The sequence below is a fragment of the Vibrio sp. ABG19 genome (assembly GCF_029962385.1).
Taxonomy (GTDB): Bacteria; Pseudomonadota; Gammaproteobacteria; order Enterobacterales; family Vibrionaceae; genus Vibrio; species Vibrio ostreae.
Genome location: NZ_CP071708.1, coordinates 2936513 through 2994183, shown reverse-complemented (window position 1 = coordinate 2994183; position 57671 = coordinate 2936513). Strand labels below are relative to the sequence as shown.

General features: G+C 49.2%; 57 protein-coding genes (2 of these 57 running past the window's edge). 37 read left to right on the top strand and 20 right to left on the bottom strand.

The window, feature by feature from the left end:
- The 6 genes from J0X00_RS19840 to J0X00_RS19815 all read left to right on the top strand — a co-directional run.
- Positions 1 to 382 carry the 3' portion of a class I SAM-dependent methyltransferase gene (locus J0X00_RS19840; protein WP_136484962.1) on the top strand. 221 nt of this gene lie to the left of the window's left edge, so only the last 382 of its 603 coding nucleotides appear in the window; its start codon lies off the left edge, out of view; it ends in the stop codon at positions 380 to 382.
- Between the two features lie 627 nt (positions 383 to 1009).
- Entirely contained in the window at positions 1010 to 2032 is a 1023-nt protein-coding gene (locus J0X00_RS19835) for a hypothetical protein (RefSeq protein WP_282477560.1), read from the top strand.
- Positions 2032 to 2958, top strand: coding sequence for a hypothetical protein (locus tag J0X00_RS19830; RefSeq protein ID WP_282477559.1), 927 nt, complete (start codon positions 2032 to 2034; stop codon positions 2956 to 2958). The genes J0X00_RS19835 and J0X00_RS19830 overlap by 1 nt, the downstream gene beginning before the upstream one ends.
- Before the next feature lie 355 nt (positions 2959 to 3313).
- Complete coding sequence (locus J0X00_RS19825; protein ID WP_282477558.1) at positions 3314 to 4147, top strand: hypothetical protein; 834 nt, start codon at positions 3314 to 3316, stop codon at positions 4145 to 4147.
- 417 nt (positions 4148 to 4564) lie between these two features.
- The gene (locus J0X00_RS19820) at positions 4565 to 5215 is read left to right on the top strand and encodes a hypothetical protein (protein WP_282477557.1); all 651 of its coding nucleotides are present in this window, start codon (positions 4565 to 4567) and stop codon (positions 5213 to 5215) included.
- Complete coding sequence (locus tag J0X00_RS19815; protein WP_282477556.1) at positions 5208 to 5969, top strand: DUF3307 domain-containing protein; 762 nt, start codon at positions 5208 to 5210, stop codon at positions 5967 to 5969. The genes J0X00_RS19820 and J0X00_RS19815 overlap by 8 nt, the downstream gene beginning before the upstream one ends.
- 60 nt (positions 5970 to 6029) lie before the next feature.
- On the opposite strand, the gene J0X00_RS19810 is transcribed toward J0X00_RS19815, so the two are convergent.
- Both J0X00_RS19810 and J0X00_RS19805 read right to left on the bottom strand, forming a co-directional pair.
- Positions 6030 to 6647, bottom strand: coding sequence for an HAD family phosphatase (locus J0X00_RS19810; protein WP_282477555.1), 618 nt, complete (start codon positions 6645 to 6647; stop codon positions 6030 to 6032).
- A 34-nt stretch (positions 6648 to 6681) separates the two neighbouring features.
- Positions 6682 to 7035, bottom strand: coding sequence for a DUF805 domain-containing protein (locus tag J0X00_RS19805; protein ID WP_282477554.1), 354 nt, complete (start codon positions 7033 to 7035; stop codon positions 6682 to 6684).
- Between the two features lie 336 nt (positions 7036 to 7371).
- On the opposite strand from J0X00_RS19805, the gene J0X00_RS19800 reads away from it, so the two are divergent.
- The 7 genes from J0X00_RS19800 (at position 7372) to J0X00_RS19770 (ending at position 14451) form a co-directional block, all read left to right on the top strand.
- Positions 7372 to 7854, top strand: a complete 483-nt coding sequence (locus J0X00_RS19800; protein WP_136486336.1) for a GNAT family N-acetyltransferase — start codon at positions 7372 to 7374, stop codon at positions 7852 to 7854.
- A gap of 31 nt (positions 7855 to 7885) precedes the next feature.
- On the top strand, positions 7886 to 9328 hold the full coding sequence (locus J0X00_RS19795) for an NUDIX domain-containing protein (protein WP_282477553.1): 1443 nt from the start codon (positions 7886 to 7888) through the stop codon (positions 9326 to 9328).
- Between the two features lie 457 nt (positions 9329 to 9785).
- On the top strand, positions 9786 to 10940 hold the full coding sequence (gene hppD / locus J0X00_RS19790) for a 4-hydroxyphenylpyruvate dioxygenase (protein WP_282477552.1): 1155 nt from the start codon (positions 9786 to 9788) through the stop codon (positions 10938 to 10940).
- Positions 10933 to 12069: a homogentisate 1,2-dioxygenase gene (locus tag J0X00_RS19785; protein ID WP_136486649.1), complete on the top strand. Its 1137-nt coding sequence runs from the start codon at positions 10933 to 10935 to the stop codon at positions 12067 to 12069. The genes hppD and J0X00_RS19785 overlap by 8 nt, the downstream gene beginning before the upstream one ends.
- Before the next feature lie 8 nt (positions 12070 to 12077).
- Positions 12078 to 13127 (top strand): fumarylacetoacetate hydrolase family protein, encoded by a 1050-nt coding sequence (locus J0X00_RS19780; RefSeq protein ID WP_282477551.1) that lies wholly within the window; start codon positions 12078 to 12080, stop codon positions 13125 to 13127.
- Complete coding sequence (gene maiA / locus J0X00_RS19775) at positions 13127 to 13774, top strand: maleylacetoacetate isomerase (RefSeq protein ID WP_282478330.1); 648 nt, start codon at positions 13127 to 13129, stop codon at positions 13772 to 13774. The genes J0X00_RS19780 and maiA overlap by 1 nt, the downstream gene beginning before the upstream one ends.
- Before the next feature lie 71 nt (positions 13775 to 13845).
- Positions 13846 to 14451 carry a DedA family protein gene (locus tag J0X00_RS19770; protein WP_282477550.1) on the top strand — a complete coding sequence of 202 codons (606 nt, stop codon included), beginning with the start codon at positions 13846 to 13848 and terminating at the stop codon, positions 14449 to 14451.
- A 9-nt stretch (positions 14452 to 14460) separates the two neighbouring features.
- Here the strand turns inward: J0X00_RS19770 and J0X00_RS19765 are convergent, their stop codons facing one another.
- Positions 14461 to 15312 (bottom strand): CPBP family intramembrane glutamic endopeptidase, encoded by an 852-nt coding sequence (locus J0X00_RS19765; protein WP_282477549.1) that lies wholly within the window; start codon positions 15310 to 15312, stop codon positions 14461 to 14463.
- 161 nt (positions 15313 to 15473) lie between these two features.
- On the opposite strand from J0X00_RS19765, the gene J0X00_RS19760 reads away from it, so the two are divergent.
- Positions 15474 to 15944, top strand: a complete 471-nt coding sequence (locus J0X00_RS19760) for a YhcH/YjgK/YiaL family protein (protein ID WP_282477548.1) — start codon at positions 15474 to 15476, stop codon at positions 15942 to 15944.
- Positions 15945 to 15981: 37 nt separating this feature from the next.
- On the opposite strand, the gene J0X00_RS19755 is transcribed toward J0X00_RS19760, so the two are convergent.
- A complete protein-coding gene (locus tag J0X00_RS19755) occupies positions 15982 to 16698 on the bottom strand; it encodes a glycerophosphoryl diester phosphodiesterase (RefSeq protein WP_282477547.1) in 717 nt (238 codons plus the stop codon).
- Between the two features lie 513 nt (positions 16699 to 17211).
- Here J0X00_RS19755 and J0X00_RS19750 point away from each other — a divergent pair.
- Positions 17212 to 18165, top strand: a complete 954-nt coding sequence (locus J0X00_RS19750) for an L-lactate dehydrogenase (protein ID WP_136486352.1) — start codon at positions 17212 to 17214, stop codon at positions 18163 to 18165.
- Positions 18166 to 18283: 118 nt separating this feature from the next.
- Here the strand turns inward: J0X00_RS19750 and J0X00_RS19745 are convergent, their stop codons facing one another.
- The gene (locus J0X00_RS19745; RefSeq protein ID WP_276605446.1) at positions 18284 to 18802 is read right to left on the bottom strand and encodes a lipocalin family protein; all 519 of its coding nucleotides are present in this window, start codon (positions 18800 to 18802) and stop codon (positions 18284 to 18286) included.
- Positions 18803 to 18990: 188 nt separating this feature from the next.
- On the opposite strand from J0X00_RS19745, the gene J0X00_RS19740 reads away from it, so the two are divergent.
- The 9 genes from J0X00_RS19740 (at position 18991) to J0X00_RS19700 (ending at position 26890) form a co-directional block, all read left to right on the top strand.
- On the top strand, positions 18991 to 19758 hold the full coding sequence (locus J0X00_RS19740; protein WP_282478329.1) for a DUF3450 domain-containing protein: 768 nt from the start codon (positions 18991 to 18993) through the stop codon (positions 19756 to 19758).
- Positions 19759 to 21129, top strand: a complete 1371-nt coding sequence (locus J0X00_RS19735; protein WP_218563077.1) for a MotA/TolQ/ExbB proton channel family protein — start codon at positions 19759 to 19761, stop codon at positions 21127 to 21129. It begins immediately after the preceding gene.
- A gap of 9 nt (positions 21130 to 21138) precedes the next feature.
- Positions 21139 to 21684: a MotA/TolQ/ExbB proton channel family protein gene (locus J0X00_RS19730; RefSeq protein WP_136486360.1), complete on the top strand. Its 546-nt coding sequence runs from the start codon at positions 21139 to 21141 to the stop codon at positions 21682 to 21684.
- Entirely contained in the window at positions 21681 to 22085 is a 405-nt protein-coding gene (locus tag J0X00_RS19725) for a biopolymer transporter ExbD (protein WP_136486363.1), read from the top strand. The genes J0X00_RS19730 and J0X00_RS19725 overlap by 4 nt, the downstream gene beginning before the upstream one ends.
- Positions 22085 to 22705 (top strand): energy transducer TonB, encoded by a 621-nt coding sequence (locus J0X00_RS19720; RefSeq protein ID WP_218563078.1) that lies wholly within the window; start codon positions 22085 to 22087, stop codon positions 22703 to 22705. Before J0X00_RS19725 ends, J0X00_RS19720 begins: the two co-directional genes overlap by 1 nt.
- A complete protein-coding gene (locus J0X00_RS19715) occupies positions 22705 to 23880 on the top strand; it encodes a tetratricopeptide repeat protein (protein WP_282478328.1) in 1176 nt (391 codons plus the stop codon). The genes J0X00_RS19720 and J0X00_RS19715 overlap by 1 nt, the downstream gene beginning before the upstream one ends.
- Positions 23881 to 24049: 169 nt before the next feature.
- Positions 24050 to 24907, top strand: coding sequence for a siderophore ferric iron reductase (locus tag J0X00_RS19710; protein WP_282477546.1), 858 nt, complete (start codon positions 24050 to 24052; stop codon positions 24905 to 24907).
- 132 nt (positions 24908 to 25039) lie between these two features.
- Complete coding sequence (locus J0X00_RS19705; protein ID WP_136486369.1) at positions 25040 to 25870, top strand: patatin family protein; 831 nt, start codon at positions 25040 to 25042, stop codon at positions 25868 to 25870.
- A 171-nt stretch (positions 25871 to 26041) separates the two neighbouring features.
- Positions 26042 to 26890 (top strand): DNA ligase, encoded by an 849-nt coding sequence (locus tag J0X00_RS19700; RefSeq protein ID WP_282477545.1) that lies wholly within the window; start codon positions 26042 to 26044, stop codon positions 26888 to 26890.
- 83 nt (positions 26891 to 26973) lie between these two features.
- Here the strand turns inward: J0X00_RS19700 and J0X00_RS19695 are convergent, their stop codons facing one another.
- Both J0X00_RS19695 and J0X00_RS19690 read right to left on the bottom strand, forming a co-directional pair.
- Positions 26974 to 27966 carry a DUF3080 domain-containing protein gene (locus J0X00_RS19695; protein WP_282477544.1) on the bottom strand — a complete coding sequence of 331 codons (993 nt, stop codon included), beginning with the start codon at positions 27964 to 27966 and terminating at the stop codon, positions 26974 to 26976.
- Positions 27967 to 28121: 155 nt separating this feature from the next.
- Positions 28122 to 29492: an MATE family efflux transporter gene (locus tag J0X00_RS19690; RefSeq protein WP_218563081.1), complete on the bottom strand. Its 1371-nt coding sequence runs from the start codon at positions 29490 to 29492 to the stop codon at positions 28122 to 28124.
- 128 nt (positions 29493 to 29620) lie between these two features.
- Between J0X00_RS19690 and J0X00_RS19685 the strand changes: the two genes are divergently transcribed.
- The gene (locus tag J0X00_RS19685; protein WP_282477543.1) at positions 29621 to 30229 is read left to right on the top strand and encodes a riboflavin synthase subunit alpha; all 609 of its coding nucleotides are present in this window, start codon (positions 29621 to 29623) and stop codon (positions 30227 to 30229) included.
- A gap of 125 nt (positions 30230 to 30354) precedes the next feature.
- Here J0X00_RS19685 and J0X00_RS19680 read toward each other — a convergent pair whose 3' ends face one another.
- Positions 30355 to 30558, bottom strand: coding sequence for a CPXCG motif-containing cysteine-rich protein (locus tag J0X00_RS19680; RefSeq protein ID WP_282477542.1), 204 nt, complete (start codon positions 30556 to 30558; stop codon positions 30355 to 30357).
- A gap of 49 nt (positions 30559 to 30607) precedes the next feature.
- The gene (locus J0X00_RS19675) at positions 30608 to 31474 is read right to left on the bottom strand and encodes a fructosamine kinase family protein (RefSeq protein ID WP_282477541.1); all 867 of its coding nucleotides are present in this window, start codon (positions 31472 to 31474) and stop codon (positions 30608 to 30610) included.
- 382 nt (positions 31475 to 31856) lie between these two features.
- On the opposite strand from J0X00_RS19675, the gene J0X00_RS19670 reads away from it, so the two are divergent.
- Positions 31857 to 32198, top strand: a complete 342-nt coding sequence (locus J0X00_RS19670; protein ID WP_136486385.1) for a DUF3802 family protein — start codon at positions 31857 to 31859, stop codon at positions 32196 to 32198.
- 33 nt (positions 32199 to 32231) lie between these two features.
- Here the strand turns inward: J0X00_RS19670 and J0X00_RS19665 are convergent, their stop codons facing one another.
- Entirely contained in the window at positions 32232 to 32759 is a 528-nt protein-coding gene (locus J0X00_RS19665; protein ID WP_282477540.1) for an NlpC/P60 family protein, read from the bottom strand.
- A 112-nt stretch (positions 32760 to 32871) separates the two neighbouring features.
- Between J0X00_RS19665 and J0X00_RS19660 the strand changes: the two genes are divergently transcribed.
- Positions 32872 to 34908, top strand: a complete 2037-nt coding sequence (locus J0X00_RS19660) for a methyl-accepting chemotaxis protein (protein WP_282477539.1) — start codon at positions 32872 to 32874, stop codon at positions 34906 to 34908.
- Positions 34909 to 35108: 200 nt separating this feature from the next.
- On the opposite strand, the gene J0X00_RS19655 is transcribed toward J0X00_RS19660, so the two are convergent.
- Entirely contained in the window at positions 35109 to 35900 is a 792-nt protein-coding gene (locus J0X00_RS19655) for a sterol desaturase family protein (RefSeq protein WP_136486391.1), read from the bottom strand.
- 228 nt (positions 35901 to 36128) lie between these two features.
- On the opposite strand from J0X00_RS19655, the gene J0X00_RS19650 reads away from it, so the two are divergent.
- Positions 36129 to 36854, top strand: coding sequence for a tRNA-uridine aminocarboxypropyltransferase (locus J0X00_RS19650; protein WP_282478327.1), 726 nt, complete (start codon positions 36129 to 36131; stop codon positions 36852 to 36854).
- 218 nt (positions 36855 to 37072) lie between these two features.
- Positions 37073 to 37984: an N-acetylglucosamine kinase gene (nagK, locus tag J0X00_RS19645; protein ID WP_218563086.1), complete on the top strand. Its 912-nt coding sequence runs from the start codon at positions 37073 to 37075 to the stop codon at positions 37982 to 37984.
- A 71-nt stretch (positions 37985 to 38055) separates the two neighbouring features.
- Here nagK and J0X00_RS19640 read toward each other — a convergent pair whose 3' ends face one another.
- The 6 genes from J0X00_RS19640 to J0X00_RS19615 all read right to left on the bottom strand — a co-directional run bounded on the left by J0X00_RS19640 (position 38056) and on the right by J0X00_RS19615 (position 43141).
- Complete coding sequence (locus J0X00_RS19640; protein WP_136486396.1) at positions 38056 to 38328, bottom strand: DUF2960 domain-containing protein; 273 nt, start codon at positions 38326 to 38328, stop codon at positions 38056 to 38058.
- A gap of 40 nt (positions 38329 to 38368) precedes the next feature.
- Complete coding sequence (locus J0X00_RS19635; RefSeq protein WP_282477538.1) at positions 38369 to 40180, bottom strand: bifunctional molybdopterin-guanine dinucleotide biosynthesis adaptor protein MobB/molybdopterin molybdotransferase MoeA; 1812 nt, start codon at positions 40178 to 40180, stop codon at positions 38369 to 38371.
- Positions 40177 to 40764, bottom strand: coding sequence for a molybdenum cofactor guanylyltransferase MobA (gene mobA, locus J0X00_RS19630; protein ID WP_136486400.1), 588 nt, complete (start codon positions 40762 to 40764; stop codon positions 40177 to 40179). Before mobA ends, J0X00_RS19635 begins: the two co-directional genes overlap by 4 nt.
- On the bottom strand, positions 40742 to 41452 hold the full coding sequence (locus tag J0X00_RS19625) for an energy-coupling factor ABC transporter ATP-binding protein (RefSeq protein WP_136486402.1): 711 nt from the start codon (positions 41450 to 41452) through the stop codon (positions 40742 to 40744). Before J0X00_RS19625 ends, mobA begins: the two co-directional genes overlap by 23 nt.
- Positions 41453 to 41617: 165 nt before the next feature.
- A complete protein-coding gene (locus J0X00_RS19620; protein ID WP_282477537.1) occupies positions 41618 to 42316 on the bottom strand; it encodes an ABC transporter permease in 699 nt (232 codons plus the stop codon).
- Positions 42317 to 42325: 9 nt separating this feature from the next.
- Positions 42326 to 43141, bottom strand: a complete 816-nt coding sequence (locus tag J0X00_RS19615) for a substrate-binding domain-containing protein (RefSeq protein ID WP_136486406.1) — start codon at positions 43139 to 43141, stop codon at positions 42326 to 42328.
- A gap of 454 nt (positions 43142 to 43595) precedes the next feature.
- Between J0X00_RS19615 and J0X00_RS19610 the strand changes: the two genes are divergently transcribed.
- Positions 43596 to 45038, top strand: a complete 1443-nt coding sequence (locus tag J0X00_RS19610) for a sigma-54 dependent transcriptional regulator (protein WP_282477536.1) — start codon at positions 43596 to 43598, stop codon at positions 45036 to 45038.
- Positions 45025 to 47094 (top strand): cache domain-containing protein, encoded by a 2070-nt coding sequence (locus J0X00_RS19605; protein ID WP_282478326.1) that lies wholly within the window; start codon positions 45025 to 45027, stop codon positions 47092 to 47094. Before J0X00_RS19610 ends, J0X00_RS19605 begins: the two co-directional genes overlap by 14 nt.
- A 150-nt stretch (positions 47095 to 47244) precedes the next feature.
- Here the strand turns inward: J0X00_RS19605 and J0X00_RS19600 are convergent, their stop codons facing one another.
- From J0X00_RS19600 to J0X00_RS19590, 3 genes are all read right to left on the bottom strand, one after another.
- Positions 47245 to 48132 (bottom strand): mechanosensitive ion channel domain-containing protein, encoded by an 888-nt coding sequence (locus J0X00_RS19600; RefSeq protein ID WP_218563420.1) that lies wholly within the window; start codon positions 48130 to 48132, stop codon positions 47245 to 47247.
- A gap of 20 nt (positions 48133 to 48152) precedes the next feature.
- Complete coding sequence (locus tag J0X00_RS19595) at positions 48153 to 50519, bottom strand: ATP-binding protein (protein WP_282477535.1); 2367 nt, start codon at positions 50517 to 50519, stop codon at positions 48153 to 48155.
- A 217-nt stretch (positions 50520 to 50736) separates the two neighbouring features.
- On the bottom strand, positions 50737 to 51567 hold the full coding sequence (locus J0X00_RS19590; RefSeq protein WP_282477534.1) for a formate dehydrogenase accessory sulfurtransferase FdhD: 831 nt from the start codon (positions 51565 to 51567) through the stop codon (positions 50737 to 50739).
- Positions 51568 to 51996: 429 nt separating this feature from the next.
- Between J0X00_RS19590 and J0X00_RS19585 the strand changes: the two genes are divergently transcribed.
- From J0X00_RS19585 to J0X00_RS19560, 6 genes are all read left to right on the top strand, one after another.
- Positions 51997 to 52464, top strand: coding sequence for a DUF3305 domain-containing protein (locus J0X00_RS19585; protein ID WP_282477533.1), 468 nt, complete (start codon positions 51997 to 51999; stop codon positions 52462 to 52464).
- Positions 52454 to 53131 (top strand): DUF3306 domain-containing protein, encoded by a 678-nt coding sequence (locus tag J0X00_RS19580; RefSeq protein ID WP_282477532.1) that lies wholly within the window; start codon positions 52454 to 52456, stop codon positions 53129 to 53131. The genes J0X00_RS19585 and J0X00_RS19580 overlap by 11 nt, the downstream gene beginning before the upstream one ends.
- A 246-nt stretch (positions 53132 to 53377) precedes the next feature.
- Complete coding sequence (locus J0X00_RS19575) at positions 53378 to 55039, top strand: 4Fe-4S binding protein (RefSeq protein WP_282477531.1); 1662 nt, start codon at positions 53378 to 53380, stop codon at positions 55037 to 55039.
- A gap of 86 nt (positions 55040 to 55125) precedes the next feature.
- A complete protein-coding gene (locus J0X00_RS19570; RefSeq protein WP_282478325.1) occupies positions 55126 to 55740 on the top strand; it encodes a molecular chaperone in 615 nt (204 codons plus the stop codon).
- Positions 55741 to 55800: 60 nt separating this feature from the next.
- Positions 55801 to 56004 carry a twin-arginine translocation signal domain-containing protein gene (locus J0X00_RS19565; RefSeq protein ID WP_282477530.1) on the top strand — a complete coding sequence of 68 codons (204 nt, stop codon included), beginning with the start codon at positions 55801 to 55803 and terminating at the stop codon, positions 56002 to 56004.
- 10 nt (positions 56005 to 56014) lie between these two features.
- Positions 56015 to 57671 carry the 5' portion of a formate dehydrogenase subunit alpha gene (locus J0X00_RS19560; RefSeq protein WP_136486421.1) on the top strand. Its footprint extends 1199 nt past the window's final position, so only the first 1657 of its 2856 coding nucleotides appear in the window; the start codon lies at positions 56015 to 56017; the stop codon falls past the right edge of the window.

Here is a 57671-nt window from a genome sequence, read left to right as displayed (position 1 = left end):
GATGCTAAGTATCGCGAGGGAAAAGCTGCCTGGTGTGCAGTTTTTTCAAGAGGATATTTGTGAGTGTGATTTAACCGAGAAATACGATTTTATCACCGCGTGGGACAGTATCTGGCATATTCCTTTATCACAACAAAAGCCGGTGCTATGTAAAATCGTCGCCAGTCTCAATCCCGGTGGTGTGTTTATCTTTTCATTCGGCGGTACAGATGAAGAGGGTTGCCATCGAGACGATTTTATGGGGCCGGAAGTCTACTATTCGTCGCTGGGCTTGAACGGTTTCTTAACTCTGTTTATGGAGCTCGGCTGTATTATCCGCCATCTGGAGTTTGATCAATATCCTCAGTTACACAGTTATCTGATTGTCGAGAAAGGCAAGTAAGGTTCCAGAGATATCGATTGTGAGTCAGGTCGTTCTGCATGTCCCGTTTTCGGCGTTTTCGATGCCGAAAGCTAAAACATCGACGTGGTTTTTGCGTTTGTGGCGAGGAGTGAAACGGTTTGCTGTGTTGTATGTCACGCTCTGACTTGGTCGATTTCTTTTAGTTGAGTGCCAGCGTGCCAGTCACTCTTTGCTTACGCCAAAGAGTAACCAGAAAGGCGCTTTGTTTCTTTGGAGTGGTTCAGGCCGGTTTTAGGCGTTCCCGACGCCGAAAACCTAAAAAATCGTCCTGATTTTTTGCCTTCGGACAGTGGTTTCAGAGCGTTATTGGTAAGTTTTTGCTTAAAAACTTAATGCGATTAACAATGTTGACTCGTTTCTTTTGGTGCTTGTTGATATTTTTTACGTAATGTTAGACTATGTATTCAGTTTACTATGGTATGATTTTAAGACATGGCGTTATTGGTTATTAAAACTGCAAGCTGCTAGTTAAAATTTTGGACAGGATATATTTGTATCACTAATGAGTTATGAATATTAAGGTACAAAGTATAGTTAATGCAATAGCAAGACACAATATAGCTAATAGATTTAGTATTATTTAGTGTAATAATTTAAAGGTGTATTATGAATGTGATTATTTTTGATAAAACTAAAGATGGTGTGATAGATAGTATTGTCGCAACAGGGAAAACGACATATAAATATGCAATTAAGAGTCTTTATCCATTAATCGATCGTTTTTCTGCTCAACGTAAAACCCAGGACAAAAAGTTTTATGCACGTTTGGAAAGAGATATTCTTGATAAATGTCTCATGCCACCTTTGACCATTGCATTTGTAGAACCTGATTTTAATAAAACGAAAACAGACGATATTGCTAGATATATCGAAGAAAATATCGAATCAGGCTATATCTTAGATGGTATTCAACGTTTAAATACCTTAAATCGAGCCAAAGATGATGATAAGTTTGACGACTCTGGTTCCCTATATTTGAATGTTATTATATCGCCTAGCGAAGATAAATTATTATATCGAATGATAACTCTTAATAATGGTCAAAAGCCAATGACACCCAGACATCAGATAGAGATTCTTACCCAAGAGTTATTTGATTTTACTGATGTTAATATTGATGTTCAAACAGAAAAGGAGCGAGGAAAGGCTATTGTTAAAGGGTCTTTTAACTTAGGTGATTTGTCTAAAGCATATCTGGCCTTTCTCACTGGTAGTGTAAATAATGACAATAACAAAATTATTGGTGAAAAGATGGATCAGATAATTGTTGGACGAATTATGGATAAACAACCTAAAGAGGAAGATATAGAATTTAAGCAAGTTATTAAGCAAATTGAAATACTTTCTGAAAACGAATCAGTTAAAAAATGGTTGAAGGTTGGTAATAACTTAATTGGTTTTTCTGTAGGGATAAAATCTTCATTTAATGATGTATCTAACTCATCTCCCGATAGGTTTTCCGAATCAATCGACTTGTTTGAAACTGCTTTTAGTGCTATTAATCCATCTAAAGTTAATTTAGGAAAGTTTAGACGTGAGCTTTCAAGAGATTTTATAGAGAACTATGCCACGTATTCTGATTTTGATGAAATGGAACTAGTAGAACATTTTATGGAGTTAACATCATAATGCCGTCGTATGAAACATTTAGCTATAAAGATAATCTGCCATTAAGAGTTTTTAATTCGTTACCTGAAAACCTTAAAATATCAGGAGACAAAGATGCTGAAATTTTGCTTATATTACGGCTTTTGTCAGGAAATGTAGAGTTATTGCATAAATACAAGAATAAAACGGTTAAAAGTCGAGTAAACTACTTTTCCAGTGATCTTTCATCGTTTAAAAATTGGAAAACAGAGTTCCCTTCTTATATTTCAGACGATATAAAATCAGATGACTTGGCATTGTTTATTAATAATACCAAATATATTAATAGAAATTTTTATAGTGTGATACTTTCTGAAATATCTCAATTTATCTTTCACAAAGATAGAAAATCTCATACATCTGCATTTATTTACATTTATAGAATTTTAGAGAAAATTTCCTATGCATTCCCTCTAATTTACACATCAAAAACACAAGATTTTCAAAAGTCATTTAATGTGCTTAAAGAGTTAATGGTCGGTGATAGTGAGAAAAAAGAGTTAGGTTTCTTTAAAGTTTTTATAAAAACTCTTTATCGGGAAGATAGTATTTCTGATACATCAGTCGATATCGAGTTTTTAGCATCTGATAATGATGTTAAAAGTCAAATGTTTAGAGAAGTGAAGAGCGTTATACCTAGTGAAGCTATTCATGGTGACACAGATGAACCTGATAAATTATCAATTAAATATTGTGAAATGGGTAGTTTCATAATAAATATTCGGAATAGGTTTTTTCATAATCTTAACGGAGGAGCTAAGAATATAGAAAGTAACAAAATAGTTGACTCAGATGAGTTGTTTTCATTTATTAATCCAGCAGCGATGTATTGGATTGCAACAGTGCTTCTAGGTGTCGTGTCATTCAGTTTGTCAGAATTTCAAAAACATCGTAGAGCTGCCGTATAATATGTTTATAGAAATAAGTGTATTTTCATTAATAATTTATCTTGACCATAGGGAGGTGGTTTCAGTGAGTTATTTGTAATGTTTTGCTTAATTACTGATGAGATTAATAATGTTGACTCGTTTCTTTTGGGATTTGTTGAGCTGTTTTGAAATCTGGTTAAATATGTGCTTGGTTTAGTATGGTTTGATAGATAGAATTTGTCATTATTCTGTGAACTCGATTGCCAAAGACCTACTTGCGTGATGTTAGATTGTGTCAGTTTTTACAAGTGGCTGATGATAGTTTTGATGGGTAATGCATGGTGTTTTATATGGTCGGGTTCTAATAGCTATTTATGTGACTTAGGGTAATATATTGAAATACAGTGTTATGTTAGGGCGAGCAGTAGATAAAATTCCATTCCAATCTTACATGTTAAGGCTCTGGAATTTTATTCGTCACCCTCAGATAGGACTAAATACATACATTCATCATCAGCAGAGAGAGTATGCTTTTTTGGATATTTTCAACGGTCTTGCTCTTCTAGCTGCAATAGTTTCCTTAATAATATTGTATGACCGATCATTTAATGAATTTAAGATAATTCTTGCATTCAACCCTTTATTTGTTGTGTGTTCATGGGTGTCGAATGCATTAGTTTTTTCTGTGGTGAGTGCAATATCTTTAACTATGATGAAGTTTTGGTTTGGCTCCTCCGTTAGCTTCAAAGATAAAGTACTAAGTCTAGTATCGAAAAAAATCAATAAGCAAGTTGAAGTCGATTTCTATAATCTACTAACCCATGGGTTTCGATGCTATGCTGCTTTTGGGTTATTGTTAGGGCTCCCCTTTGTTAAATCATTAGGTTCTATATATTTAGAAGGGCAGTCGTCACTTAGTGAGATTTTGGGTTCTTGGTATTGGCAACTATATATAGTGGTAATACTAGTTGGTGGAACTGCGTGGTTGTTTTTTTATCCGTATGTTAAGTATTGTAAGTTAACAAGAAGTTGTATTTTTAATACTGTCGTTGTGATAGCGATTGTTGCTGCTTCATTTGAACCTTTGAAATGGATGCCTTTTGACTATACCGACAGGTTCATGGATAAAGAGGCGTTATGTGAATTGTTCAAGAAAGGTGACTTCATAAAACGCATCCCAATCCATTTGCAAAATGATGCTATAAGCAAAGTGTGTACGGTTACATAACAAACGAATAAAAGGTCCAGATGTTTTCGTAAGATAGTCCAAGCTAACCGTGCACTTTAAAAGATCACAACCATAGGGCAAAAATTCAGGACGAATTTTTAGGTTTTTGGTGTAGGGAACGCCTAAAACCGGCCCGGGCAGCGCCAAAGAACAAAGCGCCTTTCTGGTTCCTCGCTCTTTGTTTATGAGGAATCAAGACAAAGAGGGACCGGCCCGCTTGCACCAAGCTTAAGATATCGAGAAAGTAAAAGCGGGACATACAAATGCACTTCAATATAAGACGGCGCGAGACACTCCCGTCAAAAGCAGATCTTAGCCACAAACCACCAAAACCCCACAATTAGCCATAAAAAGCTAAATTTGCACATTTAGCCAAAAATAGCTAAATTAACTCCAGGTGAAAAAAGGAGTGTTCGCGTGGAGTCGACCGATCAAGCCATTGCCGTGATCATCGGTGATGTCGTCAATTCAACCAAGCTCAGTTCAGAGCAGTTTGAGCAGTTGCTTAAACAAATCAAACAGATACAACAATGGATCACCGCTGGTGGCGCAGATAACGCGCACAGTATTGAGCGCGGTGATGAGTTCCAGAGTGTGGTGCGCGATATCGAGCAGGCGCTGCGCTATACCATCTTGTACCGGGTTGGGATTAAAGCGCTCGGTAAGCCGTTTGACAGCCGCATCAGTTTTGCCATTGCGGCCAAAGCGGATCTGCGTGAGGCGGTGTCTGAATCCATGGGGCAGGCGTTTGTGTTGTCCGGGCGCGGTTTGAAAGCGCTCAAAAATGACCGCCTGGTGTTTCATTCCGACAGCAGCGCACTGACTGATCAGTTCTCGCTGCTGTTTAAGTATCTCGACCGCCAGCTGAGTGAGTTAACCGCGCGCCAGTGTGAAGTGCTGCTGCCGATGCTGATTACCGAAGACGGGCTGACAGTGAGCGAACTGGCTGAACAGCTTGATATCGCCACGGCGACCGCAAGCAAATCACTCAAGGCGTCCGGCTGGACGTTGCTCAGTGAACTGAACGAACGTTTTATCAGCGAAGTCAAGGAGTACCAACGTGGCTGATTTCTTCACGGCTTGGGTGCCGTTTCTTCTGGCGCATATCCTGTGCGAATTCTATCTGCTGCCCAAGCGCTGCATAGCGGCCAAACGTGAACGCGGTTACCGCTCAGCGGCGTTATATTGGCATGCTTTGCTGCATGGATTGGTGTTGATCATTCCGGCCATGGCACACAGTTCAGACTGGTCTTTGGTTCTGAGCCTGGCCGGGCTGACTACATTCAGTCACGTGGTGATTGGCTGGATAAGATTCACCCCGCGTCATGGCGATAAGTTCGGTTACTTTGTTTTCGACCAGATGTGGCACGCCGCGCTGCTGGCAGCAATGGCTTTTTACATGACCGACAGTGTGACCCTGCAGGCGATTGTGCGCCATGAGCAGTTTGCCGATGGGGTGATGGTGTTGTTTGCTTATCTGCTGATCCTGAAACCGACGTCGGTGCTGATTGGTTTGATTCTGAGTAAGTATCCGATTGCGGTATCGGATGAAGAAGAGGGCAATGTCAGCGGACTGGTCGCGGGTGGCGAGTTGATTGGCTATTTAGAACGCTTGCTGATCCTGACCTTTACTCTGCTTGGCAGTTACGCCGCGGTTGGTTTTGTCCTGGCGGCCAAGTCGATATTCCGCTTTGGTGAACTCAATAAATCGGCTGATCGCAGCATGGCGGAATATGTTCTGATCGGCTCGTTAGTGTCGGTTGTGATCACCACGCTGGTCGGTACTTTGGTTTCTCTCGGGCTGGATGTAAAAATTAAGTGACTCTGAGTCGGGCTGTCTAAGAGCAGGGCACAGACTGTGCCCTGATCAATCAATGACGGATTAAATCTCTAAGCCCAAAGCTCTGAGTTCCCGTTGACATTGTTCGGCATTCTCAAACTGAATGGCGCTGATACCGACGGCCTGCGCGCCGCGCACGTTGTTGGGCATGTCATCGATGAACACCGTGGACTCTGCTCTCAGGCCGTTTTGCGCCAGCAGAGCGTGGTAAATGGCGGGCTGCGGCTTAAGGCAACCGACCTGAGCGGAGATGGTGGCACCGTCGAATAGCGACCAGAAGTCGTAGGTGGTTTTGAGGTAGTCGACCACTTCACGCACGTTATCGGTCAGGGCATACACGCCATAACCGGCCGCTTTGACACGCTTGATTAAATCCACCGTTCCGAACAGCAGGATCTGGGTCTGTTTGACGTAGTAAAACAGGCGTTGGCACTCAAGTTCAGATAAACCAAGGTTGAGCTGATACTGCTCTTTGGCCTCGGTTTCGGTAATGACACCGATATTGAGATCCATCCAGGTCTGCGATTTAAAGATGGAGCGCACTAAGGATTCACAAAACTTTTCTTCGCCGAAGGCGAGGCGGGCGATCTCCGGCGGTGACCAGCGCACAATCACGTTACCGACATCGAATACGACATTCTCAATAGGTTGTGGTTTCATTCCGACTCCTTATTACACCAAGATCAGTTTTAAATTAGAATGTGTGACCCGCCTTGGGATCCGGGCCATATTCGTTGTCACCGTGCATGCCTTCGCTGGCGGCAAAAAACAGCAGAACCACAACGCCAATCACAGGGATCACACTCAGTAATACCCACCAACCAGTGCGGCCGATGTCATGTAAACGGCGCACCAGCACCGCGACGCTTGGCAGCAGGATAAACAGGCTGTACAAACCGCCGATTAACGAGGTGCCTAAAAAGCGATCAATCAAACCTGCGGCAAGCGTAAACAGCAGGTTGAACAGGAAAAACATCCAATATTCTTGTCGTCGTGCCCGGCCGTTAAACACGGCGTATTTTCTGAGTACTGCGATATACCAGTCCATGCTCATTCCTCTTTGGTTGCACTTTGGTCTGCTGATCAGAGTGTGATAACCGGGCTCAAACTGCAACCCAATTATATGAAATGTAAAAATGATACCTTAAAACTCAACCTGCATTAGCCAGGTGGGCGTGGATCCAGGGCTTTAAACGCCGGGAAAATGAGCAAAATGAACCGGAAAAAATTTATATCATTCAGGGCATAATGAGCAACCTATTGATTTAAATAGTCAATAACGTCGGGCTGACAAGCTTTCTGGTAAAAACCAAGTTACTAAGGTGCTTTTTAACGGCCAATCTTATAAAATTGTGCAACGACTCCAATTATAATTGTCACAGCCATGACCACGCTTGCATTGTCTGCAGCTAAACCAGCCGATTTAGAAATTCTCAACCAATTGATGTTCGATTTGCATCATGAACATCACATCGCTTGCCCTGAGTATTTTAAGACCGCAGAAGAAGTCGAACAGGAAAAAAGTATCGCGCGTTATCTCGATAATCCTGATTGCTTGGTGTATGTCGCACGTATCAACGACGAGGTGGCCGGGTTTATTACCGGCCATTTTTGTGAGTTGACCTCTTCGGTCAGCAAGCCATTGCAGATGGGCAGTATTGATGAGCTGTATGTGAGGCCCGAGTTTCGCCAAAAGGGCGTGGCGCGTGGGTTGATGGAACGTCTTGAACAGACCTTTATCGACTACGGCGTGACAGAGATATTTGTTGAAGTCTGGGAGTTTAATAAGGAAGCGCAACTCTTTTATCAGGACGCAGGATTTACCCACCATATTCATTGGCTGAGAAAATCAGCGCGTCGCCGTTAGGTTAAGCTCTGCAAACAACAGGTTGATTAAAGTGAACAAACGATTGTCACTACTTGGCATCACTTTCATTCTTACATTGATGATGTCAATGTATTCTTATGCCGCTCCTCAGGCGCCTGCCGATCTGAAAGGCGCATTGTGTCTGGTGCGCGCCGACGATAAGGTCGTGCTTATCGATGAGCTTATTACCAAACAACTCTCTTTACCGGGCGGAACAATCACATCGGGTGAAACACCTGCTGAGGCAGCGCAGCGTGAAACCTGGGAGGAAACCGGCCTCGTCGTGTCGGTTGGCCAGTTACTTGGTTATGCAGGTAAAGCCGCGGTTTTTGATTGTGTCAGCGATTCAGACATTATTACCTATCAGTATATTAATCAGTGGGGCGGTTTTGAACTGCCGGTCTGGTATGCGCCGCACTATGGCATTGAGGTCGCACGTGCGATGTTGATTCAACCTCAGCGGGTTGATACGGGTAACTACCGTTATCCCGAAGAATGGCCTGAAATAGAAAAAATGTTTGCTTCGGCAACAGAGCAGTCAATCAATTCGGTGCCTGATTTGATCAAAGCTGCCCCCGCGATTTCCCAGTATGAGCTTGGCTGGATCAGTGCTCTGCAATACTCAATTGCGGAATTATCAGCCCCTGTTAGCCAGTTCATCTCGCGCTTGATCCTGCTTGGTGGAGCGTTCGCTTCACCGGCTTTTGGATTATTGCTGTTCCCACTCCTGTATTGGCAAAGTGGTAAGGCATTTTGCTTTAAGGCCTTCTTTTCTGTCGCAGTAACCTCGCTGATCTGCCTGATTGCGCAGCAAGGATTTGTGTTACCGCGTCCTTATGCTTATCTGCCATCGTTGCAACTGGTGGAGAGCTCCGGTTATGGCTTTCCAAGCTTACCGATTGCAGTGTGGGTCAGCTTGGGCATTTTGTGGTTGCTGGATAACGAAAAGCTGGGCTGGAATAAAAGCAGTGCTGCACTGGGCGTTTCCGCGCTTTGTCTGGCATTCTCGCTGTTCTATTCCGGCCGGGCATTCATGGTCGATATGATTGTCGGTGCGATGTTAGGTGCTCTGGTTGCCTGGCATATTGTGCGCCTTAACGAAAAGCCGAACATCAATGTCGATAAGTTGCTCAGTTCGCGCCGGGTTTGGCTGGGATTGACCGCAGTCAGTGCCGCCGTTGCTTTCTGGTGGCAAATGCCGGTATTTGGTGCCTGGTTAGTGATACTGGCGCTGCTCACTCTGATTGTGATGACGGTAATGCCGAAGATGGAGGAGATCTCCTTGCGTCAGGCATTGCTGATGAGTGTGGTTTTGCTGGCTGGTCATTACCTGGTGAACTATGCCGCGACGTTTGTTTCATCCAGCGGTATGCTTTCGCTGGTGATTGATCTGCTGCGTCAGCCGCTGCTGATTGGGCTGTTTTGTCTGATGGTGCGCACCATTAAACTCAGGCCTGCGGTAAAAGTGGCCTGAGCGCTTCACCATGATGCTCTTTGAGCTCAGACGTTCGATACCTCTCCGCAAGCCCGGTTGAGTTAACCGGGCTTTTCTGTCTGTTTTCACTTCTGTCTGTTGTCATTGTTCACTGCCTTTTCATCTGATTAGCGTGACGGTTGCGACTATGTCCCGAGTTTGTGCCTGTGTACGAAAATCTGTACTTATGGCAATGGCCAGTGCAGATAGGTGTGCTTGTTACAGGCGGGAAAATAAATCATCTAATTCAGTTACATAGGTTGGTGTTTTTTCGTTTAAATGCATTTCTTCATCGCTGCGCTGGTGATGTTACCGCTCTGTACCGAAAAAATTACACCTCAAACACCGGCGGACAAAATTGCTTTCCGTCGCGTCACAGTTTCCTTTTCGTCGTTAATGATGCAGCTTTATAACATATTGTTAACAACTGGATGTAACAGTACGTTAGGAGACGAACATGACTGCCCACGTTCATGCGCAAACGAATCAACCCGAAGATAGCCATAACCACAACCATAACCAGGTGCCGCTGAGCGCTCATCACGCATTGGCAAATCCGCTCGGCACCGACGGGTTTGAATTTGTTGAGTATACCGCTGCCGATTCGGTCGGGATTGAGCAGCTGAAAGCCCTGTTTTCTGCGCTGGGTTTTGCCGAAATCGCCAAGCATCGCTCGAAACGGGCCTGGTTGTACCGCCAGGGCGACATCAATTTCATCGTCAATGCTCAGCCGCGTAGTCAGGCGGAGGCGTTTGCCAAAGTGCACGGTCCGTCGGTATGCGGTATGGCATTTCGGGTCAAAGATGCCGGCCAGGCACTTGAGCATGCGTTACAAAATGGTGGCCAGGAATATAAAACCGAGATAGGCCCGATGGAGCTCAGTATTCCGGCCATTTATGGCATCGGTGAGAGCCTGCTCTATTTTGTTGACCGTTATGGTGACCGCAGTATTTATGATGTCGATTTCCAGTTTTATCCCGATGCCAAAATTCGTCTGGTGAATGCCAACGTCGGCCTGCTCGAGATTGATCATCTAACCCATAACGTTAAACAGGGCCACATGGATACCTGGGCTGGCTTCTATGAGCGTATCGGTAACTTTCGCGAAATCCGCTATTTTGATATCGAAGGCAAACTAACCGGCCTGGTCAGTCGCGCCATGACCGCGCCGTGCGGCAAGATTCGGATTCCGATTAATGAGTCTTCGGATGACAAATCGCAGATCGAGGAGTTTATCCGCGAATACAACGGCGAAGGGATCCAGCACATCGCGCTGAGCAGCGATGATATTTACCACACGGTACGCATGTTGCGCGAGCGGGGGATGGACTTTATGCCGACCCCGGATACCTATTATGAAAAAGTTGATGAGCGGGTGGCTGGGCACGGTGAAGATCTGGAACAGCTTAAAGCGCTGCGCATCCTGATTGACGGCGCGCCGATGAAAGACGGCATTCTGCTGCAGATTTTTACTCAAACCGTTATCGGGCCGGTGTTCTTTGAAATCATCCAGCGTAAAGGGAATGAAGGTTTTGGCGAAGGGAATTTCAAGGCACTGTTTGAGTCGATCGAAGAAGATCAAATTCGTCGCGGGGTACTTGATGATGCATAAATGGATCACCTTTCCGCACCGGGAAGGCACCTGTTCTAAACAGGCGCATGCCGATTTTCCCGATGATGCGATTTATGAGCGTGAAGCGGGACGCAGCGGTTTCTTTGGGCCGGCGGCCCATTTTCATCATCAACATGCACCCACCGGCTGGAGCGAGTGGCAAGGCGAGTTACGCCCGCGCGCGTTTAATTTTAACCAGGTTGCGCAGGCGTCTCAGCTCTGTCCGTGGTTTGTGCCGCATCTGCTGCACAACCATGATGTGAAGATTCGGGTGTGGAAACTCGCTCAGGCGATGCCGGGTCTGGTTCGTAATGCGGACGGGGATGAGCTGCTGTTTGTCCATCAGGGCCAAGCTGAACTGTTTTGCGATTATGGTCACCTCACGATTCGTGAAGGGGATTATGTGATGATCCCGCGCTCAACCAACTGGCGTCTGGAGCCGACTCAGCCGCTGTTTTTACTCATGATTGAAAACAGCGATGCGGCCTATTCACTGCCGGAAAAAGGCATTGTCGGTAATCATGCCGTGTTTGACCCGGCGGTACTGGACGTCCCGGCGATTGATGAGGCGTTTAAAGCGCAGTACAGCGAAACGACGACCCAGGTGCAGGTCAAACGCCATGAACAGGTCAGTGTCATCACTTATCCGTTTAATCCGCTGGATGCGGTTGGCTGGCATGGTGATTTGGCGGTGGTGCGCCTCAACTGGCGCGATATCCGGCCGCTGATGTCGCATCGTTACCATTTACCGCCATCGGCGCATACCACTTTTGTCGGTGACGGATTTGTGGTGTGTACCTTTGTGCCGCGTCCGATTGAAAGTGATCCGGGCGCGCTTAAAGTGCCGTTCTATCACAATAATGATGACTATGACGAGGTGCTGTTTTATCACGCCGGAGACTTTTTCAGCCGCGACAATATTGAAGCCGGTATGGTGACGTTTCACCCGGCCGGTTTCACTCATGGCCCGCATCCGAAAGCCTTTCAGGCCGGGCGTGAGCATAAAAAAACCTTTACCGATGAAGTGGCTGTGATGATTGATGCCCGCCACGCACTGCAGTTTAGCCAGGCGGCACAGCAGGTGGAAAACCCGGATTACGTCTACAGTTGGAAGCAGGCAGCAGAATAGGAGTCTTCATGAAACTCGCGACATTAAAAAATCATACCCGTGATGGCATGTTGGTGGTGGTCAGCCGTGATTTGAACCATTGTGTTGCTGTTTGTGAGGTGGCGGCAACGTTGCAACAGGCGCTGGATAACTGGTCGCAATGTCAGCCATTGCTGGAGGCAGTTTATGTTGAGCTGAATGCGCTGCTGGGCGACATGCCAGGCGTGATGCCGTTTGATCAAACCCGGTGCGAATCTCCTTTGCCGCGTGCCTATCAGTGGGCAGACGGCTCTGCATACGTTAACCATGTTGAACTGGTGCGCAAGGCGCGTGGCGCTGAAATGCCGCCCAGTTTCTGGAGCGACCCACTGATGTATCAGGGCGGATCCGATGCGTTTTTAGGCCCGCGGGATGAAATTCGTATGGCCAGCGAAGAGTGGGGCATTGATTTTGAAGGTGAGGTCGCCATCATTACCGGTGATGTGGCGATGGGTACGCCGCCGCAACAGGCGGCAGATTCGATACGTCTGCTGATGCTGGTCAATGATGTGTCGCTGCGCAGTTTGATTCCGGCAGAGCTGGGTAAAGGCTTTGGCTTTTTCCAGTCCAAACCTTCGTCGGCCTTTTCACCGGTCGCGATTACGCCCGATGAGCTCGGCCCGGACTGGGATGGCGGTAAAGTAACGCTGCCGCTGCTCACTCAATACAACAATGAAGCGTTCGGCTGCCCTAATGCCGGAGTGGATATGACGTTTGAATTTCCACAGCTGATTGCTCATGCCGCCAAAACCCGGCCGCTCAGTGCCGGTACGATCATCGGCTCCGGTACAGTTTCCAACAAACAGGGCACGGACTACGGAACGGCGATTGCGGAAGGTGGCGTGGGTTACTCCTGCATCGCTGAAGTCCGTATGATCGAGACCATTCGTGATGGTGAACCTTCTACCTCATTTATGCGCTTTGGCGACAAAGTGATGATACGGATGGAGAGCCGCAACGGCGACGATTTGTTTGGCACCATAGAGCAACGTGTGGTGCGTTATGTACCGGAAGGTGACTATACCGAAGGGGACCTATGATGACTAATATCACCTTATATGGTTACTGGCGCTCTTCGGCGGCCTATCGGGTGCGTATCGTGCTGAACCTGAAAGGGCTGAACTATCAGATGTCGCCGGTTCACCTGGTCAGAAATGGCGGTGAGCAGCACAGCGATGCTTTTCATCAGCTCAATCCGAGTGAGTTGGTGCCGGTGCTGACGGACGGCGACATTACCCTGTCACAATCGCTGGCGATCATCGAATACCTTGACGATGTCTACCCGCAGATGCCGATGATTCCGGCTGCAGGGCACGATAAATATCAGGTCTTATCCCTGGCGCAGGATATCGCCTCTGATATCCATCCTCTTAACAATCTGCGTGTTTTGCAGTATCTGCGTCAGCATCTTACGGTCAGTGAAGAGCAGAAAGATGCCTGGTATCGGCACTGGATTCAGGTCGGGTTTACCGCCTTTGAGCAGAAACTGCTGCGCCGCAGCGGCCAGTATTGTGTCGGTGATACTTTGTCACTGGCGGACGTATGTCTGGTGCCGCAAGTGTATAACGCGGAGCGTTTTCATGTGCCGATGCAGGAATATCCGCAAATTCAGCGCATTACCGAGCGGTTGCGGCGCATTCCCGGATTTGCGCGCGCCGCACCGGAGCAGCAACCAGACAGCGAATAATTGCCTGCTAAAGATTGTCGCCGGCGCGCAGTTGGATTAACGTAAGCCTATCAGTCTGGTTGAGTAATTGTATGTCTCTTGAACAACTTATTGCGGATTACGGCTACATAGCGATTGCGGTCGGGACTTTCTTTGAAGGGGAAACGGTACTGGTGCTGGGCGGGTTTGCCGCGCACCGAAGTTATCTGGAATTACCCTGGGTTATTGTATGTGCGTTCTGCGGCAGTTTGCTGGGAGACCAGCTCTATTATTATATTGGCCGCTATAAAGGCAAACAGGCGCTGATGAAAAGGCCGCACTGGCAAGCGAAATCTCAGCGGGTACTCGATCTGCTGGATAAACATCAGGTGCTTTTGATCCTGGGTTTCCGATTTCTGTATGGTTTGCGCAGCGTTACCCCGTTTCTGGTTGGCGCCAGTTCAGTTAAACCGACCCGTTTTCTGTTGTTTAACATCATCGGTGCCGCGATTTGGGCTTGTGTGGTCGGTGTCTTGGGCTATCTGTTCGGCAATACGATTGAAGTGATTCTTGGCGATATCAAACATTATGAACTGCAGGCCTTCGGCGCAATCGTTCTGGTTGGGATGCTGGCCTGGTTGTATCGCCATCGGATCAGGCGACGTAAAGCCTCTCAAAGTGAGGCCTCAGCTGCAACGCGGGATCGTCATCAGCCCTGAAACTCGCCGCTATCCGGCGGCAGCCGGGTAGGTGAACAGCACTAAATGGGTCAGATTAAACAGGAAATGAAAGCCAATCGCTATCCATAGCCGATGGCTGAAATAATACGCCAGGCCATAACCTGTTCCGGCCAGTGCAGCAAATAGCACCAGCATTGCGCCTCCGGCCATATGTGCGAGGCCAAACAAGGCTCCGGCTAGCACAATTCCGCCGGCAGAGCCGAATATCTTAATCAGCCAATGCTGGATTACACCACGAAACAGCGCTTCTTCCACCACACAGGTGATGAGTAAATTGTTGAGGACAAATAGCCACAGCCAGTCCGGCACACTCCATTCCGGTTGGACGGCTCCAACCGCCCAGGCGAGCGGCAGCAGAGCCAGCAGGCCAGGCAGGATAAGCCAGGTAACTGGCCGGATACGCTGATGATGGTCGCCAAGTAATCCGGACTGTGCCAGCCAGAGGGCAAAAAACACCAAAGGTTTATCCAGATTGAGATAGAGGGTGAACGGCAGGCTGTCTGGTCCGGTGTGTACTTTGTCCAGCACCAGTATGTTGTTAAAGCCGGGTACCGAGTGCAGCAGCAATGCTGTACACCACAGCAGCAGGAATACCCAGGCGAGCTTTTTCACATCACGGTTAAAGCGCGGCAGCAGAAAAGCGCCTCCCAAACCTACGGCACTGTAGACTAAGGCCTGCAAGGTTATTTGTCCGCTCACTAGCGCGCTCAGCAAGGTGACGAGCATTAATCCCAGGCTGACTGGTCGCAAGGTGCGGTAGTAGAAACTCATTAAGGCGGCAATAATGGCAAGACCGAATAAGGCCCAGATCCATAAATGGCTGACTTGAATCCATTCCATGCGCGATATGTCTCCGCTGGCTATTGGTCGTAAAGATCAGTGGTTGAATGAATATTGACTTCGTCTGTTGTTATTTTGAACCGTCGTTTTAAATAGTTCTTTTCCCCTTTGTGAATAGGAGTACTATAAGAGCCAGTCACAACAAACAAAGGAATAGATTTGTGTTTATTGGTCATTTGTCACAACTTGAGTTTACCCAGTCACTGTCACCAGCGCTCAAACAATGGATTCAACGGGTGGCTGAGCGTCTGCAATCGCCGATAGAAGACGGCCGCTACGAACTTGAGGGTGATGCCGCGTTTTTCTTTGTTACCCATGACCACACCCAATTGCGTGATGAGCGCATCGCTGAATGCCACCGCCGTTATCTCGACGTGCAAATTCTGTTGCAAGGCAAAGAAACATTCGGTTACGGCGTCACTCCGTTTGATGGATTAGATGACGATCGTCTGGAACAAAGGGATATTGCGTTCAGTAAACAGCAGAGCAAGGAGCGTTTTGTCGACGTGGAAGCCGGCGACTTTGTGATCTTTTATCCCGGCCAGCCTCATCGTCCGCTGATTGCCACCGATGATCAGCCGATGCCGATCCGCAAAGTGGTCATCAAAGTGGACAAAGCTTTGTTCTTTTGAGCTAAGCCCCGCTGCACAATTGTCGGGGCTGACCAGATTAGCGCGCCGGGTGTAAGAAGCGGGCAGGCCAGTCACTAAAGATGGCATCGACCTGGTCAAGATAACTAAACTTAGTCGCATCGTTTACGGTGTAACACCAGATCTGGTAACCCTGCTGGCGTAAATAATCAATGTGTGCCTGATTTACCCAGCGGTAATTGAGGTTGGCACTGAATGCTGCCACTTCTTGTAACAGGGCTTTGTCTTTGGCAGACAGCCTTTCGGTCAGCACCCCGAGACGGTAGCCGGGGCAGTGCTGATGCAACTCGCGAATGATATCGTGACTGAAACTGGATAGTAAGAGCTGCTCTGCGGGCATTGGGCTGCTATCGAGTTGCCGTTTTAACTGTGCAGCGACTTCGCTTGCGTCGTGGCGATCAACCTTAACCTCAATATTTAACCCTAGCTGATAGGCATGGGCCAGTTCCAGCAATTCGGCCAGCGTCATGATTGGTTCGCCCTGAAATTCGGAGGAGAACCAACTGCCAAAATCAAACTGACGTAATTCAGCCAGTGTGTACGCATCAATCCGGCCTTTGCCGTTGCTGCAGCGGTTAATGGTATGGTCGTGACAGACCACCAGCACATTATCTTTGGTTGGCTGCACATCGATTTCGACCCAGTCCAGTTTCAGGTCGATGGCAGCCTGTACGCTGACCCGGGTGTTTTCCGGGTAACTTCCGGCCACGCCGCGGTGGCCTACAATGATTGGCATTCTCTTTCTTCCTTCATATCCAAAATCCGCTGTTTGCAGCATAGCGCTGCTGCGCGTGTTTGTCTGCAACAGATTCTTGATAAGCCATTGGCTGAAAAAAGAAAAAATATGGCGCTATTCCCTTATGTGCAAAGTGAAACTTAACCGTACCGGCACTACACTCACTACAACAACTCGCATCTGATTCAGCAACCACTGACATATTTAGTGACAGACGTGAGAAGCAGCTGGCTTCACAAAGAGTGCACTAGTTTGGCGCATTTGTTTGTTGTGATGAACTATCAAGGCGCAATAGCGTAGATAAATTGGCCATATAATGCTTATTTTGCGACATATTATTGGTATGGAGTTTGCAGTTAACGTTATTAAAGCGGTTAGCGAGATGAACGTACTTAACGCAACTAAAGTGATTAACGCAAGCAACGTGTTTAACGCAAGCAAAGTGATTAACGCAACTAAAGTACTTCACAAAATTAAAATGAGTCACGTGTTCGTTGTATCAAGGACAGCAAAATGAAAATAGGTGTGATTGGAGCCGGCGCCGTCGGCGTGGGAATTTGTAACTATCTGCTGACGCTTGGCAGTGTCAGCGAACTGGTGCTGCTTGACCGTGATGTGTCACGTGCCGAGGGGGAAGTGTTCGACTTTCGCCACACAGCAGCGCTGACGTTTTCGAAAAATACCCGTATTATTCCGACTGATGATTATCTGGAACTGGTGGGCGCAGATATTGTGGTGATTACTGCCGGCGCTCAGATTCAGCAGGATCAGTCACGCATGGACCTGGCGGAAGTCAACAGCAAGATTGGCGTGGATATCGCCAAGAAAATAGAGCGCGTCGCTCCACGAGCGATACTTATCATAGTGACCAACCCGTGTGACATTGTCACGCATAGTATTGTCGCCAATACCGGTTACAGTCCGCAGCAGGTCATTTCTGCCGGTTGTGTTGTCGATACCGCCCGCCTGATGACCATAGTGGCACAGCGGGTTAATCTTGATCCTAAAAATGTATTTGGTTATGTGCTGGGGGAGCACGGCAGTCACTGTTTTACCCCCAAAAGCCTGATCAGCATTGCGGGGCAGAACGCGGACTATTACTGCGATGCCAATCGCCTTGAGCGCATCGATGCCGATGAACTGCTTGAGTCAGTAAAACGCGCCGGCTATGAAATATTTAAACGTAAAAATAATACTACGCACGGCATTGCCGCCAGTGTGTTCCGGATTATTCAGGCCATTACCATCAACGAGCATTCGGTGTTGCCGGTCGGTACTTTGCTGCGCGGAGAATACGGTTTGAATGATGTGGTCTTGAGTTTACCTGCGGTGGTCGGCCGAAATGGAGTAGAAAAAATCCTGATTCATCCGTTTACTGATGATGAGATGCAGACGCTTAATACGATTGCCAATAACCTGCGTGAGTGCATGATTAAAGTCGCTAAAAACACCGGGCTGAGTTATTAGCCCTAGGTTTATAAGTTTGATACAACATGAGAACGGACGGGCAATCCCGTCCGTTTTATTACCTGTACAGGACGATATAGCCTGTACATTCCGATATAAGCGGCTCAGTCAAATGCGGTTATTTTCCTTCCTGACTGGGAAAGATAAGCTTCGAGGTATCAAATCCGGCGCTCTTGGCCACGCCGATCGCGCGTTGCAATTCATCATCGCCAATCGTCGGGGTGCGTGACAATAACCATAAGTAATCGGTATCCGGACCGCTGACTAATGCCAGTGAATAGTCATCTTTCAAATCAAACACGATGTAACTGCCATAAAAAGGTCCGAAAAACGAGACTTTAAGATAACCGACATCATCGGACTGGACGAATTTCGCTTTGCCTTCCGCCTGTTGCCAGGCTTGCTCTTCTTGGTTCCAGCCGCGGTTAATGACTTTCACAGTTCCGTCGTCGTTAAGAGAATAGGTCGCACTGATATTCGATAAGCCACGTTCAAAACTATGGTCCAGACGGGCGATTTCATACCAGGTGCCCAGATAACGGGATAGATCAAACCCTTTGACCGGCGTGACCTTGTCCGGCATACCGGTACAGGCTCCGAGTAAAACACTCGCCAATAATACGCAGGCAAACTTCAATAATTTCATTATCTTGTCCTTTTTAGTTATGCAACAAAACGTGTACGGTGAAAATTCTAACAGCGATCAGTCCGTGGCGTAAGATTGATGTCCGAAAGAAAACGTATTCAATTGGAAAAAAGCCAGTTGAAAATGAGAGTGGTTATCACTAAGATGTGGGCATTCTCTCGCGGTAAATGATTACGATGATGAACCTTTTAAAACCTAGCTTAGTACTGCTTTCAGCGGCGACCATGCTTCCAGCTTATGCCAATTCTCTGGACGACGCGAAAGCCATTCAGAACAAAACCAACTCAGCGTCTGCTGCCAGTCAACGTCAAGTCGATAAAAGCTCTGCTGCTGCGCTGCAACTGCAATCAGAAATCGAACAGTTAAACGAAGAGGTGAAAAACCTGGTCGTTTATCGTGACCACTTGTCCTCACTGGTGACCAGTCAGGAAGGTGAGATTACCAGCCTGCAAGAGCAGATCGTTGATATCAACGAGACGCGCCAGGGTATCGTGCCTCTGATGTATAAAATGATTGATGGTTTGGAAAACAATCTGAGTGAGGATAAGCCGATTCGTCTGTCAGCACGCGAAGATCGCATCGAGAAGCTTAAAGCGCTGATGCCGCGTGCAGATGTCAGCGATGCAGAAAAATATCGTCGCATTCTTGAAGCGTACCAGATTGAAATGGATTACGGTTCGAAACTGGGGACTTATCAGGACAAGATTGAACTCGCTCAGGATGACAGCGTTGAAGCGGACATTCTTTATCTGGGCCGCGTGGCGTTGATTGCGCGTAATCTTAACGCGACTAAATACTGGTCTTGGAACCAAGAGCAACACAGCTGGCAGGAGCTGGATGATGGCGTGAAGATGGACGTAGATACTGCGTTTGATCTGGCTGATCAACAAATCGCACCCACCTTGCTGAATCTACCGATTTCACTGACTCAAGCGGAGACGAAATAAATGATGTTAAAAAAACTTGTCTCAGTGATGGGGCTTAGCCTGGCGTTAACCGCGACTTCCACTTATGCGGCGGGCGAACTGACCCAGCAAGCTCAGGCCGAAAACCGCACTCAGCAAGCGCATAATGTGCAGCGCGAAGCCGAGTTTCGTAAAACCGAACAAGAGCTGCGAGCTGAAAAAGCCGCGTTAGTTAAAAAACGTGACGCGCTGCAGGCTGAAGCGGACAAACTGTCCGACCAGTTCAGCAAAAATGAAAACAGTCTGGCGCGTCTGGAAGAAAAGCTGCGTCTGGAAACCGGTAGTTTAGGTGAGATCTTTGGTGTGGTTCGTCAGAACGCCAAAGAGATCCAATCGGAACTTGAAACGTCAGTCACCGGTGTAGACCGTCAGCAATATGCAGGTGTGATTGATGCTATCGTCGCGGCCAAATCACTGCCTTCGATGAAGCAACTGGTTGGTCTGTGGCAAGCCATGGATGAGCAGATCAAGGCGAGCGGCGAGATCAGCACCAACCCGATCAACTTCATCGATGGTGAAGGACGTACTCAATCCGTTTCAGCGACCCGTATTGGCTCACTGGGCCTGGTTACAGAACAAGGTTATGTTGACTGGAACAACGGCCGCAAAGATGCGATCGCTTACCAGAAACAACCGGACAATGCTCCGACTCAGGATTCATTGCAGGCAGTAAAAGACGGCAACACCGAATCTGTGGTGCTGGATCCGTCGCGCGGTACTCTGCTTGAGCAACTGGCGCATGCGCCAACGCTGGGTGATCGCCTGGCGGCCGGTGGCGTGATTGGTCAAATCATTCTGGTACTGCTGGCGGTTGGTTTGATTATCGGTCTGTATCGGGGTGTTTCTCTGGCGATCGCTCGTCAGAAAATTCAGGCGCAACTGAAAACGCCTTCTCAACCGGGTAACAACCCGCTGGGTCGTATTCTGTCGGTTTACCAGAAAGAGCAGAACCGCAGTGTTGAAGCGCTGGAACTGCGCTTGCTGGAAGCGGTTGTCGATGAGCAGACTGGCCTGGAAAAGGGTTTATCGATGCTGAAACTGCTGGCTGCACTGGCGCCGATGCTGGGCCTGTTAGGTACAGTGACCGGTATGATTGAAACTTTCCAGGTGATCACTCAGTTCGGTAACGGCGATCCTAAAGTTATGGCGGGCGGTATCTCGATGGCACTGGTGACCACAGTTCTGGGTCTGATTTCAGCGATGCCGCTGCTGCTGGCACACAATGTACTGAGCACTCAGGCAGAAAACATCCGTAATATTCTTGAGAAGCAGGGCATCGGCCTGGTTGCGGAAGAAGCGGAACGCGAATGCAGCCAGAACAAGGCTGGTCAAGTGGTCGGCAACGCAGCGTAGGGAAGTATCATGAACCAAGCAGACGGGTTATTTTCAATACACAACCTCTTTCTGCCGTTGTCTGAGTTTATGGCTCAGGGCGGAACCGTGCTTTGGTGGCTGGCTGCAGTAGTGGCACTTTGTTGGCTTTTGGTGGTGGAGCGGGTTATTTTCCTGGTCTTCACCTATCCGAAACAGCGTCAGGTTTGGATCGAGAAATGGCACGCGCGTCAGGACCATAACTCCTGGCACGCCCGTGCCATTCGTGAAGGCTGGATTGGTCAGGCTCATATCAGTCTGACCCAGAACCTGAATGTGATCAAAGTGCTGGTTGCTATCTGTCCGATGTTGGGATTGCTGGGTACAGTTACCGGTATGATTTCAGTATTTGATGTGATGGCGACCCAAGGCAGCAGTAATCCGAAATTAATGGCCTCAGGTATCTCTCTGGCAACTCTGCCGACCATGGCAGGAATGGTTGCCGCACTGGCCGGTATGTTTGTGCATGCGCGTCTTGCCAAAACCTGTCGCCTGTTTGAAATTAAGTTAGAAAAATCGCTAAGGAGCCAGCAATGAGACTTGGCCGACGTCAGTCAAAACAAGAAGAGGCACAAATCGACCTCACATCCATGTTGGATATTGTTTTCATCATGCTGATCTTCTTTATTGTCACCAGCTCATTCGTACGTGAATCCGGTGTGGAAGTGAATCGTCCTTCAGCATCCAATGTGGTGGCACAAAAAGACGCGGGCATTTTTGTCGCGATCACTTCTGCCAACGACATTTATATCGACAAACGTCAGGTTGATGTGGAACGTGTTGAAGCCGCTCTGGAGCATTTGCTGCTGGAGCAGCCGGATGCGTCACTGGTTATTCAGGCGGACGAACATGCTTATAACGGTACCGTGGTTAAAGTGATGGATGCGGCGAAAGGGGCCGGCGTGAAGAATATTGCATTGGCAGCGGAGCAACGCTGATGATGCGGTTACTGTTAGCTATGCCATTTGCTGCGGGAATTGCAGTGGCCTTGTTTGCCTTTATGGCCTGGATGGTGAATAACGATGGTATGCGGGCACCCAAGCAAGGCGAACCACTCAGTTTTAATATGGTGATGGTTGAGCAGCAGCAGGATGTGCAGCGTCGTCAACGCAGTGTACCTGAGCAACCGAAAGCGCCACAAAAGCCGCAGGAAGCGCCGGTATCACAGCAGCAGACCGCTGCCACCAACTCAGTATCACCAACCAGTGTGCCGTCGTTGGGACTGGATACCGCAATTAACGGTATTAATATCAACGCGCCGACATTTGGTGATTTCGGCGTCAATCAGCAAGCTGTACCGCTGTATCGTGTTGAACCAAATTATCCTTCGCGTGCTTTGAAACGCGGTGCTGAAGGGTATGTGGTATTGCGCTTTACCATTGATGAAACCGGTCGCCCGACCGATATCGAACTGGTGGAGGCGAATCCAAAACGTATGTTTGAGCGGGAAGCCATACGCGCATTGAGAAACTGGAAATACCAACCCAAACTTGATGGAGGGAAAGCAGTGACTCAGCCAGGCCAAACGGTAAAATTGGAGTTTAAGTTAGCCAAATGATGAAACGATTAATCGTCTGCTTACTGCTGATGAGCTCGGCATCGTGGAGCGTTGCGGCAGAATTAAGCCAGTATGCCGCCAACAAAGCCATGAAGGCCAATCAGCTGGCACAAAATGACAAGCTTAGTGAAGCAATCCGTACGCTTAAGGATGCGGAAGTATCGCGCGCGTATGATAAAGCCTACCTGGCTCGCATGCTGGGTGTGTTCTACTGGCAAAACGAGCAGTTACAGCCTGCGCTAAAATCACTGCAACAGGCGGTGAGCAGCGGTGAGCTGGCGGATGATCAAGCCTGGACAACCCGTAAAATGCTGGCCGATCTGCTGTTGGTCGATCACCAGTATGCTAAGGCGCTTCCTCATTACTATCAACTGGTCAAAGCGGTACCGAAAGATCAGAATGGGTATGAACTGTGGCTGCGTATCGGCCAGATTCATTATCAGTCTGAGCAGTGGCAGAAGTCGCTGGACGCTATCGCGCAATATGAGAAATTCCATCGCCCGGATGAAGTGACCCCACTGTCAGTTAAGTTAGGGGCGCAACTGCAACTGGAGCGCTGGAAACCTGCGATTCCAACCATTAAGCGCCTGCTGGCTCTCGAGCCGGAAAAAAGCAACTGGTGGCTACAGTTAGTCAGTCTTGAGCTGCGTACAGGTCAGAAACGTGATGCGCTGAGCAGTCTGGGGCTGGCGAAACTGCAGGGTATTGATTTGAGTCAGCAGGATTTGCGTCTGCTTGCCCAGTTGTACGCTCAAAACGGCGTGCCTGAGCGTGCGGCACAAGTCCTTGAAATGCTCGATGATGCGGACAGCGACATCCAGCTGATCACTGAACGTGCTTTCTACTGGCAACGCGCTAAAGAGTGGGACCAGGCGATTTCAACCTGGACGCTGGCTGCGCGTTTTAATCAGAAATATCACTGGAATGTGGCGCAGCTGCTCAACCAGCAAGGTCAGTACCGTGAAGCTCTGGTTGAACTGGATAAAGTCAAAGAGAAAGATCGTCAGTCGCAGGTTGCACTGGCAAGAACCCGCGCTCTGTACAAGCTCAACCAGCTTGAAGATGCGTTGATTCAGGCCAAAAAGGCCAATAATATTGACCCGTCCAAAGAAGCGGAGGGCTGGATTAAATACTTGTCTCAATTAAGAAAGATTCAAGACCAGCGCACATCGTAAAACCCAAATGATGAAGAAGACCTCCTCTGCGAGGTCTTCTTTTTACCTGCTTGTCCGGCCCGGAAATAGCGGTCATTGGATACCCTCACTGCTATGATAATCATTTGCAACTGAGAATGATTATACGTATCCTTACGATAAAAGAGTCAACAATCAAAAAGACAATAACGTGACCCCGGCAACCGAACAGCAATCTCACTCTCAGCAGCTTCCTGAAGCAAACGTTAATCCTGAGGCAAGCGCCTTCTCTGAGGCAAATGTCATCCTGGATGAAAACGTAAGCCTGCAAGCGTTTGAATCTCTGTTTCACTATGCGCAGCAATTCACCCCGTACCTGCATGGCCAGGTTTCTGCTGTGGATACCCAGCGCGATGCGATAGTACCCGGACAGGATAACAGTGCCGTGATGGCAGCGATTTTTGACGAAATCAGTCAGGCAACGCCGGCGGCGGGTCAGGCGTTCTGGCTGACCCGAACCTGGGGCCTGCTGTGCTGGCAACCGATATTTTTGTCGTTTATTGCCATCTACAGCGCGAAAAAACTACCCAATATGACCCGTATCGCTCAGTACCGCCAACCGTTGTTTGTCGCTGGGTTCAGTTTTGAACCGCATGCGTGGCAAAGCGGGCGTCGGGCAAATCTGATTCGCCAGGCGGCAACGCAGCTCAACCACCTGTTTGAACAGTACAGGCTTGATCTCAACGAAAGCGTCCGTATTCGTCCCGGCTTCACCCAGCATCTTTTGGCTGATTCACTGCTTAATTGCCTGATCAGGCTGCAGCAAATCCGGCCGGCTTACACCAATCAGGATATCGTCGCCCAAGCCCGACTGTGGCTGGAGGCGTTTGGTTTACCGGATAAGCACCTCAGCAGCCTCAAACTGGATGAAGACTCAGGTAAGGTCAAACTGGTTCGCACCAGTTGTTGTCTGGTATACAAATGCGAGGGGCGGGCGTTGTGTGGCGATTGTCCGCGTCTGGACACCAACAAACACTGTACACCGCTCGACATTACTCTGGTGGATTAATCAAACCTTCTGAGTCATGTTCGTCGGTTTGTATATAAGCCACCTATCTGATTAATAACTAAAACCCATTTGGCGTTAAGCCTGTGACCACTTATCCTTGATCTGATAACAACAAACAGAGAAGGATCAGTCATGGCAGATCAAAAGGCTTTAGTGGTGGAAGGCGGAGCAATGCGCGGTATTTTTGCCAGCGGCGTGCTTGATTCCTTTATGGACAGTGATTATCGCCCCTACGATTTTGTGATGGGGGTCTCGGCCGGAGCTTCGAATCTGGTTGGCTACTTATCTCATCAGCCACTGCGCAGCTATCAGGTCATCACGCAACTGGCGACCAGTAAAACATTCTACAATCCGCGCCGCTTTCTTCAGGGCGGTAATCTGGTTGATGTGCGCTGGCTGATTGACGAAGCCAATCGTCGGTATCCGATTGATGAAGAGCGGCTGTTTTCGTCAATTCCCTTTTTCGCCGCCGCGACTAATATCAGCACCGGTCAAGCCGATTATTATCAGGTGACACGCGATAACTTTGTGACAGCGATTGAAGCCACTTCTGCACTGCCTTTGGTGTATCGTAGAACCCCTTGTTTTTCAGGTAGTTGTTATACCGATGGTGGTGTTGCTGATTCGATTCCGGTCAAAGAAGCCTATCGGCGAGGTGCGCGCGACATCACAGTAATTCTGTCACACCCGCTCAGTTATCAGATGCGTAAACCGAAAAGTGAGTGGATGATGAAACGTTTGTTTGCCCGCTATCCTGAGGTTGCCCATTCCATCATTCATCGTGCTGAAAAATATAATGGTGCGCTGGAGTTTATTCATAATCCGCCCAAAGACGCGCGTATTCAGGTTATTGCACCACCTGAAACATTCGCAGTTAAGCGACTGACGATGAAAAAGCCGCTCCTCGATCGCGGCTACGAAATGGGACTCAGCGCAGGCCGGCAACATATTCAAAGTCAGTAAAACGTCTATTCAAAGCCAGTAAAACGTGCGTTGACTCGCAGCTCGGCACACCAGCACGACAGCAGCAAAACGTTTTGCTCATGCTGTGCGCCGCATTGGTCAGCCCGCTCGGTGGCCTGAGGTTCAGGTGATTGGAATAATGAGGTAAACCCGCGAAAAAGAGTGAACCTCATGCCCTCAAAAACAACCTGGCTGGCACTAAGTTTGTTAGTTCCGGCCTCATTGGAAGCGCAAACCTTACCGCCGCCTTTTATGGCCGTGATCGAAGCCAACAGCTACTATGACGAGTTAGATCTCGCTGATTACTGGGCGAGTGAAAAACTGGACGGGATTCGTGCTGTCTGGAATGGAACTCAGCTGCTCACACGAACTGGTCATCCAATTCATGCTCCTTTGTGGTTCACCCGTGTACTGCCTGATCATGCGCTGGAGGGGGAATTATGGGCTGGCCGCGGCCACTTCGCGCTGGTGCAGCAGACAGTCCTGGACCAAATGCCGTCTGAACAGGCCTGGGAGCAAATTCGCTTTATGTTGTTTGATTTGCCACGTGCAAACGGGGATTACCGGCAACGTTACCAAAGCCTGATTAAACTGGTTGAGCATATCGATGCCACTCATATTGATTATGTGGAACATCAGGCAATCAAGTCCCGTGAGGCGCTGATGCAACAGCTAGAACGCCTGTCCGATGCCAACGGTGAAGGTATTATGTTACGAAAAATCAGCGCGTTGTACCGGCCCGGGCGCAGCGATGATTTAATTAAACTCAAGCAGCATCAGGATGCGGAAGCACAAGTTATTGGCTATCGTCCCGGTAAGGGCAAATATCAGGGCTTGATGGGGGCCGTACTGGTGAGAAACTCAGATGGAACTGAATTTGCTATCGGCAGCGGGTTTAGTGATGAGCAGCGCCACAGTCCGCCGGAAATTGGCAGTGTGGTCACCTATCGGTTTAACGGACTGACCTCGCAGGGCAAACCGCGTTTTGCCCGTTTTATGCGTGTGCGTCGAACCGATTAAAGGGTAAGAGTGCTCGAGCACCTTGGGCTGATTCTGTGCTTCTTACTTTACTCGCGCCGGCTTACATTTCTGGCGCCGGCTTATTAGACGCTGCTGCCCACTTGCACTGAGCAGCGCTGAAACAACTGCTGCCAGTACTGCATATGCTGGCGCGTGGCGTCACGAAATGCCTGATGACTCTTTTCAATGGCAAAATGATAGTGAGAAGACTCTTGCTGCTCAAACATACTCAAAGACGGCGCGAGCTGCAGGTAAAGGGCGTCCAGCCGGGCGAGGTAGGGCTGAATCTTCTCCACATAATAGGACTGGAACACATTACGCAGATAGGTCAGTTTGGTCTGGTTTCGGTTTGGCCCGCAGATAATTTGCTGATCGTTGTCTGCCAATTGGTGATGGATGGTGATCAGCCACAGTGTTGCGTTATCGAGTGAATACTTGAGATCGCCGAGCAGGGGTTGTTTGTCGAGCACTTCCTGAAACGGCGTCAGTCTGGGCAGGTTAATGGCTAACTGTTGGCTGGTCACGGCTTGCTGTATTTGCGTCATTGCCTGCAATGCCCGGGTAATCTGACTGACATCCCAGCCGCTGTCCAGCCAGCGGTGACTGGATAATTGCGACCGCATTGCGTTACTGTTGTAGAGTAAATTGTACCAATGCAGCGGCAAATCATGCCGTTTAATGGTTTCGATTTCACTGAGTTGCTTGTGCAGTTTGGCCGATATGCCCGGGTTCGCTTGGCAGCGTGTCAGCCCCTGCAGCAGTTGCACCTCGTAATCGAAACGATGAAAACCGTCTTGCACTTTACCCAGCACGGAATTGCGTTCAGCAATCAGGTTGAACAGATCGCATTTTCGCAGTTCATAGCTGTCGAGCAGGCCTATGGTGAGGGATTCGACAGGCAGAGTCACGTCACGTTTTTCTGGCAGACGTTGTAACTGCTCGTCAGGCGCAGGCAGAGCATCGGTATCTTGCACATTGGCAATCCGGGTCAGATATTCATTGAAATCGTTCAGTGCCGGCGCCTGGCCACAAGCCGACAGCATCACCGCACCAAGAATGACAATCAGTATGCGCACAGCGACTCCGTTTAAATTCACTCTGTGTCAGTAAGCTGGTGTCAGGCTACCACAGATAATCGTCAGATGAACAGAATACAAAAAAGGTCAGCATGTTGCTGACCTTTGTACGTTTATCGCCGTTACCTGGTGCAAAACAGCGATGATCTTTACGCTTATCGGGATGCGAACTGCATATGCAGTTCATCGTCCTGTTTTTGCATCCAGTAGAGACGCTGCCCCAGCATCACAGCCGCAGAACTCAGGCCGACAATAAAGCCAATCCAGAAGCCTTTTGCACCCAGCGGTTCGACTATCCAATCCGTCATGGCCAGAATGTAGCCCGCAGGCAGGCCCAAAATCCAGTAGGCAATAAAGGTACGGTTGAAGATCGCCGCCATGTCCTTGTAACCACGCAGGGCGCCGGCGGCAATGACCTGCACTGCATCCACCATCTGGTAAAATGCCGCAAATAGCAACAGGGTCATCGCCAGGCTGACTACCTCCGGGTTATCGGTGTAAAGCAACGCCACGTGTTCACGAAATATCACGGTCAGAGCGGCTGTAATTACTGCCGTGCCGACGCCGACCATCAAACCAACGTTAGAGGCAATCGCGGCGCCTTGTGAATCTTCTTCACCCAGAGTATGCCCAACCCGAATGGATACTGCCGCACCAATGCTCATTGGCAGCATAAAGATCAGCGATGAAAAGTTAAGTGCAACCTGGTGAGCGGCGACCACCAACGAACCCAATGGCGCAACCAAAAGTGCAACCACTGCAAACAGGGTGACTTCAAAAAACAGTGCGGCCGCCACCGGAAAACCGAGTCGCAGCAAGCGCAGTTGCGCTTTCCAGTCCGGTTTGTGAAAGGTTTCGAACAGCTTGATGTGCGCCAGACGCTGTGACGTGACGACGTAAAACAGCAGCATGAAAAACATCAGCCAGTAGACAATCATGGTTGCGACACCACAGCCGATACCGCCCATCGCAGGCATGCCAAATTTACCGTACACGAATATCCAGTTGAGCGGAATATTAAACAACAGGCCGAGAAAGCCGATGACCATGGCGGGTTTAGTCAGTGACATGCCGTCGGTATAGCTGCGCAGGGCCTGAAACAGCAGAAAAGCGGGCACAGCAAACACCACGGCATGCATATAACCGATGGTTTTTTCCTGCATCAGGGCTTCGACATCCATCAGCCCCAGTATGGTTTCGGTTTGCAGCAGCACCAGCACGATAGGGACTGAGACCAGCAGCGCCATCACACAACCCTGATGGATTTGAAACGGAATCTGGCTTTGTTTACCGGAACCATTCAACTGGGCAACGACGGGAACCAGTGCCATTAACAAGCCGACTCCGAACAGGATCGAAGGCAGCCAGATACTGGCAGCAATCGACACGGCCGCCATATCAATCGCGCTCACGCCACCGGCCATCACGGTATCGACAAAGCCCATACCGGTTTGTGCGACCGAAGCGATCAGCACCGGTGTAGCCAGTTTGATCAGAGTTGAGGCTTCTTGTTTATGTAAATGCACAAATTTCTCCGCAGTCAGGTGATCACGCGATCGGTGGTTTTTCGATGCAACAAAAGACGTTTTGATGCTGGAGGGAATGATAAAGAAATGTCACACTAAGCACCACGAAAAACTGTCGGAATCACAAAATGTTTACAGGTATTGTGCAAGGCACAGCAAAAGTTGTGACCATCGAGAAAAAAGAAAAATTTCAGACCCACGTTTTGCAGCTGCCTGCTGCATTAGGACAGGGCCTGACGATAGGCGCATCTGTCGCCCATAACGGGTGTTGTCTGACGGTAACTAAAATTGATGGCGAACAGGTGTCATTTGACCTGATGCAGGAGACACTGCGGTTGACCAACCTCGGCGATCTTGAAGTCGGTGCCGAGGTGAATATTGAACGCGCAGCTAAATTTGGCGATGAAATCGGTGGCCATCATATGTCTGGTCACATCAGTGAAGTTGGCACCATTGTTGACATCATTGACTCACCAAACAACAAAACCATCTGGTTTGAGCTACCACAGCAGCATATGAAGTATGTGTTAGCGAAAGGGTACATTGGGCTGGACGGATGTTCACTGACGATTGGTGAAGTGAAAGATAACCGCTTCAACGTCCATCTTATTCCTGAAACCATGCAGCGCACCCTGTTCGGCGCGCGTCAGGTCGGGGACAAGATCAATATCGAGTTTGATCCGCAGACCCAGGCCATCGTTGATACTGTTGAGCGTGTTCTGGCGTCCCGCACCTGATACAACGTTGCCTTTTACCAAGTTAGTACATCCTGAGGCCGAAATTTTGTTCAGCCTCTGTCTGGTCAGCTTGCTTGCACCTGTGGCCTGATGTCTGCCGGATTCTGCTGCCACATGTGGGTAAATCAGAAAATCTGCTCGTCGTCGGCATCGACACGCAGCTCAATGGTATCCTGCAATTCATCCACCATCATATTGAGGTGCATGGTGTTGCAGCAGGCCGGGCAATCATCATAGAACTCCTGACTGCCATTCGACGCATCAAGCTCGATACGTATCGAGTGCCCGCAATGGGGACAAATAATGGTTTTTTCAGTGAACTCTTTCATGGTTTGTACCTCGCACAGGTAAAAGCGCTCCGGGACAATCCCTGGTCGCCTAAAACGACAGTATGCGTTTAATTTGCTGATCGGCCTGTTCTAAAAACTGACCGCCAAAATGGTTGGTGTGATTAAGCAGGTGATAGAGGTTATAGATATCCCGGCGCTGCTCATAACCCGCTTCCTGTGGCATTACACTGTAATAACCACGATAGAAATCATTGTGGAATCCGCCAAACAGCTCAGTCATGGCAAGATCACATTCACGGTCGCCCCAATAGCAGGAAGGATCGAAACAGACCGGGCCGAACGCAGAGTTAGCCACATTACCATTCCACAAATCGCCATGCAGCAATGAGGGGCGGGGATGATGACTGGCTAAGCGTTGTGTGACCAGATCGACGAACTCCTCAATGTTGACCAGTTCAATGCCTTTCTCTCTGAGCAGTTGCAACTGCCAGCCGATGCGTTGTTCGGCAAAAAAGTGGTTCCATTTTTTTGTCCATTGATTGGGCTGGACAATATTGCCGATAAAGTTATCAACATCGAAACCATACTCTTTTTGGTCGCCCCATTGATGCAGTCGTGCCAGTTGCTGGCCGAACTGATAACTGTGTGCGGCGTCATCGAGCGGTTTGGTCGCGAGATAATTGAGAATAATGAATGCGTGGGTTTTGCTGGCGCCGACCATCACCAGCTCGGGGACAAAAACCGTGTTACTCTCTCGCAGTATACGCAGGTTTTCGGCCTCTAATTCGTACTGAGGCAGGTAATCCCGTTGATTGAGTTTAACAAAGTAACGCTCTCTGCCGTCAGAGATCATGTAGCACTCGTTAATGTCGCCACCATCCAGGCGCGTTTTTTCTGTTATGTCGTACTGGAACATCAAAGTGTCTGAGAGTTGCTGAGCGATCGCTTGCCACATAATCTCTTTCCTATACGGTTACCCTGTTGTAACCAGTTTAGGCGACTTTTAGTAATATTTCAGAGTGTGAATGCGCAGAATTTCATTCACTTACTACGAAATTCCTCTCAGTGCATATAAATGTGACTGTTATCAAGAAAGCAGGTTACTAACAGCACTAGTTATCGTCATTGTGATGGTATAGGGTGGCATAATGTCGCCTTAGTCTGCTGTTACTTCAGGATAAACTGTCAACACAGAGCGAGAGTTGTGCCTGCTTTCTGAGCAGGTGATACGCTCGTTATCAATAATCCGGGTGGCAGAACTGTGCAAACACGAGCACATAGCTTAGTATTAGTCAGGTATTATCAGACTTGGTCAAGCGTTAAAGCGGAGAAGAAAAGTGGTTGTAGAAACCGATGGTTATTTAGCCCTTATTGAACATCTGGCCATGAACATGGATGTATTTACACGTGATGGCGATATAGGCAAAGAGAGTGTTGAAGATGTCATTACGGATATGGTTGCCAGCAACATCATGGCAATTTTTGAGCAGAACCCTGAACTTCACTCTAGCGTACGTTTTAAATTACTGAAAGAGGCCGACTCAGTGGTTGAGGATCTTGGTGAAGTTCTGGCTGGCGTGTGGGCCAAACCTGCTACCAACGAACAAATCGAGTTCCTTGATGAATACATTGCCCTGGTCAAAAACCTGTTTGACTCCGCGGTCAGTAAATATGATTAAAAGGCCGGAGATAATCAATTAACCTCGGTATAATCAATTAATCTGAGGGGCCGCCTCAACCCGGCGAAATTGCCAGAATGTTGAGGCCCAGTAGGGATTGTCCAGCCTGGAGATCATCACGCCTTGTGAAGTAGACGCGTGCATAAAGCGCTTATTGCCGATATAGACTCCGACATGACGGGTTTGCGGTGCCGTCTTGAAAAATACCAAATCGCCATATTGTGCTTGTGCGTAACCGATTTTTGCGCCAAGCCGGCTCTGTGAATAAGTGGTGCGCGGCAGGTGTTGCTGCCACGCATCGCGAAATGCTATCTGTACAAAAGCAGAGCAGTCGATACCGTCCTTGCTTTTCCCGCCCAGTTGATAAGGCACACCGCGCCACTGGTTAAACACCTCAAACAGCGCTGCTTCTTTTTGTTCTGTAGCGATTTGTTCCGGCTCAGCCTGATGACTGAGTGCTGGTAAGCTTTGTCCACTTGCTGTTGGCGTGCTGGAGCAGCCATTGAGCAGAATAAATACTGTGGCAATAATGAGAATTCTTGATTTTGAATAACTTAGCATCTTGACGTCTTTCATTTGTCACTCAACTGAAATCTGTGTGAAATATTTCTGACACATTTGCTTTTTACCATGGCGGCGGACCTTCAATTGTGGAATGGGATTCTCAATTTTTATGACTCAGCCGACTCAACAGGGCAAAGTGCTGTCACTTATCCAGACCCTGACCGCCATCTTCATGACGATTACCTTACTTGTCATTATTCTCTCTGTCACTAGTATCAAAGGTATAGGCCGGGTTGGCGATCAGTTCAACCACCTTTCCCAGCAAGCATTACCTCTGGCTATGAATAACGCGGCTTTGACACAAAATATCCTCGAACAGGTAAAGTTTCTCGGATATGGCACGCGTGCAGCCAGTACCGAAGAGCTGGGCAAGACTCAGCAACAAATTGCTGATTTAGCGCAGCAGGCGCAAAAAATTCTGCTGGAAATGGACGGTTTTTCGACCCAGTTTAATGATCTGGTCGACAAGCAGAAGCAGCAGGCATTGGTACAAAATATTAAGCAGCTCAAACAGTTATCCGGCGCGATACTGCAAGCGCAGGATCAGCAGCTGCAACAACAAAAGACGATAGCCGAGCAAGCAACCGGTTTTCGTTATGGCATGAGTTCTATGGGTCCGGAAATGAGTCGGATTGCCTCGTTTCTGGCGGTGGACAACCCCAGTTCTATGGATGCCGCGAACCGTTTTACTGCGTCCGCCAGTTCGATGGAAAGCACTTTCCTGATGCTGATGATGCAAGATGACCTGACTCAGGCGAATAGCCAGTATAAAGAGCTGAAAAATCGTATTGCCGGCTTAGAACTGGCCTTTGATGATTTTAAAGAGTGGCATCCCGACGTGACGGAATTTGCCAGCCTGACCGCTCCTTACGCTATGGTGCAAGACGGGTTTAAAAAAGGTGGCATTCTTGACCAAATCCTGCAAAAACTGCACACCTCCCAACAGCAAAACCAGGACTTCAGTCAAGCTGCGGTAGTGGCTCAGAAAATCATTTCTCAGCTCAATTCGATGTCGAGTGATGCGCGCATCCTTATTGCTGATCAGAAACAGGAAGTGCAGGCGACGATGCAAAATGTACGCTGGACACAGATAATCGGTGGCGCGATCCTGGTAATGATGATTGTGCTCGCCTGGTTTGGTTTACGCCGTTGGGTCAATCTGGGGATGAATAACATCAGTGCTCAGCTGACTGCGATGACCGCGCACGACTTTTCTCATCAGGCTGGTTTAAGCGGACCTCAGGAATTCCATCATATCGCCGCTCAGCTCAACCAGGTGATTGACAGTACCCGTGATTCACTGGCAACAGTGACTCGTAACTGTGAGACCTTATATCAAACTGCAGAACTGAGCCATGATGCGGCCAGTGAATCGGACAAAAGTCTGGCTGCACAGAACCAGTCACTGATTAATATGGTCACTACGATTAACCAGCTTGAAGCATCGATTCGCGAAATTGCGTCGGTGACCAATGACTCCTATACCGATGCGGTTTCGGCGGCAGAGCACGCTTCGCACGGCGTAGCGGTCGTGGACCAAAACCGGACGCGTCTGCAGTCACTCGAGTCTACCCTGAATATCAATGAAACGGCGATGCATGAACTCAATACCCACGTGAGTAAAATCCGCGAAATGGTTGATGTGATCAGCGGCATTGCTGACAGTACCAATTTACTGGCTCTCAACGCGGCGATTGAGGCGGCGCGGGCCGGAGAGCAGGGACGAGGGTTTGCGGTGGTGGCCGATGAAGTGCGTAAACTGGCCAGTGATACCAGTACTCAAACGGCCAATATCCGCGCCATGATGACCGAGTTAGTTCAGGCGGCAAGTCGCTCGCGCCAGTCGGTGGAGGATTCACGAGTCGAAATGGTCGATGCACTGAGTTCCAGTGAGGCGGTGAAGACGACATTTACTGACATTGCCCAGGCAGTGTCACACATCCGCGCACGGGTTGAGCAGATTTCTGTGGCCACGGAAGAGCAGGAGAGAGCGACCGCAGATGTCAGCCAGTCAATCAGCCAGATTTCCGACCAGGGCACGCACACGAAACAGCAACTGGAGGCGATGTTGGAGAGTTCCCAGCAGGTTGCGGACATTGCCGGTCACCAGCAAACCATGCTGCATAAATATACTCTGACCTCCTAAACACTTTCCGGCTCTTCAGTCTGTTGCGATTTAGCGAGCAGGTTCAACCCAGCATGGCGCGGTTTTCACTGCGCCTTGCTGCTTTAATCATTGGCTGATTTACTGATTGATGTGATCCGCAACTAGAATAAATCAGATGAAGCGAAGGTGAGAGATTACTCGCTTAAGCTTCAGCGCGGCTTATTCACCGCTGTTTAGTGTTAACGATCACGGAAAGGCTGAGTCAGCATTTTATCCAGCCACTGCTCCCTAGCGCGTTGAAACTGCTTAAGTCCGATTTTCATCTGTTCATGCCCCTGCTGAGGCTGGGCAATGTAAGTACCAAACACGCGATCCCACACCGAGAGAAAAAAGCCGAAGTTCGAATGCATTTCCCGTTCAATCACCGAATGGTGTACCCGGTGCATGTCTGGCGTGACAATCACATTTCTTAGCCAGCGGTCTACGCTGAGCGGTAACCGGGCGTTACTGTGATTAAACATCGCACTGGCATTGAGCAACACTTCAAATATGACGACGGCCAGCGCAGGAGCACCGAGCAGGGTAATCGCACCGACTTTCACCCACATAGACACAATGATCTCAAGCGGATGAAAACGTGCGCCGGTTGTCACGTCGATATCCTGGTCGGCATGATGCATCCGGTGCATACGCCACAACCAGGGAATGCGGTGAAACAGAACATGTTGGGTGTAGATGATCACATCGAGCGCGATGATGGCGACAGGCACAACGAGATAAGCCGGAACATCGAACCAGTGCAGCACCCCGAAACGGGTGTGTTCAGACCACATTGCCGCCGATAACGTGGCGACCGGCATCACCAACGCCAGAATGAGGCTGTTGAGGCCGACTAAGCCTAAATTGTTGAGCCAACGCAGCCATTTGCTGCATGACAGGGTTTTACGTGGTTGATTCGATTCCCACAGCGCGCAAGCAAGGAGCACCAGAATGAAAATCAGCAACCGAATCATATCCGTATGTTGTAACATCAAAGCCTCCGAACCCTCAGGTTCCTTTTGACTATCTGCTGGCAGCTACCCGCCGGTGACCTTTTCTGCGTGTCCGCTTGCCGTTACTGCTCATCTTAGTTGTGCGTGCTTTATGACTGGCTGGCGTTGTTTGTCGCGCTGTTTTACGCATACCAGGCCAATCAGGGCTGGCATGTGCCACGCCAGGACAGTAAAATCCGCTGTCCATTTTTATCATCAACCCGGGTTATGAGAATACACGCCTTTCACCATTTGTATCAGTATCGCTTAGAACGATCAACTAAACCATTTATTGCGCGCGGATCACGCATCAGGCGCTGTCCGTTTTGTCATGTCGCTGAAGCGCATTGCCTGTGTCCTCATCAGCCGGATGTGGAGACCGGTGTGGCTGTGATGTTGATCGTATCGGAAAACGAAGTCTTCAAACCAAGCAATACCGGGCGTCTGATTGCCGATACCATCAAGGAAACCTATGTTTATCAATGGCACCGCACTGAGCCGGATGAAAAAATGTTAGCGCTGTTAACTGACCCAGACTATTACCCGGTACTGGTGTTCCCCGCGCAAGATGAAGCTGACAAACCAAGAGTTCTGGACGATGTGACGGCCACGATCAATGGCCGAAAGCCATTACTGATTCTGATTGATGGCAGTTGGCGAGAAGCAAAACGTATTTTCCGTAAATCACCTTATCTGGCGAGTCTGCCGTTGGTGTCGATCGAGCCGGAAACGGTATCGCGTTACGTGATGCGCAAGTCTGATAACGAGCAACATCTGGCGACCGCAGAAGTGGCCAGTCTGGTCCTGGAAAAATTTGGCGAACATGCTGCCGCCGATACTTTGCGACTGTGGTTTGATGCGTTTCGGGAAAGCTATCTGCTCGCCAAATCGCGCATGAAAAGCAGTGAAAACAAGCAGGCATTGCAGGCGTATCTTACCCAGCAGGCGCGCTGATGACGTTTTGATGCCCGATGATGCTGATCAAGACTGGTTGCATCTTACGCAAACAGTCTGTATCGCCAAATAAACCGGTGTTTTGTCACGGAATGGGGGAATCGGGTTGTGGATAATAACGCGGTTTGATTTTACCTGTGTGGGTGTATTGCGCCCGTATTGGTTATTGTTGCCAGGAATGGCTTTCCCCGACTCGGGATTTATTAGGAGAGAATCACATGTACTACGGCTTCGATGTCGGTGGGACCAAAATTGAGTTTGGTGCCTTCAATAATAAGCTTGAGCGCATGGCGACCGAACGCGTTGCTACCCCAACAGACGATTACGCGTTACTGGTGGACACGATAGCAGATCTGGTGGCGAAGTATGACCAGCAATTTGGTGTGCAAGGGACGATTGGCCTTGGTCTGCCAGGCATGGAAGACGCGGATGATGCGACTGTACTGACGGTGAATATTCCTTCAGCCAATGGCAAGCCGCTGCGCGCCGATCTGGAAGCGAAAATCGGCCGCCAGGTTAAGATTGAAAACGATGCTAACTGTTTTGCATTGTCTGAAGCCTGGGATGAAGAATTGAAAGATGAGCCGGCAGTGATGGGCTTGATCCTGGGTACTGGTTTTGGCGGTGGCTTTGTGTTCGAGGGTAAGATTTTTTCTGGGCGTAATCACGTTGCCGGTGAAGTCGGCCATATGCGCATGCCGATCGATGCCTGGTTCCACTTAGGTGCCGATAAAGCCCCTCTGCTGAGTTGTGGTTGCGGCAAGAAAGGTTGTCTGGATAACTATCTGTCCGGCCGTGGCTTTGAATTGCTCTACCAGCACTATTTTGGCGAGAAGAAAGCGGCGATCGAGATTATTAATGCGTATCAGCAGGGCGAAGCGAAAGCCGCGGAACATGTTGAGCGTTTTATGGAAATGCTGGCGATTTGTTTTGCTAACATTTTCACCGCCAACGATCCGGATGTGGTTGTGCTGGGCGGTGGTTTGTCTAACTTTGAACTGATATATCAGGAACTGCCGAAACGTATTCCCAAACACCTGTTGTCTGTTGCTAAGTGCCCTAAAATTATTCAGGCCAAACACGGCGATTCAGGTGGCGTGCGCGGCGCGGCGTTTTTAAATATTAAGTGATTGCTTTTCAATATTATCAGTACCCAAACACTGAACACAAAAAGGGCCTACCGTTTGGTAAGCCCTTTTTATCATTCTGCTTTTGGCTTTTTACCCACACCAAAGTTTTCCTTTGGTTGCAGTGTAATGATGCCAAAACCCAGCTTTTTGAAGTGATTATCACGATAATTGCGTACCGCTTTACTATCTGAAATGGCCTCAATCTGTTGTTCCATTTTCAGATAGGATGTCAGGTCGATGCCTTCTGCTTCGGCAACCGCTTCGTGAATATTGCGGTGCTTTTCATAAGAAAACGACAGCGTTTTATCCTGATTTTTGTACGTATAAATAATGGTACGAGCCATGCTAATTCTCTCTCCAACTGCTTTAAGGCTGTTTAGCGGCCTAGATTCTGCCTTGTAGTGGGATGATTGTCACGCTTTCACCGACTTTTACTGTATCAATAGCCGGGCCGATCTCAATCAGACAGTTGGCTTCACTCATCGAGCGCAGAATACCAGAACCTTGTTTACCCGTGGTTTGCACCACCAGTTGCCCCTGATGATTGACATGATAGATCCCGCGACTGAATTCTGTTCGCCCTTGGCGAGAACGCAAATCTTCACTGGCCAGCGCCTGAACTTTAAGTGGTTGCCAGTCATGTTCACCCTGCATTTTACGCACAGCAGGCTCGACAAAATTAATGAATGACACCATCACTGCGACCGGATTTCCCGGCAACCCGAAAAACGGGGTGTTGTCGACTTCACCAAACGCTAGCGGACGGCCAGGGCGCATATTAATACGCCAGAAATCAATCCGGCCCAGCTTTTCCAGCGCAGACTTAATGAAATCGGCGTCACCGACGGATACGCCGCCGGACGTCATGATGATGTCGGCCGACTGGGCAGCCTGCACCAGCGTGTCCATCATCAGGATTTCATCGTCTTCGATGATGCCAAAGTCGATCACTTCACAATTCAATTGCTGCAAAAGGCCCATCAGCGTATAGCGGTTTGAATCATAAATAGAGTGGCCGTTGGTCTCTGTTCCTGGTGCCTGAACTTCATCACCGGTCGAAAACAGTGCCACCTTGAGGCGGCGATAGACGGGTACCGTCGTCATGCCCAGCGATGCGATCATCCCCATTTCAGCTGACTGGATACGTTGCCCCGGCAGAAATACTGACTGGCCTTGGGCAAGATCTTCTCCTGCCTGACGGACATTTTGTCCCGCTTTAATCACGGCGTCGGCAAAGGCGACAAATTGACCATCCTGCTTTGCCTGCTCGCGCATGATAACGGTATCGGCACCCGCCGGAACAGGTGCTCCGGTCATAATTTTTACGGCTTGCCCAGCTTGTAACGGCTGCGGATAGCCGTGTCCGGCCAGCACTTCGCACATAACTTCAAACTGCTCAAGGCCAACGTCTTCACTACGAATCGCGTAACCGTCCATCGCAGAGTTGCGATACGCCGGAACGTTAATAGGGGATTCAATGGCATCGCTCAGTACGCGGCCATAACTGGCTTCAACGGCGAGCATTTCTGTGTCGCTGATCGGATGGACTGCAGACAGAATTTTTTCCACGCCTTCTGTGACCGACAAAAACGCGGGAGACAAGGTATCGCAGCTGGCCGGTTGCGGCGAAGCGGGCTTTGATGCTGCGTGAAACTCGTGCGCATAGTCGAGCACAAACTGACTGATGGCCTGCAGATCATTAATGTTGAGCTGAGGTAATTCGGATTCAATCTTTTCGTCAGCGGCAACTGCGATGATGTTGTTGTCATTCGGATAGAGCCAGGGTTTACCGACTGCTGCGCGATGCAGTTCAATTTTGGGGAAGGCGATGTTTTTACAGCCTTCAACCAGAATCAGATCCAGTTGCTGATGATCAAAGCGGGTCAGCAGGTAATCAAATTCGGCTTCCGCATCCGGGGTTTCGGTCATTAGTGCATGGCGGTTACGGGACGCAATCAACATCTGGGAAGCGCCGGCTTTACGCAGACGATAGCTGTCTTTGCCCGGCTTATCGACATCAAAATGGTGGTGGGCATGTTTTAGTACGCCCACCCGAAGCCCGGCTGCAGTCAGTTTAGGCAGCAGAGCCTCCAATAAGGTTGTTTTACCGGTTCCTGAGTAGGCGGCAAATCCGAGCAGCGGCAGTTTAAGGGCTGAAGTCTGACGATCATTCGTCTGACGAACAGGAATAGTCATGGCTGTAATGCTCCGAACTGAGCCAGCTCTTGTGGCGTATTCAGGTTAAAAAAGCAATCTGGACAGTCGCGGAAATCGACTTCACGAGTGTGGCATTCATTGTAAAGTAATACAATTTTACGGTCGCCACGTTCAAGAAACGCGCTCAGTTTAGGCAGCACCCGTTTATGGAACAGGGTAAAGACCGGCTGAGTGTGTTGCCCGTCGCTGGCGACCAGAATGTCACATTCCGGAGTGACGGTGTCACAAAAACGCTGCACTAAATCGGTCGCAATCATAGGGCTGTCACAAGGGACAAATCCGACCCAATCGGTTGATGCCGCTTTGAGTCCGGCATGAATGCCGCCCAGCGGACCGGGAAAGTCAGCAAATTCATCGCTCACCACGGGAGCAAATTGCTGATACCAATCCTGATTACGGTTCGCGTTGATCAGGATATGTTCGGCTTGTGGGGTTAACCGTTCCAGCACATGCTGGATGAGCGGCTTGTTGTTGAGTGTAATCAGACCTTTGTCGTTTCCGCCCATCCGGCTCGCCTGGCCACCGGCTAAAATAACCCAACTAGTTTGAGAGGGAAGTAACATAGGGATTCTCTTGTTCTTCTTTAACAATATGCAGTAATGGCGACTCAATTAAGGTGCGATCTTTTATCCACCACTGCTTTTTACATAATGCGGTCAAAGCGTTGCTCTGGTGACTGGTAATCACCAGACTGGAGCCCCTGTCCAGTAAGTCTTTGGCCATTATAACTAATCTCTTGATGGATTCCTGGTCTAATGACGCACTCGGCTCATCCATCAGCAAAATAGAGGGCTTCAGAATCCAGGCTCTGGCCATGGCAACGCGCTGCTTCTCACCGCCGGACAATACCGAGACATGCTCATCGGCTAAGGTTTCCAGACCGACCATACGCAGTGCGGTGATCACTTCAGCACGTTTGTCTTTGGCAGACAAAGCACAATAACGAATCCCGTACACTACATTTTGATAGACAGTATCATCGAACAGATAGGGGCTTTGATGAAGATAAATAACGTCGCGATGAGCCCGGCCGTGCCACAGACGGCGCCACCAGGTCCGGGACTGCGAAACGGAGCCCATACTGGGTGACAGCAATCCGGACAAAATCTTGAGTAAGGTCGTTTTACCGACACCGTTATCGCCCTTGAGATAGATAGCGTCATTCGGCCCGATCGACAGATCGGCAATATGAAATAGAACGCGATCTTTAAAGCGCATTGATAACTGCGTCGCGGTTAATTTAATCGACATTCAACGTCCTTATGCAGCAGCTTAACTTTTTGACAAACCAAATCAGCACTTTGTACGAGCCCCAACGGTTGAATAAACCCGTTGAGGTACAAAAACACAAGCGGTGCCATGGTCGGTATTTTCGTTGTCAGTCATACCTTATTAACGGTGATCGTTTGGTAACGATCAGGTACGTAAATATCCTTTACCACGCATACTTGAGAGCAAAAAGTTTAACGCCAATGCCAAACAGAGTAGCACCATACCGAGTGCTACGCCTTGAGCAAAAGCGCCTTTATGACTTTCCATTGCGATTGCCGTCGGAATATTGCGGGTCAGACCCATGATATTGCCGCCGACCATCATCGAGCAGCCAACTTCAGTCACGATACGGGAAAAAGCGGTAATGGTGGCCGCACATAAAGGAAAACGCGTTTCCCATATCATTGTAGCGGTAATACGCGGTATTGATGCACCGAGTGTCATAGCGGTTTCCACTGAGCGGCGATCACTGGATTGCAAAGCGCCATGCATCATGGAAACAAGTATGGGTAAACAAATCAGCATTTGGCCGAAGATCATCGCCTTTTGAGTGAACAGCATTTGCCAGTCACCCATCGGACCTGAGCGCGACAACAGCATATACAGCAGCAGGCCGATAACCACAGTCGGTACCGCCTGCAGGGTATTAATCAGTGACAGCAGAGCCCACTTACCACGAAAGCTGGTATAAGCCAGCATAAATGCCAGCAGCACCGCTGGGGCGATAACCAGGCACAATGCGGCCAGTGAGACACTGAAGGAGACCGCAACGATCTCCCACAGTTCAGAGTCAAAGTTGACCAGTAATGTCAGCGCATCCAGGGTAGTTTGCCAAAGACTCATGAATAGCGCTTACTCGTTGGCGTTGGCAACAAACAGTTGTTGGCCATTGAGTTTAAACTCGTTGATCATCTTCTGGCCTTCGGCATTGATCAGCCAGTCGTGAAACGCTTTTGCGCCTTTGACGTTGAGGGTTGAGTAGCGCTCCGGGTTGACCAGAATGACCTGATACGGGTTAAACAGCGCTTTATCCCCCTGGAACAGGATTTTCAGATCCAGTTTATTGGTGTAAGCCAGCCAGGTACCGCGGTCGGTCATGGTGTAAGCCTGCATTTCTGACGCCATGTTCAGCGTCGGGCCCATGCCCTGGCCAACAGAACGATAGCCACCGAAGTTAGGCTCAATCTTGGTTTGCGCCCAGATACCCATTTCTTTTTTGTGCGTACCGGAATCGTCACCGCGAGAAACGAAAGTCACGCCCTGAGTGGCAATTTGCTTAAATACCGCGCCAATGTCTTTTTGCTCTGCCACGTGTGCAGGGTCGTTTTCCGGGCCGACGATGACAAAGTCGTTGTACATCAGCTTGTGAGGTTCGATACCGAAACCTTGTTCAACAAAATTCGCTTCTGCTTTCGGTGCGTGGGTCATCACCAGATCCACGTCGCCGTTTTCGCCCATTTTCAGTGCTTTACCGGTACCGGCAGCAATCACATCCACCTTATAACCGGACTCTTTTTCAAACTGAGGCAATAAATAATCAAGCAGGCCGGAGTGATAGGTACTGGTGGTCGTGGCCAGTCGGATACGTGAAGCGTCTTCGGCACTGCTGGCAGAATAGCTGACGAGCAGAAGTGAGGTAGCAGCAAGACTCAGAGTCACTTTTTTCATGATAATTTCCGTATTGGTTGAGAATTGAACGAATGCCAGACCAGGAACGTATGTACTGACGCTTACTTTGCTTGCGCGCGCATATCGCTTACGTTGCTGAGCGATAGTGGATTAATCGTTATGTTGTTTATCCGGGTTCTTGTTAATCAGAACTCTTATTAAACACACTTTGGATAACCAGGCTTTTGTTATCCAAGATCAAGAGCAATCAGTACTTTACCTTAGCCAGACAGACTTTAAGGCACCCGACACAATGCAATCGCAATGCCAGATTACAAGAGGGGGCATCCAGCATTAATTGTTTATTATCTCAGCAAAAAACACGAGCAAATGACGAAAATTGTCGTAAAAGTATGTGTTAGTGCACATAGCTTGGACAAAATGTCCCACTCTATGCGTAATGAGTCTATGGTTAATTGCGTCTTTCTGTCCCAATTGGAGTGAATAAGCCAACATGTCGCAAATTTTAGATTCTCAACCTGCACTGAAATATCAGGCATTTTCTGTTCTGGTGGTCGATGATGAACCCGGTATGCAGGCTATTTTAAAAAAATCCCTCGGCAAATGGTTCTCCAAGGTAGATTGCACCGGCAGCATTGAGCAGGCCGAAGTTCTGCGCTGTGAACATCATTATGATCTGATCATTCTAGACATTAACCTGCCAGGCCGCGCCGGCACCGAATGGAACGAGGTGTTCAGCGATGAGGAGCGCCGCGCAGACGTCATCTTTATGACCGGCTATGCGGATCTCGATACCGCAATCAGTGCATTGAAACTTGGTGCCTCCGATTTCATTCTTAAACCGTTCAATCTGGAGCAGATGCTGCAAGCGGTCACCCGCTGCATGGATAAACGTCTCAATGAGCGGATGCAATACGCGCTGCAACGCGATTACCAGCGTCACTGCGCCACGCAGATCATTGGTCACTCACAACAAACAGAGCTGCTTAAACAGCTTATCCTGCAATTCGCGCCGTCTCGAGCGTCGGTATTAGTTGAGGGCGAATCGGGAACCGGTAAAGAGTTGGTGGCACGCGCGATTCATGAGGCCAGTGAGCGTTCAGGGCCTTTTGTGCCGCTTAACTGTGGTGCGATTGCCCCGGAGCTGCTGGAAAGTGAGCTATTCGGGCATACATCCGGCGCGTTTACCGGAGCTAAAAAAAGCCGTGAAGGTCTGTTTCGGGTTGCCAATGGCGGTACGCTGTTTCTGGATGAAATCGGTGAAATGCCGCTTGCCATGCAATCGGCGTTGTTGCGCGTTCTGGAGCAGAGAGCGATTCGTCCGGTTGGCTCGGAAAAAGAAGTGGCGATTGATGTCCGGGTGGTGGCGGCAACCAACCGTAACCTGCAGGATGAAGTCGACCAGGGGAATTTCCGCCGCGATTTGTACTACCGCCTCAATGTACTCAAAATTGATGTTTGTCCGCTGCGTGAGCGCAGCGCCGATTTAAAAGAACTGGTGCCGTTTTTTACCAAAAACCTCTGTGCAGAGCTAGCTATGCCGGTACCCAAGTGGGCCCATGAGGATGTGTCGGCCATGCTGACCTATGAGTGGCCGGGTAACATTCGTGAACTCAAGAACCTGATTGAACGCTGCATTCTGTTAGGTAAGCCGCCAGCGCACTATTGGCGTGAGTTACATGGTCTTTCTGAGTTGGATGTAGTGACAACGTCATATGATATTGACAGCCAACAAACATCAGCAGCAACCGAGTCAGGCGGTGAGCAAGTGGGATATCCTAACCACTGGACACTGAAAGATGTCGAGAAAGCGCACATTATGCAGTTAGTGGATTTCTACCAAGGCAACAAATCCGCTGCCGCGCGCGATCTCGGTGTCGCGAGAAAGACGCTGGAGCGAAAATTCAAAGAGTGGGACGGTGATGAAGCTAGCTAACCGGACCCTGCTGCAAAAATGGCGTTATCGCTTAAAAACCACAGTGCGCTACCGTCTGCTGATCCTGACATCCGCTCCGATCTTGTTCACGCTGGTGGCATTGATCGCGATCTCCATTTACTGGTCGCTGCATTACACCTGGCAAAGTGCGTTAGTTGATGTTTCCGAGCGCCTTGGTGTCGCGCGTAACAGCGTCAGCCTGCTGCAGCAACGTCAGGCCAATGAGGTCCGGGCTTTTGCTGAGTCATACGCGTTTCGTCGCCGTGTATTGCAGATGAGTAATGGCGCTGCCAATAACCCGCTTTCGCTCCGGCAGTGGGTTTCTGCGCAAAAGGCTCGCTACTCTCTCGACTTCCTCAATTTTGCGCCGATTGATCCCTCACAACATGATTTATCGCAACAGCAGGCTCGCTATCAGGCACTTAGCGCCCGTGACTCGTTTTTCGATGTGCTCAGTCATGAAGAATTGACAAAGTTGTCGCCGGCATTAGCCGAGCGCGCCAAGATCCAGAACGACCACAGCCACAGCGAAATAGTGGAAACTCGTGGCCTGGTGAGCCGCACGATTGTCGCGGTTAACGATGAACATCACAACCTGATTGGATTTCTCGATGGTGGCCTGTTGCTCAATAACAGCAGCGCTTTGGTCGATCAACTCAGGGATCTCATTTATCCGATGCGACGTGAGCAGATGCGCTCTGTGGGTACGGTCACCATTTTTCTCGATGCTTTGCGGATCAGCACCAACGTGCCGCTCGACAGTTCAGAGCAACAGGGCCGTGCAGTCGGAACCCGGGTATCTGACGCGGTGCAGACCCAGGTTTTACAACAGGGCCAGCAATGGGTTGATCGGGCTTATGTGTATGACGCCTGGTACATCACTGCCTATGAGCCGATTCGTGACTCGAATCAGCAGGTCATCGGTATGTTATATACCGGTCATCTGCTGTGGCCGTTTGTCAAAAGCTATCTGACCAACATCGTGGAAATAGCCATTGCGACTCTGTCTCTGCTGCTGGTTTCAGGCATTTTTGTTTACCGTGGCTCGCGCGATTTGTTCCGGCCGATAGAACGAATCCATCGTGTCGTGAAGCTGGTTCAGTTAGGCAAAAATCAGCGTATTGGCGAGCTTGGCCTGGATCATGACCATGAACTGGCTCAATTGGCGCGGCAGTTTGATAACATGCTTGATTTGTTGCAGCAACGAAATGAAGAGATTCAGCGCGCGGCTCATGAGCTGGAAGGAAAAGTCAGCGAGCGGACCGCCAGTCTGCAGGACAAAACAGCCGAGCTTGAGCACCATATTCAACTGCTGAACCAGACCCGTGACAAACTTATTGTGCACGAGAAACTGGCGGCTCTTGGTGAGCTTACTGCAGGCATTGCACATGAAATCAATAACCCGACCGCAGTGATCCTGGGCAACACAGAACTGATTCGGTTTGAACTCGGTGATGATGCTAAACGGGTCGAAGAGGAGATTGACGCCATTCTGTTACAGATTGACCGCATACGGAATATCACCCGCAGTCTGCTGCAATACAGCCGTCATGGTGGCGTCCAGGATGAAATCACCTGGCAGCACATCAATCCGATTATTGAAGAGAGCATCACGTTGGTGAAAACCGGCACCAAGAAGCGCGACATCGAGTTTGTTACCCGGTTTGAAGCCCAGAGTTCAGTTGAGGTGAATCGCCATCAGTTGTTGCAGATCCTGGTGAACCTGCAGATGAACGCGATTCATGCCATGAACGGACAGGGAAAATTAACGATTAGCAGTGAAGACTGGTGCGAGCAGGGTGAAGTGCTTGGCGCCGTGGTCCATATCGACGATCAGGGGTGTGGTATTAAACCCGAATACCTCAAGCGGGTGTTTGACCCGTTTTATACCACAAAACGGGAAGGAACAGGTTTGGGTTTGTCGGTTTCGCAGAGTCTGCTCAGCCAGACTGGTGGTGAGATACGAGTTCGGTCTGAATATGGTAAAGGCAGTACCTTCAGTGTCTACCTGCCGAGTAAGGCAGATGCACACCTGCTGATTACTAAAGCGTCCTGAGTCGTTGTGTTTCAGCTAAAAGCGGCCATGCCCAAGAGCGGCATGGCCGCTTTCTATAAACTCGTTACGTTTTAAACTGATTACTTTGTAAAAACAATCAGTTTGAAACCTGTCACGCTTGGTGCAGGAATTTGTCAAAACAGTCTGGCATCAGATATTCTGAAAGGCACTGTTTGGCGGTTTAATGCCGTGGGTTTTAAATTCTTTCATGACCCGCAACGTAATATCGGTTTCAAATAATTTTTCGTAAGCCGTATCGACCACGTAGGCTTTGCAGGTAAGCTGCACCGCCAGATAGCTTTCGGTCATGGTCTGTTTGACCAATACCACGACTGGTTTCGGCAGATGAATGTAGCGGCTTGATGAGGCCGCTTCTTGTATCAGATCGCGAGCCAGCGCAATATCTTCATCCAAACCGACATAAAACGGGATCACCACCTGCATATCCAGCGCGCCATAGTTACCGCTGGAGGTGATTTCATTGAGAAATTTGTTATTGGGGATGGTGATGATGTCATCGGACAAGGTCCGCATCCGCACCGAGCGCAGCCCGATTTCAATAATATCACCATAATGACCTTCGAAAGTGACGCGGTCACCAACCTGGAACGGCCGGTCAATCACCACCGTGATTCCGGCAATAAACGAAGCCGCGAGATCTTTTAACGCAAAACCAACCGCGACCGCCAGCGTACCGCCAATCAGTGCCAGCATGTGGTCATTAATGCGGAAGCTGAGCATCAGCACAATCGCCGCAACGCTGAGATACATAAAGAACTGGAAAAACGACTGGAATTTCTGCAGTAACATGCGGTACTGGACGAACTGAGTTCCCAGCGTTCTGATCAGAGATTTGACGAACTTGAGCAGCAGCCAGGTCGCGGCGACGACCAGTAGCGAAAAGAACACACCACTCCAGCGCACCAGGCTGGCAATCTGTTTAATATCCTGTATGTCTGAAACGGCTTCTTCGGCGGCTGAGGGGGCACTTATCATCAGCGCAAGGCTGCACAGCATAATAATAGCGAGATGCGGTATGGGTATATGGGATACTTTCATTACTTCACCAACAAATGTTGTCTGTCCAGAACATTGGTAATGGCGCGATACCAGTGGTCGGAAATTCGGGTTTTATCTTCCGCCCATTCCAGATATCCCCGACTTTCAAAGTAGCGCATAATGCCAATCACCTCAGGGATGGTCAGTTGAGTACATTCCGATAATTCATCCGGAGAGGCGACTTCCAGTTGCACGATTGAGCGCAGCACAGCCAGCATGGGTTTGGGCATGGATTCCAGATCATGCGCATCAGGGGTATGAAACAAGCGCACCACAACCTGATGGTTCTCCTTATGACGATGCAAAGAACGGCGAAAAAAGCGCAACGCCACAGTTGGGTTGCCATCGGAGTAGTGCAACAGAATACGATAGAACCCCAGGCGTGAGCGTTCTTCATCACTGTGCTCTTCATCGCCCCATTGGCGGGGAACCAGTAACCCCTCAAAGGATATCGGCGACTGCTTATCCTGATTGATGCGGCTGTTGAGCAATTCACCTAGCTGTACTTCATTCCAGCGCGGCAAAATAGTCACCCAGTCAAACAGCAGTCGTTCACCACGTGCGCGATCGACAAACCGCCAGCTCGATTTTTCAATTGCCATCACCACACGGTGATTCTGCTTACTGCGGCGCAGTAAGTTGGTCAGATGCAGTAATCTCTTGAGACCACCGACGGTTGGCTTAACCAGGCGCTGTGCATTATCAATCGCAATCAGATAACTTTGCTCACTCTGTCGCAGCGCCGCGATGATCTGCACTTCACTGGCATCCTCGCTCAGGTTAAGTTCTACCGCCAGTTGGGATAGCAGGTTATCCAGACCAGAATAGGGGCAATTGAGATAAATTGGTCGGGCGTTTTTCACTTTATTCAGCAGGCGATGCAACAAGGTCGTGGTGCCAATCCCACGCTCGCCGGACACCACACACATCGCCGGACTGTCACTGAGCAAATAGCGGCTCAACTGCTGAAATTCATCTTGCGCGTACTCAACCAGGGGACTGTCCATATGGCCCGGTAGTACATAATCAAAGGTTTCGTCGCCTTTAACACGGGTGTACTCCTGTTCATTACAGCGGTTATTATTCTGCTTGGCCGCCTCGATACGAAACAGGTAGGCCAGCGCCTGACTGCAAAAGGAATAGCTCGACATCAGTGACACGAGTTGACGTTGTAGCGTGTTCAATCCTATCCAAAGTACACCAAGAACCGTCGCCGGAATGCATGCCAACCAGGTGCTCTGTTTTTTCTCTGCCCATTTTACCCAAAGTGGTTTATCCGTCTGCTTGTCGATAACCGCAAAGGTGCGCTCTCGCCATAGCATCAGTACTGAAACCACCATCAGCACAATCCAGACGCTCAGCGCATCGGTGAGCCAGTCATAGAGGGTGTTTTTGGCCAGTAAGGGTAAGGATAACTGGACAATCAGGCCGCTGATGACCGCAGTACGAACCAGACGACGAATCGAAGTCTGGCGTAAATCGATCAACGCCTGATTGGACGTGCGACGGGTACGATAGAAGTACTCGCTGATCAGACTGATGGCGATGCGACCGCCCAACAGCCACCAGATGGCCCATTGCAGATAGCGCAGCGCCTGCAGGCTCTCCAGCTGAATAAGACTCTGCAGGACAAGAGTCAGCGCTATCATCCAGGCAATCGTGCGGTTGGCTTTACTCACATACCACACCAGTCGCGCCCAGATGGCCGGTTTCTGTTTATTTTGCAGATAAGTACGCCAGAACAATTTGATCAACGGCTGGCTGTGGCCCAGCCACCAGAACAAGACGGCAAAGATCACCACGACTCTCAGTACCATTCCGCAGAAGGAAAGAGGCGCTCTGCTAACGTTGTGCCATAGAGTATCTAACTGCCTTGTTTGCCAGTGCCATTGATAGTGCAGCATTAAACGCGCCTGCTGCAGTTCAAGCCGGGCCTGACTGACACCTTCTGAACTGAAACCGGTCAGGACGCTGCGGGTATACACATCACTAAGTTCAAGCAAACGTTGTTTGCTGCGGGACAAACTGGTCAGGGCTAAATAACTTTGCTGCAGATTAAACCAATTGAGTTCATCCGCTTGCTGCTGGTAGTGCTCCAGCAAGGTCGAAAATTCGTCAACCGTGTTCTGCTGTTGCAGCAAAGTTGCTTTCAATAACTGTTGCACACGTTGTTGCTGTGTGCGATCCATCATTGTCCGTTCAGGCAATTCACGGACGTTCTGTTCCAGATCCCGCATGCTTTGAGGCGTCTGGGCAACCAGATTGACATCATCGTGCTGCCACTCAGCGGCGACGGAAAAGCTCAGCAGGCCGAGTAATAATGGTAAGAGCCAAGCTCGTAACCTAAAATGGAGGATAGCCGACATTGACGAGTTCACTTAATAAGTTATTGATTATCAAATTAAGTGTAGCTTAAGCAACTCGAACAGCGGGCCAAAATTTGTGATGGTGCTGCGAATTCAGTGAAGGCGGCAACGATGAACTGCCGTTATCTTTTCATCTCCTCATCTCTTTTCAACGTATTCTTTCAAATGGTACTAGCTGGTTATTAGTTATTGGTTATTGGTTATTGGTTATTAAAAACTAATCGGCCAGATGTCCTTTGACATCAAACTCGATTTTATCTGCGCCGCTGTAGACCTGAAAACGCAGGCCTTTTGCTCTGGCAATGGTTGTGATGCCGAACTGTTGCGCCAGATCGAGTCCCATCTGGGTCACGCCGGAGCGGGAGAGCAGTACAGGTATCCCCATCTGGGCAACTTTGATCACCATTTCTGAGGTTAAACGACCTGTGGTATAGAAGATTTTATCCTCGCCACACATGTTGTTGAGCCACATTTCTCCGGCCAGAGTATCCACCGCATTGTGGCGACCGACATCTTCGACAAACGATAACACCTGATCTTCAAAGCAGATTGCGCAGCCGTGTACGGCACCTGCCTTTTTATAAGTGTCGTTGTGATGGGTTAACGCTTCCAGAGCGGCATAAATCTGAGACTGTTTAAGCGGGCGTTGCGGAACCTGATAGTTCTCCAGCTGTTTCATCACGTTGCCGTACATGGTGCCCTGACCACAGCCTGAAGTAACTGTCTTTTTCTTTAACGCCGGCTCAAGGTGATCAATGTTTTCCCGGGTAACCACGGCGGCAGAATTGGTCTCCCAATCGATAATGACCGAGTCGAGCGCGTCAGGATCGGAAATAAAACTCTGATTTTTCAGGTAACCCAGCACCAAAGCGTCAGGCCGTGATCCCAAAGTCATCAGAGTCACGATTTCTTTCCAGTTAAGCAGTACGGTCAGAGGACGCTCACAAGCGATCGATTTGACCAATTTCTCCCCATATTCGTCATACACCTCTACATCCATGGTTTGTAACGGGTTTTCACTGGTTTTGATAACAGATAACTTGCTCACTGCGACATCCTTTTTATAAGGTCAGGTTTCTTTTGCTATATGGTCCGGCTGGGGTGAAACATCAGCTCGCGCCTAAACCCTAGCTAAAAAGTTGTAAGTGGTCTAATCCAAGTGGCGTAAATTGTGTCTAAAGTACCAGAGTCGCAAACTCAAAGTGACGGAGTAACGAGTTAAAGTTCTCAAGCCATGAATTAAAGTTCAAAAATAACGAACAGATGGCTTAGTTATTGCTAAGTCACTATTTCAAATCTTGAAAAAACAACGTTCCGGGTGTGCTGAAATCAATTGACAGTCACAGACCAGGGCGGCAGTTTTAAAACATCATCTGCACTTTTAAGTGCTTAGATTTGTTCTAGACTATGAAAAAAGGCGCTATGTCGTGCCGATAAGAAAGTCAGACAGCTTAACGAGAATATTACGGAAACTCCCATGTCAGAACTGCAAATCAAAATCATGGATACAGAAAAGACCGAGACCCTTTGGCCCTTGGCCTGTGATCTGGTTGAGCACGAGATCACAACCGGAATGTGGATGACCACCCAATGGCAATTAACCGGTTTTGATCTGCATCCGAACCAGGACAGCGCATTTATCGCCGTGCTGGAACTGTATCGTGATGAACGAACCGACTATCGTTTCAACCTGAGTTCTCAACAACCTAAACTGTTTCTGGTACTGGAAAATCCAGACGCTGAAGGAACCCCTCCAAAAATTATTACGCTCACCGCGTCACAGAGCGTGGCAGGCCAATATATGGATGGCGACTATCTGGTGCTTTCGGCCGATATGCCGCTGCCGATTCAGGCCTGGATGGAAGCCTTTATTGGCCGACATGGCGAATTGCTGGAAGTGAAACGTAAAAAACGCAAAGGGGCGGGCAGAGCCAGTGGACAATAATTCGTTTCTTTCCCGCTGGTCAAAGCGCAAACTTGAAGAGCAACATGAGGACCTGGCTTCGTCGGCAGAAGACAGCTCTGGTTCAGAAACCGGCACGGCAGACATCGACTCAGCCACTCGAACCGATGAACTTGATTCACCGGGTTCAGATCTCGCTGATGGTTTTGATTCACAAACTGGCACCGAGGCAAACAGCTTCGCAGAGGACAGTGCCAATGAGCAACCCCAGTCGGTCGCTGCCTTACTGGCATCCCAAGCTAGTCAACAAGTAAAAAAAGCAGCGCTGCGTAAGCTGTTTTTGAGTGGTGAGTTTAGCGAAGTCGATCGGCTTAATGATTACGATCACGATTACTCCAAAGTAAAAAGCTTGTCGACTGAAGTCGCGCAGGGTTTGCGTGACTGGCTGAACAAGGCCGATGATAAGCCGGAAGATAAGCCTGGCTCAGAGACACAACCTTTGCACAATAAGCCCGAAATAAGTGGCGCAGCTTCATCCGATGACCTGGTGGATGAAGAGAGCGATGTTGAAGCTATTAATGTTAATGGCACGCCAGGCAGGGAGGATGCGACGGCGCTGGACGGCAAACTTGCTGCATCCGCTCAATCTGAAACAGATCGTGCCGATCATCTCGATCACAAGGACGATGAGACTAAATCGACCACTTAATTCCTGATTGTTCAAAAACTCTTATCCCTATAACTATTATCTCGATAACGACCAGGTACATTTTGACCTAATACCTTTTCGACCAGATGAGACAATTTGTCTCATCTTTTTTATTTGTGCCGATACATTGATTAGTTTTATTTTTAACCGTTTGTTTTAAATCATTTTTATGGGTTGGAATGCTAATTGCTAAAGTAATCAAAAAGAGCGGGCACTCAAGATTCGCTCATATGATGGAAACGAGCAATGTTAAAGCAATATTTACAACAAGCGACATCTCCGAATGGACGTGCACGGTGGTCTGCCATTGAAAACACCGTTGAACTCACCAATTTAATTCCGCCTACCGTCAGTTACGAAAGTGGCGGGCATACGCTTATTCTTGGTCCAAGCAGCCTTATCGAACGGGCGGCGCTGCAATTATCGCAAATGGCGTCTGTCACTCTATTGTCTGTGGACGGAGAGCCCTCCGAGAGTCATCATCTCTATTATGCAGACAGTGTTGAAATCAGTGGATTTCTCGGTGCATTCAGTGTTTCGGTCGAAAATCGCGGTCAGGAAATTAATTTGGCTCAGGCCGCAATCTCGCAGGACTGTTTTGATATCGTGCTGGATATGTCTCTGAATGGCGTTATGACTGAAGAAGTGCCTGTTCCCGGATATTTTCCGGTCGGGCGCGGACATCCCAAGTTGTCTGATGCGTTAGAAGAGATCCCTGAACTCATGGGAACCTTCGACAAACCGAAGTATTTCCGTCTCGATACCGATTTATGTGCTCACTCTTCACGAGGTGTGAAAGGCTGCGAACGTTGTGTTGATGCTTGCCCGGCGGGTGCATTGTCCAGTGAAGGCAGTGACAAAACGGGTCATCGGATTCAGATTAATCCGTATTTATGTCAGGGCATAGGAACATGTGCGACATCTTGTCCCACTGAAGCGATTCATTATGCATTGCCTAACCCGACTGACACACAAAAATTCATTGAGCGTCTGCTACGTAACTATGCGCAAGCCGGTGGTGAACAGGCTGTCATTCTGATCTGCAGCTCACGTCATGAGCAATATAACCTGATGGCGCTGCAGGCGCTGCCGGATAACGTGATTCCGGTCACTGTGGAAGAGCTGCCTTCAGTGGGCATGGACTCCTGGTTTGCGGCTTTGGTTAATGGTGCGACTCAAGTGCTGTTTGCAGCCAGTCGTCATATGCCACCTACGGTGATGCGTATCCTTAATCAGGAAGTCACGATGGCGCAGACATTCCTGAATCAGCTCGGTATTGATAAAGAGACCGTTGATATTCTTTTTCTCGAATCGCTGCGAGACGGTACACCGACCCTGTGTACGGAGCCACTCGGACTTCATCTGGGCGAACTGGAAGGCAATAAGCGTCAACGACTGTTTCAGGCACTGGACGCTCTGGCGGAGCACAAACAGATCGAGCCCGCTATTCAACCTTTGCCTGCGACCGCGGCCTACGGCGCGATTGAATGCTCTACTCAGGATTGTACCTTGTGTATGAGTTGTGTCGCGGTTTGTCCGACTCGCGCTCTTCATCATGAAGGCGATATGCCATCACTCAAATTCGTCGAGCAAGATTGTGTGCAATGTGGCTTGTGTGTCAAAGCCTGTCCTGAAAGCGCGCTGACCTCATCCTCACGCATCAATTGGGACAAACAACAGCGCCAGGCCGTCGTCACACTGCATCAGGAAGAGCCGGCCCATTGTCTGCGCTGTCAGAAACCATTCGCGCCACAATCGATGATCACCATGCTGCAAGATAAGTTACGTGGTCACTCACATTTCTCTGATCAGGCTTCGCTGAATCGTATCGCGATGTGTGAAGACTGTCGTGTTGTGGACGTGTTTGAGTCCATGGCTAACGATCCGGAAAAACAGCTCAATTACTAGGGAAGGAAAACATAATGCCAAGTGATCAGGCCATTCAATTTGATCCTGCACAACACCTTGAGCAAGCCGAACAGGGTGATGATGCAATGCGTTGCGACATTTATCTTTTGCTGGCGGCTCTGTTGCGTGATGTACCTTCTGCGCCATTAATTGAGTTTCTGACTGATCTGCAAAGCGAAGAGAATGCCACACCGATGGCGAAGGCTTGGCAGTCACTGTCCGCTGCCGCTCGCGCGGTAAAACGTCCGGATCTGGAACAGGAATACCAACAACTGTTTATCGGCATCGGGCGCGGTGAAGTCGTCCCTTTTGCTTCCTGGCATTTAACCGGTTCTCTGATGGAGAAACCGCTGGCCGACATTCGTTTCCACCTCAATCAAATCGGCCTGGAGCGTGATGAAGCGGTAAAAGAGCCGGAAGATCATATCGCAGCCCTGTGCGAAACCATGGCGTATCTGATCGAAAGCCGGGACATGGTGCAAAAAGCCTTTTTCAACCGTCACATTGCGACCTGGTACAACAAGCTGGTGGATCAAATGAATCAGGCCGAGCACGCCCAGTTTTATCGCGCTGTGGCCGAGTTGCTGGGCGCGTTTTTGACTCTGGAAAATGTCAGTCTGACCCAGGCGCCATCCAGTCGCAAGAATACACACAAAATTGAGGTAAAAAACCTCACCGATAAAGCTGAACAGCAATCTTAAAAGATCAGCACAGGCTCCAATCATGCTTGGTAACAGCAAGAACGGATAAAGGAAGCAATGATGAAAAAAGAACAAAAAGACATCAACCAAAGCAGGCGTGATCTGCTGAAAGGGTTGGGAACTGCAGCGGTCGCGGGTGCGGTCGTTACGGGGGTTTCTCAGCAAGTCGTCGCCAGTGAAACACCGGTGCAGGCAAATAAGAATGAACTGAAGAAAGGGTATCACGAAACCCAGCACATTCGTGATTACTACGACACGCTATAGGAGCGCAGCGATGAGATTAACCAAACGTTCAGACAGCACGAGCAAAAACAGCAACCCGCTTGGGATCAGTCGCCGTGCGTTTATGAAAAATACTTCGCTGGCTGCTGGTGGCGCCGCTGTCGGTGCATCACTGTTTGCGCCGGGAATGCTGAAAAAAGCCCAGGCCGCAGACGTTGATCACAATGCGAAAACAGAAGTGAAGCGCACCATCTGTTCCCACTGTTCGGTCGGATGCGGTATTTATGCCGAAGTACAGAATGGCGTATGGACCGGTCAGGAGCCAGCGTTTGATCATCCGTTTAACGCCGGTGGCCACTGTGCAAAAGGGGCGGCACTGCGTGAACATGGTCACGGTGAGCGCCGTCTCAAATACCCGATGAAACTGGAAGGTGGTCAGTGGAAAAAGATCTCCTGGGATCAGGCGATCAACGAAATCGGTGACGAAGCACTGCGTATTCGTCAGGAGTCAGGTCCGGACTCAGTCTATTGGCTGGGCAGTGCCAAACACAGCAACGAACAGGCCTACCTGTTCCGCAAACTGGCATCGCTGTGGGGAACCAACAACGTCGACCACCAGGCACGTATCTGTCACTCAACAACCGTCGCCGGGGTAGCGAATACCTGGGGTTACGGAGCCATGACCAACTCCTTTAACGACATGCATAATTGTAAGTCGATCCTGTTTATTGGTTCCAACCCGGCCGAAGCTCACCCGGTTGCGATGCAACATATCCTGATCGCCAAAGAGAAGAACAGCTGTAAGATTGTTGTCGCAGACCCGCGTCGCACCCGTACAGCGGCCAAAGCGGACTATTACATTTCACTACGCCCGGGAACTGACGTTGCTTTTATCTGGGGTATTTTGTGGCATGTGTTCAAAAACAACTGGGAAGATAAAGAGTTTATCCGTCAGCGTGTGTTCGGTATGGATGAAATTCGCACCGAAGTGGCGAAATGGAACCCGCAGGAAGTCGAACGTGTTACGGGTCTGACTGAAGCCGAAGTATACAAAACGGCCAAAATTTTGTCGGAGAACCGTCCTGGTTGTGTGGTCTGGTGTATGGGGGGAACTCAGCACACCACGGGTAACAACAACACTCGCGCTTATTGTGTATTGGAACTGGCGTTGGGCAACCTGGGTAAATCCGGTGGCGGTGCCAACATTTTCCGTGGTCACGACAACGTGCAGGGCGCAACCGATCTGGGTGTACTGTCGCACACATTGCCGGGTTACTACGGTCTGGCGGATGGTTCATGGAAACACTGGTGTGGCGTTTGGGATGTGGATTTTGAGTGGGTGCAAAACCGCTTTGATCAGAACGAATACCGTGGTCAGAAACCCATCAATAACATGGGTATTCCTGTCTCACGCTGGATCGATGGTGTGCTGGAAGACAAAAAGAACATTGAACAGCGCGATAACATCCGTGCCATGTTCTATTGGGGTCATGCGGTGAACTCGCAAACCCGCGGCGTCGAAATGAAAAAGGCGATGCAGAAGCTGGATATGATGGTGATTGTTGACCCGTATCCGACCGTTGCCGCCGTCATGAGCGAACGTACCGACGGTGTGTATCTGCTGCCGGCCACGACTCAGTTTGAAACTTACGGCAGTGTGACGGCTTCCAACCGCTCGCTGCAATGGCGTGATCAGGTGATTGAGCCGT

What these genes read in the sequence shown, in the direction of transcription:
- J0X00_RS19835 (WP_282477560.1), top strand. Translation starts at nt 1,010, where the DNA reads ATGAATGTGATTATTTTTGATAAAACTAAAGATGGTGTGATAGATAGT.
- J0X00_RS19830 (WP_282477559.1), top strand. Translation starts at nt 2,032, where the DNA reads ATGCCGTCGTATGAAACATTTAGCTATAAAGATAATCTGCCATTAAGA.
- J0X00_RS19810 (WP_282477555.1), bottom strand. Translation starts at nt 6,647, where the DNA reads ATGAAACCACAACCTATTGAGAATGTCGTATTCGATGTCGGTAACGTG.
- J0X00_RS19805 (WP_282477554.1), bottom strand. Translation starts at nt 7,035, where the DNA reads ATGGACTGGTATATCGCAGTACTCAGAAAATACGCCGTGTTTAACGGC.
- J0X00_RS19800 (WP_136486336.1), top strand. Translation starts at nt 7,372, where the DNA reads ATGACCACGCTTGCATTGTCTGCAGCTAAACCAGCCGATTTAGAAATT.
- hppD (WP_282477552.1), top strand. Translation starts at nt 9,786, where the DNA reads ATGACTGCCCACGTTCATGCGCAAACGAATCAACCCGAAGATAGCCAT.
- J0X00_RS19785 (WP_136486649.1), top strand. Translation starts at nt 10,933, where the DNA reads ATGCATAAATGGATCACCTTTCCGCACCGGGAAGGCACCTGTTCTAAA.
- J0X00_RS19780 (WP_282477551.1), top strand. Translation starts at nt 12,078, where the DNA reads ATGAAACTCGCGACATTAAAAAATCATACCCGTGATGGCATGTTGGTG.
- maiA (WP_282478330.1), top strand. Translation starts at nt 13,127, where the DNA reads ATGACTAATATCACCTTATATGGTTACTGGCGCTCTTCGGCGGCCTAT.
- J0X00_RS19770 (WP_282477550.1), top strand. Translation starts at nt 13,846, where the DNA reads ATGTCTCTTGAACAACTTATTGCGGATTACGGCTACATAGCGATTGCG.
- J0X00_RS19765 (WP_282477549.1), bottom strand. Translation starts at nt 15,312, where the DNA reads ATGGAATGGATTCAAGTCAGCCATTTATGGATCTGGGCCTTATTCGGT.
- J0X00_RS19755 (WP_282477547.1), bottom strand. Translation starts at nt 16,698, where the DNA reads ATGCCAATCATTGTAGGCCACCGCGGCGTGGCCGGAAGTTACCCGGAA.
- J0X00_RS19750 (WP_136486352.1), top strand. Translation starts at nt 17,212, where the DNA reads ATGAAAATAGGTGTGATTGGAGCCGGCGCCGTCGGCGTGGGAATTTGT.
- J0X00_RS19740 (WP_282478329.1), top strand. Translation starts at nt 18,991, where the DNA reads ATGAACCTTTTAAAACCTAGCTTAGTACTGCTTTCAGCGGCGACCATG.
- J0X00_RS19735 (WP_218563077.1), top strand. Translation starts at nt 19,759, where the DNA reads ATGATGTTAAAAAAACTTGTCTCAGTGATGGGGCTTAGCCTGGCGTTA.
- J0X00_RS19730 (WP_136486360.1), top strand. Translation starts at nt 21,139, where the DNA reads ATGAACCAAGCAGACGGGTTATTTTCAATACACAACCTCTTTCTGCCG.
- J0X00_RS19725 (WP_136486363.1), top strand. Translation starts at nt 21,681, where the DNA reads ATGAGACTTGGCCGACGTCAGTCAAAACAAGAAGAGGCACAAATCGAC.
- J0X00_RS19720 (WP_218563078.1), top strand. Translation starts at nt 22,085, where the DNA reads ATGATGCGGTTACTGTTAGCTATGCCATTTGCTGCGGGAATTGCAGTG.
- J0X00_RS19715 (WP_282478328.1), top strand. Translation starts at nt 22,705, where the DNA reads ATGAAACGATTAATCGTCTGCTTACTGCTGATGAGCTCGGCATCGTGG.
- J0X00_RS19705 (WP_136486369.1), top strand. Translation starts at nt 25,040, where the DNA reads ATGGCAGATCAAAAGGCTTTAGTGGTGGAAGGCGGAGCAATGCGCGGT.
- J0X00_RS19700 (WP_282477545.1), top strand. Translation starts at nt 26,042, where the DNA reads ATGCCCTCAAAAACAACCTGGCTGGCACTAAGTTTGTTAGTTCCGGCC.
- J0X00_RS19685 (WP_282477543.1), top strand. Translation starts at nt 29,621, where the DNA reads ATGTTTACAGGTATTGTGCAAGGCACAGCAAAAGTTGTGACCATCGAG.
- J0X00_RS19680 (WP_282477542.1), bottom strand. Translation starts at nt 30,558, where the DNA reads ATGAAAGAGTTCACTGAAAAAACCATTATTTGTCCCCATTGCGGGCAC.
- J0X00_RS19675 (WP_282477541.1), bottom strand. Translation starts at nt 31,474, where the DNA reads ATGTGGCAAGCGATCGCTCAGCAACTCTCAGACACTTTGATGTTCCAG.
- J0X00_RS19665 (WP_282477540.1), bottom strand. Translation starts at nt 32,759, where the DNA reads ATGCTAAGTTATTCAAAATCAAGAATTCTCATTATTGCCACAGTATTT.
- J0X00_RS19660 (WP_282477539.1), top strand. Translation starts at nt 32,872, where the DNA reads ATGACTCAGCCGACTCAACAGGGCAAAGTGCTGTCACTTATCCAGACC.
- J0X00_RS19655 (WP_136486391.1), bottom strand. Translation starts at nt 35,900, where the DNA reads ATGTTACAACATACGGATATGATTCGGTTGCTGATTTTCATTCTGGTG.
- J0X00_RS19650 (WP_282478327.1), top strand. Translation starts at nt 36,129, where the DNA reads ATGAGAATACACGCCTTTCACCATTTGTATCAGTATCGCTTAGAACGA.
- nagK (WP_218563086.1), top strand. Translation starts at nt 37,073, where the DNA reads ATGTACTACGGCTTCGATGTCGGTGGGACCAAAATTGAGTTTGGTGCC.
- J0X00_RS19640 (WP_136486396.1), bottom strand. Translation starts at nt 38,328, where the DNA reads ATGGCTCGTACCATTATTTATACGTACAAAAATCAGGATAAAACGCTG.
- J0X00_RS19635 (WP_282477538.1), bottom strand. Translation starts at nt 40,180, where the DNA reads ATGACTATTCCTGTTCGTCAGACGAATGATCGTCAGACTTCAGCCCTT.
- mobA (WP_136486400.1), bottom strand. Translation starts at nt 40,764, where the DNA reads ATGTTACTTCCCTCTCAAACTAGTTGGGTTATTTTAGCCGGTGGCCAG.
- J0X00_RS19625 (WP_136486402.1), bottom strand. Translation starts at nt 41,452, where the DNA reads ATGTCGATTAAATTAACCGCGACGCAGTTATCAATGCGCTTTAAAGAT.
- J0X00_RS19620 (WP_282477537.1), bottom strand. Translation starts at nt 42,316, where the DNA reads ATGAGTCTTTGGCAAACTACCCTGGATGCGCTGACATTACTGGTCAAC.
- J0X00_RS19615 (WP_136486406.1), bottom strand. Translation starts at nt 43,141, where the DNA reads ATGAAAAAAGTGACTCTGAGTCTTGCTGCTACCTCACTTCTGCTCGTC.
- J0X00_RS19610 (WP_282477536.1), top strand. Translation starts at nt 43,596, where the DNA reads ATGTCGCAAATTTTAGATTCTCAACCTGCACTGAAATATCAGGCATTT.
- J0X00_RS19605 (WP_282478326.1), top strand. Translation starts at nt 45,025, where the DNA reads ATGAAGCTAGCTAACCGGACCCTGCTGCAAAAATGGCGTTATCGCTTA.
- J0X00_RS19595 (WP_282477535.1), bottom strand. Translation starts at nt 50,519, where the DNA reads ATGTCGGCTATCCTCCATTTTAGGTTACGAGCTTGGCTCTTACCATTA.
- J0X00_RS19585 (WP_282477533.1), top strand. Translation starts at nt 51,997, where the DNA reads ATGTCAGAACTGCAAATCAAAATCATGGATACAGAAAAGACCGAGACC.
- J0X00_RS19575 (WP_282477531.1), top strand. Translation starts at nt 53,378, where the DNA reads ATGTTAAAGCAATATTTACAACAAGCGACATCTCCGAATGGACGTGCA.
- J0X00_RS19570 (WP_282478325.1), top strand. Translation starts at nt 55,126, where the DNA reads ATGCGTTGCGACATTTATCTTTTGCTGGCGGCTCTGTTGCGTGATGTA.
- J0X00_RS19565 (WP_282477530.1), top strand. Translation starts at nt 55,801, where the DNA reads ATGAAAAAAGAACAAAAAGACATCAACCAAAGCAGGCGTGATCTGCTG.